The sequence below is a fragment of the Chryseobacterium sp. DZ-32 genome, from assembly GCF_059587025.1.
Genome location: NZ_JCAIOM010000017.1, coordinates 1 through 57,671, shown reverse-complemented (window position 1 = coordinate 57,671; position 57,671 = coordinate 1). Strand labels below are relative to the sequence as shown.

Genomic DNA, 57,671 nt, shown 5'->3' with positions numbered 1-57,671 from the left:
CCACCATTCTTTGCTTCCTCCAATCATCAATTCGAATCAATAAAACCTTTGCATTTTAAAATATTCTGTTTCTTCAGATGCAATGGCTTATTATTTTGTTTTAAACGCAAGGTCGCAAAGTTTTCAATATTGATATGTTTTGTAAGGCGCAGGAAAATCAAAGATTTTCAGCAGGTAAGTATATTGGATTATAGCAATTTTATCGGAGATAAAATCCTTGCGCCTTAAACAGCGTCCCTATAATAAGAACTTGCGCCTTTGCGATTTCCAACCAAAAATAAGCAGATGGATCATCATAAAAAAAGCACGTTTTTCGCGTGCTCTCAAAAAAGTATTTATTCTTACTGATTAATACAATGGCTTATTATTTTGTTTTAAAAGCAAGGTCACAAAGTTTTCAATATTGATATGTTTTGTAAGGCGCAAGAAAATCAAAGATTTTCAGCAAGTAAGTATATTGGGTTATAGCAATTTTATCGGAGATAAAATCTTTGCGCCTTAAACAGTATCCCTATAATAAGGACTTGCGTCTTTGCGATTTCCAACCAAAAATAAGCAGATGGATCATCACAAAAAAAGCACGTTTTTCACGTGCTCTCAAAAAAGTATTTATTCTTACTGATTAATACAATGGCTTATTATTTTGTTTTAAAAGCAAGGTCGCAAAGTTTTCAATATTGATATGTTTTGTAAGGCGCAGGAAAATCAAAGATTTTCAGCAGGTAAGTATATTGGATTATAGCAATTTTATCGGAGATAAAATCCTTGCGCCTTAAACAGCGTCCCTATAATAAGAACTTGCGCCTTTGCGATTTCCAACCAAAAATAAGCAGATGGATCATCATAAAAAAAGCACGTTTTTCGCGTGCTCTCAAAAAAGTATTTATTCTTACTGATTAATACAATGGCTTATTATTGTTTTAAACGCAAGGTCGCAAAGTTTTCAATATTGATATGTTTTGTAAGGCGCAGGAAAATCAAAGATTTTCAGCAGGTAAGTATATTGGGTACAGCAATTTTATCGGAGATAAAATCCTTGCGCCTTAAACAGCGTCCTTATGATAAGAACTTGCGTCTTTGCGATTTCCAACCAAAATATGGTAAACAGATAACCACAAAAAAGCACGTTTTTCACGTGCTCTCAAAAAAATATTTATTCTTACTGATTAATACAATGGCTTATTATTTTGTTTTAAACGCAAAGACGCAAAGTTTAAATATTGATATGTTTTGTAAGGCGCAAGAAAATCAAAGATTTTCAGCAAGGAAATTAAAGTAGGTCATCAGAAATTTTATCGGAGATAAAATCTTTGCGCCTTAAACAGCATCCCTATAATAAGAACTTGCGTCTTTGCGATTCCCAACCAAAAATAATCAGATAAATCATCACAAAAAAAGCACGTTTTTCACGTGCTCTCAAAAAAATATTTATTCTTACTGATTAATACAATGGCTTATTATTTTGTTTTAAACGCAAAGACGCAAAGTTTTCAATATTGATATGTTTTGTAAGGCGCAAGAAAATCAAAGATTTTCAGCAGGTAAGTATATTGGGTACAGCAATTTTATCGGAGATAAAATCTTTTCGCCTTAAACAGCGTCCTTATGATAAGAACTTGCGGCTTTGCGATTTCCAACCAAAAATAAGCAGATAGATCATCACAAAAAAAGCACGTTTTCACGTGCTCCCAAAAAAGTATTTATTCTTACTGATTGTTGTTTGAACCGGATGTAGATGGTGTTTCAGTGGGGCCTGAAGTCTGTCCCGCTACAAAAAACTGCTTCATATCATCATAAATAACATTGGTCCCCGGTACATTCTCTTCGGAAAGGTATCTGATGCTTCGGTAGAAACTGATGGCGTTATGATAGTTATCGTGATCCAGCAATACCTTGGTGTCTGAAAGCTGTTCTGTTAAAGAATCCAGTTGTTGCAGCCTTTGTTCGATCTGTTCTCTGGCGATATAATCTTTATCGAATTCTGCTTTATCCAGGAAGTTAGGAACATATTGGGCATACTGTTCCATATAGATTTTGGCTTTATTCACGAAGAGCTTGTTTTGTTCTGCAATTCTTCCGTATTGCTGTCGCTGATCCGGAGTAAGGTTGATGGTTTTTCCCAACAGTACAGACTGGATGTCCTGAATTGCTTTATCAATAGTTTCCAGATCACTTTTTGAAAAGCTTACACTGATTAAATTGTCTAGTGCCATAATATTGTGTTTTTTTGGTTTGCAGGATCAAATATAGGAAGCACAAAGCATAGAAAAACAGGGTGTTGTAAGATTTTCAGCGCGTGTTCACCAGAAAATGAAAACCAGATAACAGCGTTTGTTTTTTCTGACTTTTTGATGAAAAAAAGCGGGCATAAAAACAGAAATGACGAAATAGGAGAGAAGGACCGTTTCACAGTATCAGCATGAAGAACAGAGATTGTAATTAAGCTGTTTTTTAAGGGGTATTTTTATAAATATTTTTCTATATTTAAACCTCATAAATGTTGATTTATCATGGAACATACAATACATCAGGGACGCAATGTAAAACGATTCAGGGAAATGCTGGGCATTAAGCAGGAAGCATTGGCTTTTGACCTTGGGGACGACTGGAACCAGAAGAAAATTTCTCTGCTGGAGCAGAAAGAAATTATTGAAGACCCTTTACTAAAAAAAATTTCTGAAGTATTGAAAATTCCGGTGGAAGCATTTCAGAATTTTGATGAGGAGCAGGCGGTGAACATTATTTCTAATACGTTTGGGGAGAATGCTTTCAGTAATTCATTTAATTACGGTACAATTAATTTTCACCCTATTGAAAAAATAGTGCAGTTGCATGATGAGAAGATTGCTCTTTATGAGAGGATGCTGAAGGAGAAGGATGAGATGATGGGGAGGTTGGAGAAGTTGATTGAGAAAAAATAATATTATAAAAATGAAAAGCTCAACAGTAATGTTGAGCTTTTTTGTATAGTTATCACTCTATTTTTATTTGGCCGTTCATTAGCATAGGTAATAGCCAGTCTCGGAGAGAAGCAAGTTCTTGGTTTTGTTGTTGTGTATGATTTATCTTTTCTAAAATAGGGCTTATCTTTTCTGTGAATGATTTAATTATTGTTTTTGAAGGATAAGCAAATGAAAATTCTTTCAATGGGGTTATTCTGATACCCTTATGAATACTTCCTGTAGATGAGTTTTGACATTTTTGTTTTACGTCTTCACTTGACAAAAGCATAAACAAATATTCAGAAGTAACAATATTCAGATTTGGTTTAAAGCTAAATACTGATTCGTTTATATTCCAATTTTGAGGTTGTTCATATAGTAAGAATGTTTTTCCGACGGGTTGTATACTTGTAAATAAAATGTCTCCTTTTTCTAGTTTTGATCTTTTTTGAATTCTTTCAAGTGCTTCATTGTCGATGTTATCACAAGACGAATTTATCGTTAATCTGCCATATTCAATATTTTTGATTGTAATATAAAAATTTTCACCAGTTCCAAGTTTGAAATGGTCTCTTGGATTTAAGCCAGTATTAATTGATTTAACAAAATCTCCTAGTTTCTTAATTTGCCAATTATTAGGTATAGTATGTTGTAGAGTTTCATTATATAACATTTTACCACCAGAAGATTTATAGGGTTTTCCATCTTCATTTGGAAAATCAAACTGTACAAACCAATAATCATATATTGTTTTGGCCATTTTTTCCAGTTCTATATTTATACTGTTGTTGAGTTCAATTTTTTCATAAATTGAAAATAATAAGTCGCCTATGTTTTTTTGCTCCTTATATGAAGGCAGTAATAAGTCTAGATATGAAAAGATTTGTTCATTTAGGCTTGCCCGTAAAGTCATAGTAGCATTATTATTCATTGTTTTTCTAAACAATTTACTTCTTAAATAAAATGCCATATATTTTGGATAAGTCTCATCTGGTTTTAAAGGACGTAATCTTTTTAAAAAACCACTATATGTTGTATTAGGATAATCTCTATAAGCGACAGAGCTCATGCCTAGTTCATCAAGTGTTTCGCTTGTTCTTGTTAAAAATATATCTCCTTCCTTAACAGAAAAAATAGACTGTTCTACCTCGGAAGTATCCATTAGGTCAGGTAATTCTTCTGGCAGAAAATAGTTATTGAAAACAGTTTTAAATGAAATAAAGGGAGCCCCATGTCCTGCCTGTTCTGGCTTTGAAGAAATGCCGGAGCTCATCTCATATAAATCAGAAAACTTGTGGTGGAATAATTTACTCATATTTCAATCCTTTTAATTGTCTCTGAATTTCAATATCCAAATCCTTTCCTTTAGTAAATAAAATATTTAGACGTTCTTCAAAACTCTGTAATTTCTTTTGAAATTCATCAGCTGTAATATCTGTATACTCTATTTTTACTTCAAAATATTGCCCGGCAGAAAACGAATAATTCTTTTCTTTTATTTGTTCTTTGGTTACTATTACCGAAAGATCTTCTACAGCTTCTTTATTATTAAAAGTCTCTACAATACTAGCTTCTTCTTCACGGGTTAATACTGTACGTTGGTTTTTGCCTTCTTTTATGGTTTCGCCCAGTTTGCTGGCATCCATAAGGACAATATGTTTGCTATCGGCTTTTTTATCTATAAATAATACCGATACATTGGTACCTGTGCTGGCAAAAATGTTACTAGGCATACTTACCACACCTCGTAGCCAGTTTTTATCTATTAAGCGTTCTCGTATTTTCTTTTCTATACCGCTTTGTGCTGTAATAAAGCCAGTTGGAACAACAATAGCTGCTTTTCCACTATCATTTAAACTGTACATAATGTGTTGTATAAACAGCAGATAGATAGCCATGGATTCCTTTTTTGTTTTTGGAACATTCGGAATACCTGCAAAAAAACGTTCTTTAAAACTATCCTTTTCCAAATCATTTCTGAAATCCGAAAAGTCCAGTTTAAAAGGTGGGTTTGATACAATATAGTCGAACTTTTGTTTTTCCAGATAATACGGTTGGGAAATGGTATTAGTTTTAATGATATTAGGGATGCTATGCGTAAGGTCATTCAGGATTAGGTTTAGTCGTAGCATGGTACTGGACTTTTGAGAAATATCCTCTGAATAAATAGTACACTTATCTTCTCCAATTTTATGGGCCAGGGACATTAATAAAGAACCTGATCCTACACTTGGATCATAGCATTTTGCTTGCTTAGCAGGTTCCGGGACCAATATGTTTGCAATAATACGGGAAACAGCATTTGGGGTATAATATTCAGCATACTTACCTCCCGAATCAGAGTTATAATCTTTAATTAGATACTCAAAAATATCTTTAAAGAAATCATATTTTTCACTGAAATAATCTTCAAAACTTTCTTCAAAGCTAAACTCAAATAGTTTGTTAATTAATGCCTTGCAAAAATTATCACGTTCAGATTTATCGGAAATAAATTCACTTAAATCATCAAAGAGCGAATCCTTTGCTCCAGAGTAGGATTTAATAGAAAATACACCTGCGTTATCATTACTGATGCTTCTTAAAGTATCGTCAAACGTTTTAGCAAAATCTCCATCGTTTTGAATATTATGTAGATGCGATATTAATTGATCTTGTCTTAATTTTGGTACATTTTCATCCAGTAAATCCATTAGGAGGTCAGAATCTATATCTTTTCCTAATTTCTGTCGCTCTTTTTTTACTTCGTAGTTAAATTTGTCATTTAAAAATTTATACAAAAACATCTGTGATATGATCTTGAATTCGTTACCGTCATTCCCAAGGCCAAAGTTAGCACAGACACTTTTTAGGTTGTCAATAAGTTGTTTGGTTTTTGTTGTATATGTTATATCCTGCGTCATTTTTATATTCTGTTGTTATACAGCTGTAAATATTCTTTTCCAATAAGGCTACCAATATTTTGTCTGGTACCTGCGTCTAAATCTAATTTTTCTTCTATCACAAAACTTTGAGCTACTAACCGAACCAAATAACGCTCGAATAGCTCTTCATTATTTAAATAATCTTCCTGTCCTTCAAGTCTGGTATCTACTTCATTTTTCACCTGCATTAGTGCCCTGTGAAGTTGTATTTCTTTAGCATTAAGCTTGCCTTTTTCGGTCAGGCGTTTGTGGATACGGACGTATTTTTCATCGTTGTTGTACTTGGCTTTCAATAATGCATTTTTACGGTTTAGCTCTTTGGCTTCATCATATATTTTACGCAGCAAAGGTAAGTTTTCTACCATTTCGACTTGCGTTGTTTCGGTGAGATTTTTTTTCTTGAAAATACGTTCCAGTTCTTCTCTTAAACTTACAAAAACTGGATCGTTCTGGTCAAAATTATTTTGCAGGGCTTCACGTGTTTTTCGAAGCTGATCTTTCAGTTCATCTGCAAGTTTTAGTTCTTCTTCGCCTATCTTAATAAATTGAAAAACAATATCCTCTAATGCAATATTCAGAAGATTTCGAGTTTCTTCAGCATTAGAAAGGTTTTCAATAAGATTGAGGTTATCTAAACGATTTTGTGCTTCAATTAATAAGCGGTTCAGAATTTCGAAGTCTATGAGTTCTCCCAATCTTTGCAGGTCCTGTAATGCTATCAGATTTTTTAATTCTTTTGCAGTGCGTAAGGCTTTTACCAACTGTAATAATTCTTTTTTATCAGTCAGCTTAGCTATTTGCTGTGAGAATATTTCCCTGTTTTCAGTATCATAATGGAAAAGTGTTTCTTTGATATTCTCAATCTCTTCTCTGATTTCTTCTTCTGATTTGAACAGGTTAGAATACATTTCCATTTCATCGCCAAGCTCATCCTGCAATTCTTTAAAATACAGTTGATTGGTACGGTCAAAAGCTTTGGATATATCAGCAAAATCAACTACATACCCATATTGATAGTTTTTGTAAGGACGGTTTACTCGGGTTAATGTCTGCAATAAATTGTGATCCTGAATGACACGTGCCAAATAAAGTTTTTTTAATCGTTTGGCATCAAAACCTGTCAAGAGCATATTATATACAAAAAGGATATCTACCTTTCCTCCTTTGTATGCTTTTATCAATTCTTTACGAGTAGATTTATCATTTTCATCATGCAGAATTAATGCAGCGGTTAGTTTATCTTTTTTACGTTTACCATAAGGAGCGGATGCTTCTGCAACTAATGGTAGTTTATCTGCATCTGTTTCCTGTTTGCCATATTGTTCTTCAAATAATTTGAACAGCATTTTAGCTTGTTTAGAAGAATCACAAACAACCATTCCTCCCAAAGATTCATCTTTCAAGCGATCTCTAAACTCTATGAGATCTTTGGTTATATAATTAAGTAATCCTTGTGCAAATGGTCTTTCGGCATATACATCCGATATTTTGATGTCTCCTTTCAGCAATTTGATCTGCTCCATTACTTCCTTCATTTCCATCTTAAAGCTTCCTTCGATTTCTTCACGAATCAAACGTAAGGTGTAGCCGTCTGCAATGGAACGGTTGTAATAGTATTTGTGAATATAGTTTCCAAAGAGTAGTTTAGAATCATATTCCTTTGTAACTTCTCTTAGCAATGGAGTTCCTGTTAATGCAATTATTACAGCATTTCTGTCTGAATTGATAAGGTTAGCAAGGTAGTTACCTTTTGGATTATAACTTCTGTGAGCCTCATCTAAGAAATAGACACGTTGCGTATTGATATCATAATCCGGCAGTTTAATAATAGTTGAATCTTCACTAAACTTCTGAATATTGACTACTGTAATTTCTGCTTGTCCACTATCATTATGAATGGCACCTACAACCTGCAAATCTTTAATAAATTCCTGACGGGAATTAACCTGGTTAACTTTTAATCCACGATTAGAAAATTCTGTAGAAGCCTGAATCAATAAATCAATTCTATCTACAATAAAATAGAACTTTGGAATAGTATTTTGTTTCTGGTAATAATCAGTCAGGTGTTTAACATTAAAAAATGCCAATGCTGTTTTTCCTGAACCCTGTGTATGCCAGATAATTCCTTTGTTTTTCCCTTTACTTAATTTTTGAGTAATCGCCATAGTTGCAAAAATCTGCGGATAACGCATAATATGTTTTTGCAAACCACTTTCTTCTTCTACATAAGCAATGGCATAGCGAAGTATAAAAGCCAGACGCTCTCTACTAAATAAAGAGGTTAGGATACGATGTGTTGGCGTATAAAGCTCCTTATTAACTTTAAATTCAGGGCTATGTTTTATGACTAATAAATTATTGTCTTTTAGAATGGTATTCTCTTCAGAATCTGAAATTATTCCAAACTTTTGTTTAACCGGAAATTCTTCATCTTCACGGAAATAGTTGAAGTGCAAATCGGAATAAGCTGCTGTTGCATAAAAAGCTCCAAAAACAGGTTCTACAATACCATCTTCATATTCCATGTTATTGGAAAAGACCATCAATTGAGTAATATTGGCAAAACGTCTAAAGTGCTTGTTTTTGAAACGGGTATTTATACGGTTTCTTTCATCAAGTACACCTTGTTTGTTATGTGGTTTTTTTACTTCAACAAAAGCCAGTGGTATACCGTTTATCAAAATGGTAATATCCGGTCGGAACTCTTCATCTCCATTTTTAGCTGTTAGTTCAGCTGTTACATGAAAACTGTTATTATTGAAATTTTTAAAGTCTATCAGCTTAATGCCTGAGTTTGCAGTAAGTCTTTGGAAAAACTTTCTTCCCAGATCTTCATAGTCTAATTCTAAAGTAATTTCATCTAATACGCGTAAGATATCTTCTTTGGATACATCCGAATTGATGCGCAAAAGACTTTCTACAAAAATGTCTTCAAAAATATTAGTTTCATCTCTACGATTCTGTTCTGAAAATGGAATATACTTATAACCCAACTTCATAAGATGAAGAAGGGCAGGTATTTTAACTCTGGAATTTTCGTTAAATGCCATTAGGAATTTTCTCTGTTATTGGTTTAGTTCGACAAAGATAAGATTCCGAGCTCCTCAAACGAAGAAATAAGACAAGTAATTTCTATTTTTCTAGTGTTAAAATTTCAATTATATTATAATCAATATTTAAAAAGTTATAGTTTTTAGTAGTGGTCTAAAGTAATTACATTTACTCTGTTACACACCTGTCTTCTCAATCCCCAAATGAACATATCCATGACAAATATTTGTAATTGGCAAGTGGTACTAGCTCCCAAACTTCTTCACCCTAATCACCTTCTCCCTTACCTTAATCACAAAGGGCTCCAGTTGTACTATTTTCCCGGCTTCCACTTTGAAAGTATCGGTAGAGCGTTCGCAATAGGTGTTGGATGGCAGAGAGTTTTTGTTCAGTTCAATCCTGTAAGTTCCGGAGGGCAGGAAAGAGGCAAATTCACCGTTGTCATCGGTGATGATATGATGTACTAACTGTTCATTGCGGTAAATATTGAAGAGAACACCTCCGACTTTGGGCGTAAAATCTACTGCTGTTTTGGTGTCAAAATCATAGGTTATTTTTCCCTGGGTCGTTCCGTTTTGATGAAGAGGGATCTCAAAAGAGTAGTGGTGTTTGTCTACCGTAAATTCGGTTTCATCGTAATACCAGCCTTGCTGGATGACCTGTTTCAGGGCATACTTTCCGTAAGGGATAGAACGGTAACTGATAGAACCTGACGGATCGGTTTTAAATGAAATATTGTTGAGCATAATGAGATAGCCTGCCGCTTCTTTGTCGCCTTCATCATAGATATTGTTTTCGTTCAGGTCGTAATAGACAAATGCTTTGATATCACCTTTTTTACCCGGATCAAGGGTGCTGTTTCTGAGGTTGACGGTCACACCGGCTTCAACGGTCAACAGATTATTGGTGAAACTTCCTGCAGTATAGCTGAAGTAGGAAGAGTTCAGGTACAGGGCATACTTTTCCTTGGAATATTTCAGGTTCAAAAAACCGGAAGGCGACTTTCCATACAGAACATCATCAGTATAAGAAACACCTGATGTGACATTCAGCTGACGGTTGAAGAAATTTTTATTCACAAAAGCAGAAAGGGAAAGCTTTTCGTAGGGAGTGCTCTGGTTCATCATTTTTGAAAAAGCATATTCGGAAAGGAAATAGCTTCCGTGCTGATAGATCCCGTTCACGGTAAGCCATTTGTAGCTGTAAGTTCCGCTTACTTTCATCTGAAACTGCTGTTTGTCGTTGTCCGGATATTGTGCCAATCCCGTTTCCACGCTTAAGATGGAGGAGTGTTGCTTATCAGGACTCAGCCAGGTAAGGTATTCCGTAAAACGCTGGGCTTTCAGCTGTTTTGTGTTCTCGTAAGGTTGGGCATTGAAGAAAGTATTATAAGAATTGGAATTTTCTTCCTGATACTGATAGCCAAGTCCCATCCCGAAATTTCCTTTTTTAGGGAAGTTGATTCCCGTATCCAGTCTTAGATTGCTTGAATTCAGGGTGTTGTCGTAAAAGTAGAACTTAGGTGAAAAATGGGAAGCTGTAATGTTGGCATACACATAATAATCTTTGAAAATCATGGTAGAGAAATTCTGCTGAATCTGTAAAATTCCTCTTCTGTTTCCGGGATAATAATCTGTGCTGTAGAAATAATTTCCGTTCAGATTCACCTTTTTGATCATTCCGGAATATTGGGATTCCAAAGCTAAAGAAGGCTTGGTGGGCTGGTTATTTTCGTAGAAACTCAGTCCGCCATAGACCTTGGTGTTGGTTCTCCAGTCTTTACCGAAAGCATATTGAAGATCTGTTCCGGCTACATGATGTCTGGCTTTTTCGTAAGGATCGTCCCTGAAAATATAGGTTCCGGAGATATTATGGGAAGCGTTTTGAGCTCCAAGAGTTCCTCTGGTATAAAATCCATAACCATATTTCAGAAAAGAATTTCTTTCGATCAGGCTGTAGGTCTGGTCTACGAAACCTGCTTCAATTTTTTTGTCTTTATCAGGAGACGTGTAGGCATATTCGAGCCCTCTTCCGAACATAGAAAGTTCCAGTAATTTATTGATGTTTCCGATGGTGAATTCACTGTTTTCCCTGTGATAGGTCAGATAGGTATTATTGACAATAGGATCGCTCTGATTCGTCATGGTATAGATATTTCCCCGGATGAAAATATATCCTGACGGAAGGTTGAAACCTCCGGAACCTACCAATTGATACATGTCAAGGTTTTCCCCGGCATGCCTGTAACTTGCCGTGATGGTATTCCTGGTAAAGTTGGAAAAAGCGGTGGATTCCATATCCTCATAACGCTGTACCGAAGAAACATTTTGCACAGATACCGTAGTGTTGCCGAATATCTCTCTGTCCGGCTCTCTGAAACCTGCAATATTAACGGAAATCTGAGTGCTGCGGGATCTGATTCGGGAAGGCAGAAAACGGAACACAAAGACTGAATCTTTTTGCACGCCAATACTTCCTGTTTTCTCTATAAAAGCATTTCCCTGCTCAGCTTCCGGAATTTTAAAGACAACCGTTACATGCTGCTTTCTGTTCCCAAGATTGGAAACCCTTGCCCTTACTTCTACGGAATCGGTAGCCTTATTTACATAGATCAGAGGGGTTTCTGCCGTGATGCGCATGGCATTATTTTCAGTAACGGTGTAAGGTATTTCTTTTTCCGCCATTGTTTTATTCTGCTGGTCCGAAAGACGGAAAGCCATACGGGATTCACCCGAAACGGCATTATTACTGACTACAATTTTTACCGGAATGAAAAGATGTTCACCGGATTTCATTTCGACCTGAAGACTGTTGCCCGAAATATTCCTGAAACCTTGAGGAATCGTAATGTTTATTTTTCCTTTGAAATCATTTGTGCTTTGATTGTCAAGGACGATGATCAGATCAAGAATCCCTGTTTTATCTGTTCTGGATTCATTACGGATATCAAGGCTTATCCCGGAACTGCTTTGTGCCGGAATCCATATCTGAAACGAAATCAAAAAAATGAAAAAGATTTTTTTGAACAGGTCTTGAAGCATGGTTATTGGGGAATAATCTCGTATTGAAGGGTAGTGGAATATTCTTCCGATTTGGCATTAATCAATCTTTCATCATTGGCTTTGGTGGAATATCGGATATCGTAATACAGGCTGGAGTTTCCCGTGGAGCCTCCTGTTGCAATAAGCTGTGGAGAAGCACTTAGCAGGATAGGATATACATTCCCATTGTTTCCAGAAACGGGGATGAGATTCATTTTTACGGTTCCTAAGGGAATGTAGTTTCCGGCCGGAGAGCTGAACTGCCCCTGAAGAGAACGTAATTTGATCTGGTAATTGGTATTGCTTTTTACAATCAGTCCATTGGAATAAGTAACACTTACTCCGTTGACATAATCCGGCATACTTTTGAATTCCAGTGATCCGTTGACCGCTTTTGCTGAAAACTGAAGCGACATTTCGGGTACATCGGTCGGAGTTCCGCTGAGCGTTCCGATGTGAATCTGGAAATTATGATCAGCTCTGCCGATAATATTGTTGTACCGGTCATACGCTGTAAACTGAACCGGAACAGTAAATCTGGTCCAGGAAGGGTAACTTCCCAGATAAGATCCTCCCATAACGGTCAGGCTGTATTTTACCTGCAGGTTATAGTAACCGTTGGGATGTGGCGGCTGGTTGTACAGTGCTGCATTGGACTGTGGAATTAAAAAGACTTCCTGGTTGGCCTGAAGAAAAGTATTTAACGGCATTCCGATCTGCGGAATGGTGGGTACGGGTCCCGGATAAGCCTGTCCTGAAGTGGAAATGGGCTGAAATGATATCTTGTTGGCAGGCATCGTATAATTTCCGTCTGTAGAAGTGATAGGCTGTTTCAGCCTCATGGATATTTTCCAGTAAGGAATATTAAACGCTCCATTACCGGCCAGGGTAAAGGTGTATGCATCCGGATTGGTATTTCCGCTGTAAGAATTAATCTGCAAGTAGCTGTTTATCCAGGAATTATAATTGACCTGTGAGAAGCAGTTCAGAGAGATCAGCAGAAAGAAACAGAAGAATTTTTTACTATTCATAGCTGAAACTTAATTCTCCCAATTCCAGATTGTTGTTGTCTCCGTAATCGATCATTACAGAAGCGGTATATTTCCCTTTTTCAAGGCTTGCCGGAAGAGGGATATCCATTTCTCTTTTGTTTCCGGGCATGGAGTAAAAGATAACGGGATCCAGTGATACTTTTTTTCCGGTTTGGGTATTCACAAAGTCAGTGTATATTTTTCCGTCACCCCATACATCGCCCTGATTTTCAAAAAAGAGGTTGATGGTATTGGTTGTTTTTCCGTATACCAGATTCTGGATTTCAAGTTTTTTCGTTTTGGCGGCAGGCAGCTTGTGGAATAATTTGATTCCTGAGCGGATGCTTACCTTGATGTTGGCGCCTTTATGATCCACATCATCTACCGGATTCATCTGGCTTACATATAAAACGGCCGTATGGGCAGCCAGTTGGTCTGAAAGTGCATTAGGAACCGTAATGGTAACCTCAATATCTTTTTTTTCTCCCGGAGCCAGCGTAAAGTAATTATCTTCTTTTTTGACCGAAACCCAACTTGCGCAGGAAGCGGGAAGGGTATTGGCAGGATACGTTACATTCTCACCTTTGCCGTCATATTCCCAATCTCCTAAACTTACAGCCAGGTCCAGAGAATTTTTGGCACTTACATTCGTTACCGTTATTGTCTGGGTATTGCTGTTTCCGTTTCCCGACTCAAAGTACAGTCTTGGTGGTGAAACCGAAACTCCTGTTTGTGCAAATCCGTGAAAAGATGATAGGAAAAGAAGACTGAAAAGGAGAAGAGAAAGTCTGCTCATGGCGGAGATTAGTTTTTAAGTGTTGATAAAGTGCTGTGGTAGGTACAACACTTTATCATTACAGAATGATATCTATTATTGAGAAATAATGGTATACGTAAGTTCAGTAGTGTATACGGTAGGATCTTGTCCGGCAATATAATTGTTCAGGTACTTATTATCTCCGGCGCCTTTGTATTCAATGTTAATTTTTTTGTCTACACCTCCGGTAGAAGAAGTTACCAAAGTAGCTTCGTTAGTTGATAATTGTACATTCTGAGCATATTGAGCACCGTTTACCGCGTCAGAACCTGCGCTTGCTTTAATCTGGATGGTGTTAGCCTGGATGTTTTTACCTCCATATTCTAATACATCGTTACCACCTTTTACTTTTACCTGGAATCCTCCTGTGCTGTAAATGCTTAAATGATCTGCGTTTACAGAAGATACACCGTCGGCATAGTCATCTTTGGTTACATAGTCCAGGTTAACGATTTTTTGAGCGTTGTTAACAACAAGAGTCTGAATAGGTTTAAGTCTCACGTTAAGGGTTACATTCTGTTGTGCTTTTAATGTTGAGAATCCCAGGATAGCAAAAGAAGCTAAGATCAAATTTTTCATAAGGTTAAGGATGTTTTTTGTATTAATTGTTTTTAAAATTGCGGTTGCAAAGGTAAATACAAAGAACATCAGGATCTTTGTGAAAAAATACTTATTATTTGTGAATTTTTACGGAGAAATAAGCGCGCAGAAATAAATGCCTTTTGTGAATAATTACACAAAAAGTATAGTTTAAATGCTGATAAAATCACCATAAAGTAAAAAAAATGCTTTATTAATCTTAAACATTAATTTTACTTAATATATAGGGAATGAATAAATTGTAGAATTATTATTCAATGCATAGTATTTTTTTTAAGCGTTGCTTAATTTTTACTGAGAAATTAGAGTTAATATTAAAAAATTTTGCTCATCACTGCTGTTGGAGCTTAAATCTTCCATTGCATTTTCTAACTCATGATCGATGATATATCTCTTTTGAACCACCCCTTTGTGATGGCTGATAAGAGGGTAATCACCAGATCTTTCCCTGTTGCTTTCGGAAGTACCGGACGTATCACGATCTTCATCATATTCTGCTTTCAGCTGAAATCCGGACGGACTTGAGATGGTTACAGACTGAACTTCCCGGAAGGAAGACTCGCTCCCTTCGTCCGAAAATCCTGTGCCTACAGCAAGCATCTGTACAGGATAAAGCCTAACGTTAAGCCTCAAACCGTCTGCTGCCTGTGCAAATGATTTCGTAAAAGCAAAATAAAGCAAAATGAATAAAATATACTTTGCAAGCATATAACCTATATTTTTCCCCAAAAGGTTACTTATGTAAATATACAAATTATTTCATTTCGGAGGGATTTTTTCCCGTATGTTTTTTAATAAAATTAGTAAAGTTTCCTTCATTGCTGAAACCCAGATCATAAGATATCTCAGAAATCGTGGAGTTGGAGAAGCTCAGGGCTTTTTTGCATTCGGTAATGAGTTTTTCAATGATGATATGTTTGGCTGTTTTTCCCAATACATATTCTGTCATCTCGGTCAGTTTCCTTGATGAGATATTAAGTTCTTCGGCGTAATAAGCCACTTTTTTTGCCTTTTTATAGTCTCTTTGCAACAGAACTTTGAACCGGTTGACATAATACATATAGTCAAATTTGATTTCTTTTTTGATTTCTTCAGTGGGAATATGCAGAAGGGCATCCAGCATCAGTCGTTCTATAGCATTATGGGCAGCCGCTATATATAAGCTTTCATCCTTTTTTCTGAAACTTTCCATCTGCTCAAGAAAAACCACTCTCATCTGTTCTACATTGAGGAAAGGTGCTATAAATATATCGGAATTATAATTATAAAAAAGCTGAGAATTGATAAAAAGACTGTCTTTGGTTGATCTTTCATAAAAACTGGATGAAAAAGCAATTGAATACACATCTGATCTTTTGGTTTCACCAAAAACTATTTTCTTTTGCGGCCCTACGAAGGCAATACTTCCTCTTTTTAAAGGGTATGGAACATTCTCTACCGTTAGCTGGGTGTTTTCCAGAATAATATAAATACAAAAATATTCCAGGGTATTGAATTCTCTTTTGTTGTTATTTCGGGCGATAATATAATCTAAACGATTGATACTGAATCCTATATTTTTTAATTGATCCGTGATTTTGTACATACATTATTAACCATTCTGTTCAAGAAAAATTCTTGTAAATTATTATATAAATATAAAAAATTTACCAAATAGTAAGTTTTAAAGAAAAAAATTAAGTCAAGATGCCCGTAAAAGTACCCGGTAACCTCATGATCAACCGGGTGTTGTTATATTTTTTTATTGTTAATTCAATGATATACAGTGATGTATGTTTTTATTGGGAAATTATGTGTTTAAATCTGCAGGGACTGATGTTACTTTGCACATCCATTTCCTTAACCTCCATATGGGTAAGTATACAAAAACCACAGACAGAATTCCGGCCAGCGTTCCCACCACAACAGCCATTGCTGTTGCATCCAGTTTGTAATCTTTTGAAAAATTATACTGTCCTATAAACAGCAGCGACAATACCAATAGTCCTGTAATCAATCCATGTAAGATGCTCAGTCTGGTCATCAGCTTTTTGATATTAAGCTGTTCGTCTACCGTAAACTCTATGGCTTCCTGGCTGGCTGCATCCGTTACTCTTTTGATGATGTCTATGGTAAGAACCACCGGAAGGAAGATGGCCATCGGCAGGGTAAGACGGGCAAGATTTTGAGTTCCTGAAAAAAAATGGGTGTAGCCCAATTCCTTGAAACTGGCGTAAGCAATAATGAAATTAAAAAACACATTCGGAAGGACATAATAAATCGTACGCTTTATGAGAAAGCGTTTGAGGGTGGTTTTCTTTATCAGTCTGGGCTTCGGAGGCTTTATTTTAAATTTCATAGAGAAGTTGTCAATAGCTCGATGGCTTTATCTTTTATCAGATGAGCTTCCTCTTTGGGAAGAAAATTTTCATTGGACATGAAGGTGAAGTCCATCTGCTGGTTGTACGTGCTGGTGACTAAGGTATTTGAGTTCAGCCATGGGAAAGCCACGGTAGGACTAAAAATAGTTTCCAGACTGAAGTTTTTATAGTCATTCGGGATATTGATCTTGCCCATATTGGATAAGGTAATATCATGCCCGCCTTCGCTGGATTTCAGCATATTGATCATCCGCCCTACAACAGGGTGCATATGTTCTCCCATCCACAGGAGCTCACGGGCTTCCATCTTATTGATTTTTGCAGTAAGATCTTTTTTGATCTGCCTGGCATTGTCCATCACATCATTGCTGTTTTTCCTGATCGAAAGCTCCACAGTTGGGGCAAAAGCAAATAAATGATCTTCTTTAATTTCCGGAATAAAATGGCGCACATCTACCGGACTGATCACTTTACCTTTGGCACGGTCTCCCTGAACATCACGGAAGGCCTGCATCACGGAAGAACACAGCAAAGCATGCACAGAAATCTGGTTGGCTTTACATTTTTCAGTGATAAGCCGGGTTTCTTCCTGAGTCATTTTCCAGTGAATGGTATAGCTTTTTCCCTGGTTTCTTTTTTTGCTTTTTCGCTGGATGGAAAAGAATATTCTGGCGAACAGAAGGTAAAGGCCGGCCTTATATTTTTTGATTGCTGTATTAAAATCCGAAGGCAGGAAATCATCAACAGATTCAAAAGCAACATAAGGAATTAATGGAGCATAAGGATTGTCCAGCAAACTCAGAAGCTCACGCAGTAAGGTTACTCCGGTGGTTCCATCGGATATGCAGTGAGGCATGATCCAAAGGATTTCGGAAGTATCCTGTCCTTTTACCCAGACTACTTCGGCCAATGGCTTTTTGGGTGTTTCAAAAAGTTTAAACCATCCTTTTTCGGATTCTTTGAACCAATCTTCATCTGTTGTACGTTCTACAATGCGAAGCGGAATAGGTTCAATATCTTTCTGCCCCATAAAATAAGGGTAGTTTCCGATGTTATGGTCAATATTCGTTCTTAGAATAGGATGCTTCTGCTGGATTCTTATTAAAGCAGCTTTAAAATTTTCTTCAGGAATCTCTCCTTTGATTCTTGCCGTATAGATACAGTTTAAAGGAGTTTCAGGATCTACATACATGATCCTTTCCACCATCATTAAGGGTCTTTTGATCATGATACTGCCATTTGTTTTAGTTGTGAATGAATGGTCTGCATAACTTCGTCACGTACTGCTGTGGCATCGGTATATGGTAAGTAGCCTTCGCTTCCCATGAAAGAAAAATCCATTTTTCCACGGTAAGTAGAAACCACCAGGGTAGTGGTATTCCCCAAAGGGCCAATGACGGACGGGCTGAGGATGGTTTCCACCGTAAACTCCTTGTACTCATGAGGAATCTGAATGCGCCCCAGATTGGAAAACATACAATCGTTGGAGGATTTTCCGTTCTTCAACAGCCTGGTGAAATTACTCAGGGCATCATGCCCGGATTCCATGACCATCATGGTGATATAGGGATTCAGTTTTGAGGTCTTTTTTTCCACAGATTTCTGCATCACACGGAGATTATCCTCAAAGCTTAGCTTTTCATCAGAAGAAACCACGATCATCAGCCCGAAAGCGAAAATATGATCTTCTTTGATCTGTCCTGCAAAACGTCTGATGTCTACCGGACAGGAAACTTTATTGAAGGATTTTTCTCCTCTTACTTTTTTAAATGCCTGCAATACCGCTGCACTCAAAAATGTATTGACTGTCACGCCCTGGGATTTACAGTAAGCGATTAATTCTTTGCTTACCGTTTCATCCAGCTTCCAGTTGATCAGGTAATCATTCTGTCTTTCTACAGCTTTTTTGCCTGTAGGAATCCATTTGATCGCGGTCGCAGCCAACCTACCGATAAATCTGGCTTTCAGTTTTTGTCTGCGGCTGTTCAGGATATGGGCAGGAACCACATCTTCGATCCCCAGGATAGGATTTTCTGTCCCGATATCGGCAGCCGGGTTGTCCAGAGCTATTAAAAACTCTTTTAAGAAAGCCATTGCAGAACCACCATCGCAAAGACAATGGTGGAACGCAAACAGCATGTCAGAAACGTCTTCCCCTTTGATCCAGATAAACCGGATCAGGGGTAATTTTTCGTAATTAAAGATGGTGTTCCATTCTTTCCTGGATTCTTCCTGCCACTGGTCTTCACTTTGTCTGGTAACGATTCTTACAGGAATGGAAACCGTTTTTTCAGGAACGTTAAACCAGGGAATATTTTTTTCATCATGGCTGATCAATGCTCTCAACCAAGGGTGTTTGTTTTGAATCCGGGCCAGAGCCTGCTGGATCTCTTTTAAGGTAAAAGTTCCTCTCAGTCTGAACGGAATGACCGCGTTAAAAGGTTCTGTTCCGTCTCCCAGTAACATGCGTTCACCAAATAACAATCTTCTTTTCATAGGTTGATTCATAGGCTACACAGAAGCTAATGTTGAATGTTCGTTTACAAAATTTTCTAACAGCTCTACCGCTTTGTCATTTCCTCCGGCAAGGGTGAATGTATTTCTTACTTCCTGAGCGGCAGTTCTGTATTTAGGATTTTCCAATAATTCAAAAACGGTTTCACGAAGGGCCTCTACGCGGAGTCTTTTATACCGGATGCTGATTCCGCAACCTGCCTGCTCGATGAGTTTGGCAATATGAAAATGATCATAGGCAATAGGTGTGATCAGCATGGGCAATCCATTACGGAAAGTATCATTTACAGTATTGAAACCACCGTGGCAGATCACCATATCCATTTGCTGCATCACTGCCGATTGTGGCACAAAGCTGTTCACGATAAAGTTGTCCGGCCATTCTTCAAAAATTTCGGGTGGAGTAGCAGCAATCACGGTCACCGGCTGGTCTTTAAATGCTGCAATGATTTTTTCAAAAAAAGCTTTTCTGATGTCTACCAGCAGCGTTCCCAATGATACAAAGATTTTTGGAGTGGTAGACGCATTCAGTTTATCCCAGTCAAACGGAGCATCGTTCGGACGTCCTTTTACCGGGCCTACAAATTTCATATGAGGCGGAACGGTTTCAAATCCGGCGAAAGCCTGAGAGGTAAATACCATATTCAGTTTGTGAGAATGGATGTAAATACCTTCCTCATGAATTCCTACTTCTTTTTGCAGATCTTTGATCAGTTTTTGCTGCCATTCCCAGATTTTGGGAGCATTTTTTTCTGTGTCTCCCATCACATCCGGTGGTACAGGAGTTGTCGTTACACAAGGAATATTGTTTTTATGGGCGAAAAGAGCCCCTCCGAAAGTGATACAGTCGTTCACGATTACATCCGGCATCCAGCTTTCAGTGAGTCTGGTTAATCCTGGCATCATCATTTTAGCGAAAGGAACATAGGTTTCTTCCAGAGCCAGCTTCATTACTTCAGGACCGGAACATGCAGGTCCGTCATCCTGCCTTTTCAAGATACGGGCAATTTCTTCCTGATACGGAACAAGATCTTCTTCAGGGTAGAAATAAGAACCTCCTTCAGGAATATGTTTACTGTCTAAAGGGGTTATCCCGAACCATTTTACTTCATGTCCGCGGGCAATCAGACTTGCTCCCACACTCAGAGTCGGGCTCACATGTCCGAAAAACGGAGGAACTACGAATAAAAATTTAGACGGTTTTTCAGGTTTTGAAGCCTTTACTATAGCCTGTTCCAATAGGTTGGCTGCTGTAGCAGCGCCTCCTGCTTCCACAAAAGACTTTCCTACTTTCTGAGCCGCTTCACGGTAGCCCGGAGTATTTAAAATCTTGTGTACGGCTTCTCTCAGGTGATTGGCTTTAAATCTGTTAAAATTAAGGCGCTCACCCGCTTCTGTACGCACCACACGCCCTGCAACATGCGACTGATCATAGGCAATAGGAATCACAACCAAAGGAATACCGTTGGATAATGTTTCAGAAACGGTATTATGGCCGCCATGGCAAACTACACCGTCAAGATGAGGTAACAGATCCAGCTGAGGAACCTGCTGATACACCATAAAATTGTCCGGCCACTGCTCAAAAAGTTGTGGATCGGAAACTACTACAACGGTTAAATTTTCGTCTTTGAAGGCATCAATAACCTTCTGGAAAAATGCTTTTTTATGGTCGTGATCGAAGGTAGTTCCGATACTTACTAAGATCTTTTTATTGTCTTTGCTTTTTAACTTTTCCCAGTCGAATTCACATGAAACACGTCTTTCCGTAAGAACCGGACCTGTGAACTGGTATTGAGACGGCAGATCTTCCATTTCCCCAAAGAAATAACCGGAAGTCAGAACAAGTGTCAGCAAATCTGAAGTTGCCAGAGAGCGTTCTTCCTGGAAACCCAGTTCTTTCTGCAAATCGATGATCTGATTCACTTCCCATTCGTGTACTTTTGGAAGCTCATTCATGATTTTAATAGCGGCCGGGGCGGTAACGGAAGTGGCGTAAGGAATACCAAGAGTTTTGGCTGCAACCGGAGCTGCAAATAACTGATGATCCCCGATAACCAAATCGGGCTGCTCTATTTTTAATAAAGTAACAATACCATTATAGCAATGTCTGTTCAGCGGGATAAGAACCTCTTCATACAGGAACTTAACGCTGTCGATTCCATAAACTACTTTTTTGGAGATAATATCGAGATATTGTTCGCTTTCTTTCTTTTCTTCGTCGGTCTGATCATATTGGATCAGTAATAATTTTCCTCCTTCGGGAAGTTTGGCCTCTAAAGTCGGGTCAAGGCTGATCCAGGCTACCTCATGTCCTCTTTCCAGCAGGGTGGCACCGATGCTTAAAGTAGGGTTGACATGACCTGTCAATGGTGGAACTATAAATGCAAATTTAGCCATGGTTTTGTGTTAAAATTTTAGATAAAAATTGAGCAATCGTTTCTGCAATCAGATTTGGTTCCTGGATAGGAATGTTGTGATCACCCGGGATTAATTCAAGTTCAGACTGGCTGATTTGAGATTGCAGCCGTTCACCTGTAGGTCTGCAGTTGGAATCAGCGCCATAAAGCAATAGAGTAGGAGCCGATAATTCATTAAAACGGGCTTCACTCAGGAAATGTTTTTCCTTAATCATATCTGCTTTAATGCTGGTTTGGTTAAACAAAAATTCATACATACGGTGGTTCTTCTCCATTTGTCTTTTGCCCATCTGCACTTTGGTGGTGTCTGTAAAGTTGGCTACGTAGTGCTCAAGAAATTCCTTGCTGTATTCATCAATGATGTTACGGGCTTTTTCATCCTGAGGATCCGGCGCTTCGATCACCACTAGCTGATTCACGCGGTCAGGATATTCCAAGGCTGTTTTTAAAGCGATAAGGCCTCCGAAGCTGTAGCCGACAAGGTGTACTTTTTCCAGTTGAAGGTGATCTATTAAACCTATCAGATCGGAAGACATGTTATCAAGGTCATAGCCATCAAGAAAACGCTCACTCATACCGTGGCTTTTCAGATCGTACATCACCACATGGAAATGTTTTGCCAGCACAGGGGCAATATTAAAATAATAAATGGACAGGTTGCTGAACATACCGTGGATGAGTACCACGGTTTGTCCGGCTCCTTTGTTGAGTTCCTGTATATGAACTTGTCTGTTATTGACAGTGATTATTGGCATTCGTAGATATAATTGATGATCATACTAAGGTCAAGATTAATAAGCTGGTCAAGATCCATAGATGATAACCAACCTGTAAAGTCGATCTGATCGCCAAAATGCGCCTTGATCTTTTCAGAGAAAGAGACAATCTCAATGCTGTCCATTTCAAGATCTCTGGTGAATGAACTTTCAGGAGTAATGTCCATCTCTTCTACAAATTCAGCACCTATCACTTCAGTAATAAAACCTTTTAATAAAGTAAAAAGTTCTTCGTGGTTCATTTTTAATGTTGCGTTTACAGTGTCCATCCGATAATATAATTTTTATGTTTAATAGTTTTGATTTCAATATTGTTGATCCACAGGTGATCGTCTTTTATCAATTCGACTTCGAAGGCTTTAGGATTTCCTTTCAGTCCTGTTCCCAGAAACTTTCCATAAGCTTCTTTGGCTACCCAGAATCGGGTGGTCCATTCTGCCTGATCTCGGTCTTTTAATAAGGTTAATTCTTTGTCGGTAAATACCATGTCGTAGAATCCTGAACTGCGTTCTTCCATCAGTTCCATATCAATTCCTACAGATTTTCCATATCTCGCGATCCCAACAGCTTCTTTTCCTTTATGAGCCAGAGAAATATGGATGTTATCTGTAAAATCACTGATAAGGTAAGGTTTCCCCACTTCATCGGAACGGATTTCAAACGTGATCGGGAAGCAGGCATGATTTTTTTCTTTGCGAAGAAGATTTCTTACGGCATCTTTCACTGCCACACGGCTTACCATCCAGTTTTTCTTTTTGTTAGGTAATAGCTGCTGGTGATGCTGTTTTTCCGTTTGGTTGAAATATCTTTTCAGGATAAAATCCCACGAAGCGACTCTTGTATAGGCTTGGTGGAAGAAGAATACATCAGGAGCAATCTCTTCCGAAAGCCTGTTGTGCAGTGGTGACATGGAAACATTCCATAAAGCGGCATCAATTTCCAGTCTTCTGTTTTGCCATCCGGTAATCGCACACCATACTTTGCCGTCTCTTTTCAGGATGATATCGGCGATGGCGAATTCATCATTCAATTCGGTGAGCATGCAGGTACATTCAAAAATACCTTCCTGATCATGCATATCGCCGAAGAATTCAATATCTCTGATCTTGACAGGAAATGCAATACGGTCTTTCACCAAAGTAAGCTGAAGCCAAAGCCCGAAAAGCTGTCCTGCATTATCCAGTAAAGAACCTTTACCTCCGTTTCCTTTTATCTTCCCGATGATTCCTTTATCTCCAACGGCAGAAACTTCAGTAATTCCCTGGTATTGGTCTCCATGGAACATGTGCATGTCGTAGATTTCTTCAGGGGTTCTTTCGATAGGTAAAAGATTACCGATGGAAAGATTGAAGTCAGGTGTTGGAACAGGAGCAGATTTTAAGACTACTTCTGCGTTGGCAAAGTTTTCAATGTCAAGATAGGCATGATTCGGTGAACGCCATTCTCCTTTTACGGTTTTTTCGAAAGGTTTGGCCACGTTCATCCATTGGAATACACTTACATTCATGATTTTATGAACCAATGTTCCCGGGATTTCTGCCTCTGCAATTTCTGCAAGCTGTTCAAAGATCATCGTCATCGGGATTACCGGTTCCATATCTGCTACATGAGCCCATCCTTTTGGCTGTCTCAATAAGCTGTGATCGATCAGGTAAGGATGACTTTCCAGCGTTACATATAAATCTTTTGTAAAATTTGTACTTCTTACGGGTTGTGGAGCAGCCTGAACTACAGGTGCAGGACGTTGGATTGTGATTTCCGGACGGTTCTGGAATAAAGTCAATACTTCTTCCTGCATACGGATCATATCGGCAACGTTATCCTGGAATGCCTGTACCAGCGGATGTCCGCTTTTTGTGGCAATAGCTGAAGCTGTTGCTGCATATTGTTTTGGCATGTCAAAAGACTGAGCCAACGCTTTCACCTCTTTAAAATTCCGGATGATAGGTGAACCTAATTCCAGTTTAATGCCTTTTCCTGAAGCTTTTTTCGAATGATTTTGAATCTCTAAAAAGTCAAGGGCAATTGTTTTTCCTTCTACAAATAATGAAGCAACTACTCTTTGTAATTGAGCCAATGCAGAACGGGTAGGAACGCTGGAAGCAATCGTACTGAATGCTTTTCCTTTTAACGTATCATCAATAAACCCGATCAGTCCTCCTGTACCGACCTGAATGAAGACTCTTGCGCCTTCTTCGTATAATTTATCTGTCAGTTCACGGAAACGGACAGGTTCTACCAAATGCTCGGCACTCAGTTTTCTGATCGCTGCCTGATCTGCAGGATAAGGTTCTAAAGTGGTGGCAGACCACAATGGGATTTTCGTCTGCTGGAACTGTGCTTTTTCCATCCCCGCAAGGATCACATCCAATTTATCAGCGATAAAAGGAGAGTGGAATCCTGACTGGAACGGCAATACCTGATGGAAGATCTGTTTTGCTTTTAACAAGGGAACCAACTCATCCAGAGCAGTATTGCTTCCGCAAAGAATCACCTGATTAGGGCAGTTGTCATTGGAAACATAGAGGTTTGAAATTTCAGCAATAAAAGGTTTTATCACCTCAATTCCGGCTCCTATGGCAATGAATCTGGAATCTTTTAGTTCAAAAGTTTCAGGATTCAGTACATCAATTAAGGCTTTTACAGAATTGGCTTCCGCTAATTCCGAAGAGTAACCGGCCAGCCATTCTCCTAAACTGTGCCCTGCATTCATATCGGGAATAATTCCCAGTTTTTTTAATGAATTATCAAGGATACTGCAGTTATTGAAAATGTTTAAGGCATCGGTTAAAAGACCTTCACCTTCTGTTTTGATTGGTGCTGATAATCCGAAATAACGGCTTACCGTTTCTACCTCACCTTTTGCCAGTCCGTCTAATCCAGGGAATACAAAGGCTACTTTACCGCCATCTTTTAATAATGGGGTAGAAGTGTACCAGATATCCTGTTTGTTTTTCCAGATGATATTTTTGGAAACAATTTTTATGGCTTTTTCTATTCTGGCAGGAGTTGGATCGAATATCGCAACTCTGAAATCTCCTTCGCCGATAGTTGTTTCATTATTTTGTAATGCAGATAGCAGTTCTTCGTGAGTAGGTCTGGCCAAGATCAATACCTGATCTTTTTTAGGCATATCATACCCTTCCAAAACAATGTGTGCATTGATTCCTCCGAATCCGAAAGCATTCACCGCAGCTACTTTTGGTAGTCCTGTTTTTGACCAGTTTCTGGCTTCCTGTACCGGTTCGAATCTTGTGTTCTGCATCTCTGCAGTGGGATTCTCACAATACAAGGTTGGCGGCAAAGTATCGTGATGTAAGGCAAGACAGGTTTTAATTAATCCAGCAATTCCGGCAGCTGGCATGGCATGTCCGATATTGGACTTTACAGATCCGATACCCGCTGCTGGAGCTGATTCTTCTTTTCCGAAGAATTGGGCTAAGGTCTGAAGTTCTGTTTTATCTCCAAGCGGTGTTCCTGTGCCGTGAGCCTCAAGGTATCCCACTTTATTTTTATCTAAATCAGCATTGATCCATGCCTGTTCCAACGCTTTCAGCTGACCTTTTACAGATGGGCTCATCACGCTGGTTCCGGTACCATCACTGCTTACGCCAACGCCTTTAATAACCGCATAGATCTTATCCTGATCGCGAACGGCATCTTCCAGTCTTTTTAAGACTACGAAACCACAACCTTCTCCGATTAACAGACCATCAGCATCCATACTGAAAGGTTTGATCTGCTGCTGACGTGACATTGCTCCCAGCTGGGCAAAAATACTCCAGAAGGCAGCATTCTGTCCTGTGTGTACACCTCCTGCGATCATGATATCGGAACGGCCTCTCTGAAGTTCCTGCACTGCATGATCTACAGCAATTAAAGCAGAGGCACAAGCGGCATCTACAGTGAATGCAGCACCTCCCAGATTGAAACGGTTGGCGACAAGAGAAGCAACAAGATTGGGAATTAATCCCATCGCAGTATCTGCTGCAAAACGACCTTTACGTTCCTGAAATGCATGCTTTACCTTTTCAATATCGGAAGAAGAAACGTGAGGCAGTAACTCTTGTAACAATGAAGAAATCTGTTCTCCGGTTCTTACAATTTCAATCGCTCGGGTAGCACCTGGACCTGTGTAGTTTCCTTTACCGATTATGATTCCCGTTTTTTCAAGGGAAATGTTTTTCTGAAATATACCTGCATCTTCCAGTGCTTTCTGTACCAGATCAAGGGTAAGCAGATGATCAGGTTCCGTTCCTTCAACGGCTAATGGCAAAATACCAAATGCGGTAGGATCGAAAGTATAATCAGGGATAAACCCTCCACGCTGACAGTAAAAACGGTCAACGGGGCTTGTGGCATCACTGAAATGAACAGGATCTATCCGATCCGTCGGAGCGAGTTCGGTAGAATCGACTTTATTGACAATATTCTGCCAGAAAGTGTTGGCATCCTGTGCCCCGGGAAAGACACAGGATAAACCAATTACAGCAACATCTGTTTTTTTCATACTTTGTTTATACAGTGTTTTACCAATTATTTCCTGACATGATCAGCACCTGGCTTTCTGTTCCGTATTTAATTTCGTTAAGGAAGATTTCTTTTCCTTCATCCAATGGAATCATGGAAATACCTCTGCGCTCGTACTCAGATTCCAGGGTGGAAGAGACCATTCCGGCTCCTTTCCATGGGCCCCAGTTGATAGAGATTACTTTTCCTTTTAACCTTTTGTTTAAAGCATTAGCGTAATCATCCAGTACACTGTTGGCGGCCGCATAATCGGTCTGACCTTTGTTACCGTATACGGAAGCAATACTTGAGAATAATACCACAAACTGGCAGTCTTCACGGAGCTGTTCCGCTAATACACGTAGGGGTTTTACTTTGGTATCAAATACACGTCCGAAAGAGCTTGTGGTCTTTTGTTTGAACAATTTATCTTCTAAAAGACCTGCTCCGTGGATGACTCCATCCAGACGGTTGTATTTCTCATAAATACTGCTGATCAGATTGCTTAAACCTTCTTCGTCACAAAGATCCAGTGATTGGTAAATGATGGTATTTCCAAGTTCTTCCATATCACGGATGGTGCGAAGAATCTGATTGTTTTTGAAAATTTTCGTTGTTTCTTTTTCAATCTCTGCCGGAGAAGCGAATTGTCCGGATCTGATCAGAAATCCTCTGATTTCCTCTTTGGTTTTCATTCCCTGAAAATCTTTCGCAGAAAGCTCATTTCTCGGGTCTGCCGATCTCCCTACCAGAATATAGGTACAAGGATAAGCCTGAGACATATGCTTTACCAGTTCGGCGGTGATCCCCTGTGCACCTCCGAGTACCAATACCACAGATTTCTGATCTAATTGTATATGCGCTTCATGTAAGCTTGTTGATAATGGAGAAGGAATGATGTCTATTTTATGTCTCTGATCATTTTTGTAAATGATTTCAGCGGGTTTATCATTCGTAAGGATTTCCTTTAAGGTGATTTCAGCAATCTGATCTACTTCCTGAGGGGTGCTCAGGCTGATGAGTCTGCATGTTGTATTATCAAATTCTCTGGCTAAACTTTTGAAAAGTCCCGGATATCCCTGATGATGACGTAATATACTTGCATCTGTAATTTCCTGAATATGTGCAGGAATATCAGAAATAAGATATACCCATTTTGCTTTATCAAAATCCAGTTTCTTGATCAGATCTACATGATCGATAATACTTGGTTTATCAACGGCAGAGAATAGGTCTAACATAATTAATCCGTCGATATTTGAAAGATCTTTATCCGTATCTACTATTTCTACGATAGCTCCATGTTTTTCCAGAGTTTCTTTGATCGCAGAAGTTTGTTTGCTGTTATCCTGTGTAATGGCAAAACGTTTTCCCTGCAATACTTCAGTATTTTGTACTTTAGAAACATCAGTAGGAGTGATGTCAAAACGAAGACGTGACAATACATTTTGAGTTGGCTCTGTAGTATTTTCTTCTTTCGCTTCCGGAACTGCTTCGTTGGTTTCCCCATTCATTTCGCTGATCCAGCTTGCCAGACCACGAAGGGTTTTAATGGCCGCCAGTTTTTCCATCACATCATCAGCCTGTTCAAGGTTTTGACCAAATCCGATCTTAGTTTTAAGATCACCGATGATTTCCATACGTTTGATGGAATCTATGCTTAAATCTGCTTCCAGATCAAGATCAAGACCCAGCATTTCTTTTGGATATCCTGTTTTTTCGCTCACGATATTCAAAATGGCATTTTGAAGGTCCTCCAGTGAGAATGCCGGCTGAGCCTGTGGTTTTGAAACTGTTGGTTCCGTTGTTGTTCCGTTTTTTTCAGTCGCAGCAGTTGTTTCAGCACCTGAGAATTCAGTAAGCCATGAAACTAATCCGCTTAATGTTTTTATGCCTGCCAGCTGTTCCATAACGGTGTCTTCGCTGGTGTTTCCGTTGCCCAGAGTTCCCAATTCGTTACGAAGTGTTCCGATGATCTCAACTCTTTTGATAGAGTCGATACTTAAATCCGCTTCCAGGTCCATTTCCATACCCAGCATTTCCTGAGGGTATCCTGTTTTGTCACTTACTACCTGTAGTAATAGGGATTTAATATCTCTTGACGGAGCTTGTTTTACAGGAGCTACAGCTACAGGTTGCTGATGAACTGGCTGAACCGGAATCGTAGATATAGGTTGGTGTGCAGCAGCTGGTGCTGGTGAATGGTATACAGGAGCAGGGAACGCCTGAGGATTCTGTCCCATAAAGGAAAGCATCACATCGCGTTGTGCCTGTATCATTAATTTCATGCTGTTCAAATATTCCTGCAACATGCGTTCAGCAGTAGACTGGGCTTCCGTTGCGGGTGCCTGTGGATTATTAGTAAAATTGTTCATGGGAATTGGGTTTATAAGTGGTAATGCACCATTAGATGGCAGATTACCGGTGGTTGGGTGGGCAGTTTGCCCGTTAACACGCCAGATAGCAGGGCTTTTTTTGTAAAGCTCAGGTTGGTTAAGATCAATAATCGTAACACTTCTGCCGTCAAAAAGTTTATCAATGTTAAAGCTTCTGCCTGTTCCTAAATATTGTGCCAGCATGCAAAGCAGATGGCTGAATTTATTACGGCTGTTGTCTTCAACATATAGGGTGAGCTGATCTTTTTCAAGACAGGATTTGGTTAATCCGGTAAGTACTTTTCCCGGTCCTACTTCGATGAATATTCTTGCACCGTCATTGTACATGGCCTGAAGCTGTTCTACAAATCTTACAGGCTGTACCAGATGATCAGTAAGTCTTTCTTTTATTTCTGATGGATTCGTTGGATATACTTCTGCAGTGGTATTAGACCAAACAGGAATCTGCATTTCCTGGAAAGGAACATCTTTTAAGACTTCAGCGTATAAACCTTTGGATTTCGCTAATAATGGACTGTGGAAAGCACATGCAACCTCCAGTTTTTTCGCAGAAATACCTTCCTGTTTAAGCACTTCAAGTAATTTATTGACGGCTTCCGTATTTCCAGCAATCACACATTGAGTCGGAGCGTTGAAATTCACAGGATAGCATCCTTCAACTTTAGCAATAATAGGTTGTAAACGTTCTGCAGCAGCACTTGCGGCTAACATTGAACCCGGATCTCCGCCTTCTACTGAATCTAAGATAGATTGAGCTCTCTTAACACTTAGGTCCACCAGTTTATCCTCTCCAAATACTCCTGCAAAGCATAAAGCCGGAATTTCACCATAGCTGTGGCCTGCCAGCATATCAGGGATAATGCCTAATGATTCTAGGAATTTTGCCAATGCAAGGTCTACAATTCCTAAAAGCGGTTGTGCTAAACGGGTATCTTTAATGGTTTCTTTCTGTTGTTTTAAATCAGTTTCATTAAAAGTTTTAGATGGAAAAACCACTTTTTCAAGCTCAGGATAATTATCAATAATCTTACGCATGGCCGGGAAAACGACAAATAAGTCACGGGCCATATTGATTCTCTGGCTGCCTTGTCCGGGGAATGTGAACGCTACTTTACCTTCTTTTTTATTCACGGTAAATGTATCTTTAGTCTCAATTCCTAACAATACCAGCTCAACCTTCATCATCAGATCTTCAACCGTATCAGCCACAATGCTGAACTGGATAGGCTTTTCTGAACTGATGCTTAAGCTGTATGCAATATCCTGTAACGGAATACCATCATTAATTTCTAATAAAGTTTTAATCTGACCGGACTGTTCTTTCGCTTCTTCATACGTATCTCCACGGAAAACAAACAGTTCTGAAGGCCATGACTGCATGGCAATTGAATCATCCTGCTTAGGATGGTTCGCAATAACGGTATGGAAGTTTGTTCCTCCAAATCCGAAAGCACTGATTCCTGCATAACGGTTTTTCTCTGCCCATAATCCACTTTCTGCATGGAAGGCAAACGGACTGGTTTCTGCGTTATAATAAGCATTTGGCTGCTGAAGGTGAAGGGTAGGTGGCTTTACACCATGATAAACTGCAAGAGAAGCTTTGATTAATCCTGCTAATCCTGCTGCACATTTTGTATGACCAATCTGTGTTTTTACAGATCCTAAATGAGTCTGCCCGGGTAATGCCCCTGAACGGCTGAATAAATTAGTCAGTGCACTTAATTCGGTTTTATCACCTACCACCGTTCCTGTACCGTGAGCTTCCACTAATCCAACAGATGCAGGGCTTATACCTGCCTGGGTGTAAGCACGTTCTAATGCTCTTACCTGACCTATCTGTCTTGGAGCAGTCAAGCCCAATGCTTTTCCGTCACTGGATCCTCCAACGCCCTTAATCACTGAATAAATACGGTCTCCATCACGTACGGCATCCTCATATCTTTTTAAAACAAGGATGGCAATACCTTCTCCAAGAGCAATACCGTCTGCATCGCTGTCAAATGTAGCACATCTTCCTTTTCTGGATAGAGCATGCGTGCTGGAGAACATCAGATAATCGTTAATTCCATTGTGTAAGTCTGCACCTCCGGCAAGAACCATATCAGATTTTCCTAATACAAGTTCCTGACATGCCAGATCAATGGCTGCCAAAGAAGAAGCACATGCTGCATCTACCGTAAAGTTTCTGCCGCCAAGGTCTAATCTGTTCGTAATCCTACCTGCGATTACATTTGCCAGAATACCCGGGAAAGAATCTTCAGTAGTATGTGGGAAGGCTTCTTTTACTTCTTCATGAAGTTCTCCGAAAACCTGCTTATAATATCCTCTGAAACTATAGCTGTTGGCAAGATCATTTCCTCCTTCAGCACCTATGATGACAGAAATGTTTTCTCTGTTGATGTGTTTTTCTCCATATCCTGCATCTTCCATGGCACGCTTGGCAACCAATAAAGTTAACAGTTGAGTAGGTTCAATAGCGGCAAGAGATTGTGGTGGAATACCGAATGCCAATGGATCGAAATCGATTTTAGGAATAAATCCTCCCCATTTGGAGTGGGATACATCCGGTCCGTCAGAATCCGGATGGTAGTATAATTCCTTATTCCATCTTTCGTCGGGTACTTCAGTGACACTGTCTTTTCCTAAAATGATGTTTCTCCAGTATTCATCAAGGTTTTTAGCTCCCGGGAAAATACATTCCATTCCTACGATGGCGATGTCCAGCGGTTTTTCCGTAGAAACGGGTTCTTCCGGTAATGCCGCCTCCTGAATATGTTCGTAATTGTCTACAACACTTTGATGAAGTGCTGCCAGTGAGATCACACGATTCTGCATGGTGGCTACCTGTCCGATCATATACATTCCTAAGTCCAGCTGATCCTCTTTAGGAATATTGACAAGCTTATCGCCCTGTCGTTCTATGCCTTTCGCAGCAATACGTAAACGGCCTACATTTAATTTTTCAAGCTGTTCCCAGACTTGTTTTTTATCCATTCCGGCAGCAAGAAGTTTTGCTTTTTCTGTATTGAAATGGTGGGTAAAAGCTGTATTTAAACAACGGGTTTCGTGTCCTGGAGCTGTTTCCAGCAAGACCGTATCTTTTGCCTGCATAGCCTGGGACTGAAATTCTTCCTGAATGGCTCCTGTCTGTACAGCTTCATGAGTATACAGATAGGCTGTACCCATCAATACCCCGATTTTTACTCCTCTTGCAGCCAATGGGGCTGTCATGATGGAAACAAATGCTGTTGAAAAGGCGTTATGAATTCCCCCTGCAAAAAATACACTGATGTTTTCAGGATGCTCTTCTTTTAAAATACGTTCAATTTGTTTTTCCCAAAGAACCGTACTGGACAGCGGACCTACGTGGCCTCCGCATTCACGTCCTTCAAAAATAAAGTTTTTAGCTCCTTCTTTAAGGAAAATATCCAGAAGAGCAGGGGAAGGAACATGTAAGAATGATTTTATTCCCGCTTTCTCAAATACTTTGGCCTGTGCGGGTCTTCCCCCTGCAATTAAAACTACCGGAGGTTTTGCTTCCAGTATATAAGAGGTTTGCTCATCTCTTAATTCCTGAGGGGCAAATCCTAAAATTCCTACTCCCCATGTTTTTTCTCCGGCCAGCTTTTTGGTGTCCATTACCAGAGACTTTGCAGCTTCTCCTTTTAATAAGGATAAAGCAACAAAAGGTAAAGCTCCGGCATCTGCTACTGCGTTGGCAAATGAAGGAACGTCACTCACACGGGTCATCGGACCCTGAGCAATAGGGTATTGCAGTCCCAGTTCCTGAGCTAAAGAGTTTCCTTTATCAATTACTTTGAGTGCTTTTGCCTGCTTCAGATATCCATACATGGCTTCTTTGAAACCGAAAATAAGTTTTTTCAGTGTTTTGAAATCTTCATACAGATCTGTGGCCAGCGAAATGTCCTGTCCCATTGGAATGTAACAAGTGCTGAGATCCAGGTCTGTAAAATATTGTTTCAGATCTCCGGCAGTTGCATTCTCGGGTAAGGAAGGTGAGTTGGGTCTCACCAATACGCGATGGTTGGCAATCACCTTAGTTTCTGTACCATTCAGTTTTGAGCATATTTCTTTCAGATCCTGAGGAACTGCACTTTCGGGGAACAACGCTAGCTGGCTGTCCAGTACAATTCCTGTTGCTCCCAAAGCTTTTGTTGCCGCTGCGGTATGGAGACCTATTCCTCCCTGTACCCACACCGGAATGCTCTGGATTTCTTTGATCACACGCTGGAATAATACAAACGTGGATTCATAGCCTACCCATCCGCCTGCTTCATTTCCTTTGATAATGATTCCTTCTGCTCCCGCCTGTTCAGCCTGTCTTGCTTCTTCCAGACTCGTTACCTGATAAACTGCAGGCAGCGCAGAGGGTTTAGACATTCCGAATGGAAGGATCGCAAATCTTACCTTTTCAGGAATTTGAAGAGAGACGAAGTTGTCTGCAGAAAAATAAATACCATAAGATGGTACGTCTATCTGATCAAGTTGATGTAACGCTTCCTGTGCAGCCGTTATCTCATTTCCTAAACTTAAAACGGGGAATGCACCCGCCTGGTGTAATCTGGATATAAGAGTAACGTCCGGCTTTTCAAAAGGCGTCAGTCCAATAATGGTTAAGTTTTTCATGGCGTGATAATTATTGAATGATAGCAGAGATTCATAACAACATGCTTTGCCTTTCGGTAATAAGGCAATTGCTTATCATTATGATATAATAAAATTGGTTTTTGTTAGATCGTTAACGAATTGAATCGTTTTTTGGCAATTATTCAATGATCTATTGGTCTGGAATAGATTGCATAATATAAGGTTAGTGTCCGGTTGTTCAAAGGGCATCAGCCTGATTGTGGTCAAGTTTTTCATAGCATTTACGGTATTGGGATAGTTAATGTTGTTTCATAACAAAACATCAATATCACTGGGATATACAATGATATTTTGTTACAATGAAATAAAAATAATAAAATTGTATTATATATTTAATCATAAATGTAATTTGATAACTATTTTTTAATATAAAAAGTATAATTATTCAAATGCTATTAAAGTATAATTATTGTTTTATTATTCTTAGAAACGTGACGATACAATCTTAGTAATTTTAACTATAACTATTTATAGTTAAAAAAATGTTAAGCAAATATAGGAATAAAAAATAAAATATTTCAAAAACAAGAGATTTGTTTTGAGTAATATTACAAAAAGATAATATACAGTGATAAGAGTCCGAAAGTGTAAGAATCTCCTTTGTCAATCTGATAAATGGACAGTGCAAATTTATATAAAATTAATCAATATATTGTGATTTAATTTAAATTATTTATGAATTTTTCCTATCCTTTTGATAAAGAAATAGATAGGATATTTTAAGAATAATTAATATATGTTTCCGAAATTCATAAAAAAAACAGTAAGTGTTTGATATGCTTACTGTTTCTTATGTGTCGATTGTTGTTGTTTTTGTTAATAAGCCATTGGCATGCTTTGTGGGATAATTGAAGTAAAATTCCTTTCAGTGAGCAGGATTGCTGGTGAGTTATTGTTGGTTTAAAAAACTAAAAGATACTTAATCCATACTGTTTGGCCAGATCTAAAATCATATGATAGCCGGCCAGAGAATTTCCATGCTGGTCTAAAGCAGGACTGAAAACTCCGATTCCTATTTTTCCCGGAACACTTACGGTAATTCCGCCTCCTACACCGGATTTGCTTGGCAGTCCTACCATTCTGGAATATTCACCGCTGAACTCATACATTCCGGCAGTCAGCATTTGTGATTCTATCAGTTTGGCCATATCGGCATTTTTAAAAGTGGTATCTCCGTCGAATCTTACGCACTGGTTGGCAAAGAAATAACCTATTTTAGCAAGATCCTCAGCGGTAAGTTCAATGGAACACTGCTTGAAATAGTTGTCCAGCTGGTCTTCATTTCCCGAAATCAGTCCGCTGTTTTTCATAATATAAAACATTCCACGGTTGCGGTGTCCTGTTGATTTTTCAGATTCGTAAACTGATTTGTTGTAATCTATGGATGGGTTTTTGGTAATGTACCTTACCATATCCAGTATCTTCAGGAATGGTTTTTCTCCATCACCGGAAATTAATGAAGTAGTAAGAATTGCCCCTGCATTCATCATAGGATTAAGCGGCTTTCCTGTAGTTTCAAGGTTGGAAAAATGGTTGAAAGGTTTGTCGGAACCGAAATATCCCATTTTATCAAAGATATTGGTTTCTCCTTTTTCATTGACAGCCACCATTAATGATATGATTTTGGAAATGCTCTGCATGGTGAATTTTTTATTGACATCTCCGGCATTGAATACTTTCCCGTTTTTGTCTACCACTGAAAAGGCTATTGCTTTAGCATCCATTTTTCCCAGTTCAGGAATGTAATCGGCTACTTTTCCCTGGCTGTAATAAGCTCTGTTCTTCTCCAGGATACTGTTTAAGGTTTTGTCCGAAATGGTTGAGATATCTGCGGTTTTCTGAGCATAAACAATTGTGTTTAAGGAAATAAAAGCTGCTGTACAGATTCCTTTGGCAGAAAATAAAAAGCTGTTGTTTTTCATAGGGAAGGTGTATTCAAATATAATGTTGATGATAAGCCTTGAAAAACAAAGATAAAGTATTTTAATCTTGTCGGCAATTCTCATTATCGTAGTTATGAATATCGGTGCAGGTGGGCGTAGGTGATGCTTATAGAAGAAGAATAAATTGCCGGATTACGTGAGAAATTTTTAAAAAAAAAGAAATGGATAAAATTTTGTTGTTTTACCTGTTTTGTATATGTGATTAATTTTAATTTGAATTATTATTTTAAAGTAAAAAATTAATTTTATTTACTTTTTTGTTGTTTGTTTTGGTTTTTAATAAGCTAAAATGAATGATTTTATTCTGTTAAAATGAGGTTGGAGTGCCTACATTGACCGTAGCATAAGGATTTTTTACATAACTAATATGTTGGTGAAATAGCATATAATCACGAATTTGTTTATATTGTTGAAATTCAGTTGTGAAATAATGTTATTTTTTCACGATTAAATGATTTTTGTATTGTTATTTTTATTAATTTGACAAAAAATTAATAACACTTTTTTAATAACTATGAAAAACAACACCTACTTTGGCAGGCAGCACGTCTTCAGATGGCTCCTGCTATGTTGGCTTCTGGTACCTTGGGTACTGCAAGCACAAGCTCAAATTACATGGACCGAAGAGGTTGGATGCCAGGAATTCCGCGGCGAAAAAGAAGGTCAGGTTCCTGACAACGGTATCGCCAGTTCCTACATCAATTCTGCGCAGTGCCTCCGCGTCTGCGAGAAATCAATAGACCCTGTCAAATATCTGGTTCAGGGATCCAACGTTTCTAATGTACAATGGTCAGTTTCAGGAGGAACTGCCACAATTTCCGGAACCGGAAATACCTTGGCGTATGTTACGTGGGGTGCCGCCGGTAATGGATCTTTACAGGCTGTTATCACATACAATGACGGAACTGTGGAAACACAGACCATCTGTATTGAAAAAATCAACAGACCTATTGCTAAGTTTGAATTGCTTAATCTGGATTACACGGTATGTAATAATACAACGGTGTATTTTGATAACCTTTCCGAACAAAACGGAGGGTCAGATATTGTCAATTATTTCTGGCAGTTCGGAGATGGAACTACTTCCACTTCCACAGCTTTTGAACCGTCTCATATCTACACTAATCCTGGTACTTACACCATTCAGCTTACTGTAACCAATAAGTGCGGATGCCAGAGCAGGTACAGAAAGGAAATCAAGGTAGTAAAATCTTATCCTGTACAGATCAATTGTGCTTCTGTAGTATGTGAAGGAAGTACTGAGAAATACAATGCTCAGGATGGGTGTAACAAAGGACAATGGAAGGTTATTGGTGGAAACATTATAAACAATAACGGTAACGAAATTGAAGTAGTTTGGGATCAGGTAGATCCTCTGGACGGTTTCGGATATGTCATGTATATGTCTGAATGTGCCTGCCCTGAATGGACTACAGTTAAAATCCCGGTGATTTTAAAGAATGCAAAAGTTAAAGGACAGGATAAAGTATGCGCAGGGAAGCAATATACCTATTCTATTCCTCAATGGCCTACTACAAAAGTTAACTGGAATGTATCCGGGCCTGGAACAGGGCTGCTGGTTAATACCCAGCAGAGAAATGAAATTGTTTTCTCGGCTACTCAGCCCGGAACATATCACCTTGAGGCCACCTACTACAATACTTTATTAGCTTGTGAAGGAAATGCCTCTATTGATATCACTGTTGAACAGCCTGTAACGATAAGCGGCGGTACGGATGAGATCTGTGCGGGAACAAGCCAGACATTTACAGCTACCCCTAATGTACCTGTTATCTGGAAAGTAACTACCGGAGGCTCTACTGTGACTTCGGGAGTAGTAACCGGGCCATTCAGCTATACTTTTAACACCGCGGGAACCTATACTATCGTTGCTGTGAAGCAAGGAGGAGATTGTGAAAGTAACCCAAGAATTATTAAGGTATTACCAATTCCGCAGCCCCCTACAGGAACTATTTCAGGTGAGACAAAAGTATGTCCTGGAAAACCTTATGTGTATACCATCAGTTCAGTGGATCCGGGAATGGTTCCGGTTTGGAGTGTTACTAACGGAACAATCCAGGGTAGTAATGCAGGATCTTCTGTAACGGTTATCTTTAATACGGGTGCTTCATCCTATTCAGTATCTGCACAGAATAAATCGATGAGTAATGCAGGATGTCTTTCTGCTCCGATTTCGTTCAGTGTAGCGCCGTTAGACCTTAATACCATTACGGTTAATCCTAATCCGGGCGGACCTTTCTGTCCGAGCAGCACACAGACATTTACTGCAAATCTGAACGGTATTGTTCCTGATTTTATGGAATGGACATTCGGAAGTCCTAACTTCGGAAGTGTTGTAGGGGGACAGGGTACCAGTAACATTACTGTCAACTTCAACGAAATCTCTACAACAAGCAGCACTATGCTGAACCTGAGAGTTGTAAAATGTGGAGTTACAAAAATCATCAGTGTTCCGGTATCTTTATTACCGCTTCCTGTGGTAAGCTTCACAAATGTTGGAGGAATCTGTTTAGGTTCCAACCTTACATTCTCTGTTAATCAGGGATCAATCACTTCAGCAACGGGTGTAACTTTCACTTTTGCAAACGGAAATACCTATAATACCACTTATAATCCATCAGGAAATTACAGCTTCCCTAATAACGGATATATTCAAAACGGATCAGGAAGTAACGTTTCTCAAACGGTTACAGTAACTTATACAGGAACTAACGGATGTAACTATAAGCCTACTGCAAGCGCAAACTTTACAATCTATCCTGAAACTATTATTACAGTTTCTCCGGTATATAATATCCTGGTATGTGATCCTACAACAATGACACCGTATACGCTTACGGCAAATAGTTCTACAGGACTTACCAATATTACTTCCTGGCAGTGGTTCCAAAACAATTCACCTATATCAGGTGCTACAACCAACTCATACACCATAGGCGGTGCAGGTGCTTTTGGAACTTATAGAGTACAGGCTGTAGATATTAATGGTTGTGTGGTTTCTTCACAGAATATTAATGTGAGCCAGCTTTGCCCAAGCAGCGGAACTTGTAATACAGATCCTCAGATCAACTTTACAGCTACTTGGTCAGGTTGTAATACAATTTCAACATCAGGGTTAACGTATAACGGAACTCCTGATCAGATAGAATGGTCATCAGACAACGTACTTACTTTAACTTCTCCTCAGGGACAGCCTACAGCAACGTATCAGACTACACTTGCAGGAGCACATATTGTTTTTGTACGTTTAAGATATGGTTCATGCTGGTACAGCAAAGCAGTAGAAGTAAGAAAGAACTATGAACCTAAATTCAGTGTAAGCACGGTATGCAGCGGAGGCGGATATAACGTGACTCTGTTTAACAGTTCTACTATATTTGAGATTAACCAGTCATCTATTACGTATACTTTCACCAGCCCGGGTCAGCCAACTCAAACAGGACAGACGGCTACTTATAACAACCTTGCGCCAGGTACTTATACCTTCACCATGACAATGTCTGCGCCAGGGAAACCAGCGTGTACCACTACACAGACGATCACATTAGCTCCGGTTCCTAGTACCAGCTTCCTGGTTCCGGCATGGCTATGTGTACGTGAACCTATTACATTCACTGCACCGGGATACAACTCGGCTAATACCTACACATGGCTTTTTGATGGTACAGCGTATGTAGCTTCGGGAGCAACTGCTACGGTTACCTATAATACAAGTGGTGCCAAGACAATACAGCTAAAAGTAACTACTCCTAACGGATGTGTATATATTTCACCAATTGCAAACATTAGCGTGAATGAAGCTTCCATTGATGGTAATATTTCACCTGTTAACGTAGTTGCCTGTGCAGGATCTGTTCCTACACTTGTATTTAATGGTTCGGTAGGAACTGCCAGCCAGTATATCTGGATGAATGGTTCACAGCCGGTGCCTGGAGCTCCAAATTCAATGACATTCACACCTACTCAGTCGGGAACTTACTGGCCGGTATTGGTATCACCTGATGGTTGTAAAACAAGCATCATGAGTACTAAACCTGCAACAGTAACGGTTAAAAATGCTCCATATGTAAATATTTCCGGTAAAGCTACTATCTGTGCAGGATCTTCTACCATACTGACTGGTCTTGTAACAGATAATACATTAGAATACCAATGGAAGAAAGCAGGTTCAGTAGTTATACCATGGACTTCTGCTCCTTATCCGATCACTCTTAATACAGGATCATTAGCTGCAGGTACTTATGTTTATACTCTTGAGGTAAGAACTCCGGGTACATCAGGATGTGTAAGCTCTAAAAACTTTACCCTTACGGTAAGTAATCCGCCATCATCTATTACGGCAACGTATAGTTTGGTAAGCTGCCAGCCTTATAAAATCCAGTTAACCGCATCAGGACCATCTACAGGAAATTATAACTGGAGTAATGGAATGTCTGGTCAGACAATTACAGTCAATGAAGGTGGTGTATTCCAGGTTACTTATACTGCGCCAAGCGGTTGTAAAGTATCCAGCTCTGTAGAAGTACCATTAAGCCTTGAAAGCCTGATGTGGGTATTCCCTACAGGATGCTATGATGAATGTCTCAGAGAGAAGAATTACATTATAGGACCAAAAGGGGTATTTGATCATCATGACTGGATGTTGTTCGGAAACAGTATTCAAACCGGGAACAATAACTTTATCTTCCCGTTATATATCGGCTCTCCTGGTACATACCAATTACAGGTAAATCACTTAGGATGTCAGTATACATCAGGAACCATGAATTACTATCCAGGTAAAGATTGTGGATACGAAACAGATTGTAAGATTGAAGGAGATATTAAACCAATGAAGTGGGTAGGAGACCATTACTCTGTTTCTGGTATTATTCACAATGCCGGAGGACAGCCAATAAGTCTTAACGTTTCAAGTGTTAACGGATACGGAACTTATATTCCGTCTATTATTACCATTCCTGCAGGAGGGGTATATGATTTGAATGCTAATCCATTAGCTTTCTATCCAAATCCGAATTTCCAGGGTACAGACGAGGTTTTATTCTATAATGAGACATGTAAGTTTAGTACCAAAGCGGTAGATCCGGAATGGATAGGCATGAGAAGTGCATCAAGAAGTGTTACCGCTGCTGCTGTTTCTTCTCTGAAAATGATACCAAATCCTGCGAAGGAAAAAGTGAAAATCTCATACAATACAGGTAACGAAAAGTTATTGGCAAAACAGATTACAGTTTTTGATGCCATGGGCAATGTCAAATTCCGTAAAGAAGTGAAAGCGGCTTCCGGAGAGGTAGACGTGGAAGTTTCCAGCTGGCTGCAAGGCGTTTATATCGTTATTGTACAGACGGGAGATACATCATTACAAGGGAAACTAATTAAAAATTAGTGACTTATAAATCAGTGTTCTCTTCGGAGAGCACTGTTTTTTATAGTATGTGATAATTAAATGAATTTATATGATACAACTAAAAAACAAGCTTTGGGGATTACTATTGATGTTGCCGGTATTATCTTTCAGCCAGACTTACCAGTGGCAATGGGCAAAACAGGCCGGCGGCCAATCCGGTTCTGCCGATCCGGGGTTTAATTACCAATTTGATGAATCTATACGGGATATTGTTGTAGATAACAATAACAACACCTATTATCTCGCAAGTGTATGGAATGGAGGCCAGAATCTGAATGGGGTAGCTGTACCTAATTATGGACTACGTGATCTTATTTTGTTTGCTACGGATTGTCAGGGGAATGCACTGTGGTCTACCGTTATTGGCGGATCAGAAGATGGTGAAAATGCCTGGCATATTGAAGTGGATAATAATGGTGGTTTATATGTAATGGCTACTCTTTATAATAATTCTTACAGCGGCGATCCTACCGCTCTTCCTATGCATTTTGATGCTACTCACACCATGCCTTTGTATACCTATTATGATCAGACAGTAGAACCGGCGCATAAAGCGGCATATCTGCTTAAATATAAAACTTCTGACGGAACATTGGATTGGAGTAAAGCTTTGCAGGGAGATGTCAGTTATCTCAGCAGACGCTGTGATGTTCAGATGATGTATATGGATTCATCCAAAAATATTCATGCTGTTATGGGTTTCAGAGCAGGAAATCATTTAAATGGTTTAATTACCGTACCTTCAACCTATACTACCTCCTTTCAGTACTATCTTGTTAAATTCAACTATGACAATGGGAGTATGACACCTGCAACGCCACTATTGCTTCCTATAAGCGGAGGATTAACTGCAGGAGGAACTGATGGTAAAGTAAATCTGCTGTACGATGAAAGCTTAAACAGATATTATCTGGCAGGAAAAAGAATGGTAGGAAACTACAGCAGTACTATGGAAAGTCTTTCGTACAATAATATTCCTTTAACAAAAAATGCCTATATACTTGCTTTTAACGGAAGTACCGGAGCTGAATTATGGAGAAAAGAATTTGACAATAGCTTACCGGCATTTATGGATGATGAAATTCATTCCGTAATCAAAGGTTCAGGTTCTTCGGATATTTATATTTCCGGACGTTATTTTTCAGGAACAGTTCCTACCACTTTCGGAAACTATTCTTTTCCTGTACAAAATTATCAGGGACAGACTCCTTTTGTGATGAAGCTGAATGCTGATGGAGCTGTACAATGGGCAAAAGTTCCGGATGGGCTTACAAGCTTTTCTGCGTACCGTTTCATGAAAGGAAAACTGGCACTGAACGGAAATGAACTGGCCTTCGCCAAAGGAAGCTGGAATGAGATTTGGGGAAGCTTTTCAATGACACGTCCTAATTCAGATTTATCAGATCCTTTGCTGGTACGTTTCAATAAAGATACGGGTGCAGTAATTGGAACCGGAGAAATTCATAGTAATTTTCAGGTTCAGGATGAATTTACAGCCATTGCTGTAGATAAAGATGGAAATTATGTACTAGGCGGTCTTTTTCATGACCAGCTCTTTACAGATTCCAATGATAATGTCAATACCATGACAGTAAATGTGACGGGAGGAAAATCCCAGTCTTTCATTACAAAATATTCCAAGTCAGCATGCAGCCAGATGTCGGTAGAGGAAACAGCCGTACAGGCAGGAATTCAATTATTCCCGAATCCGGTTCAGGATGTGCTTACCGTCAGGAGCAAAGAGCCTTTGGTTTCTTATGAAATCTTTGGAACTACGGGACAACTGTTAAAACAGGGAACTTTGACTATGATGCAGGAACAGATCGTATTATCTTCTCTTCAGACAGGAGTATATTATATTAAACTTAAAACAAAATCTTCAACAGTAACAGAAAAGATACTGAAGAAGTAAAAAAACAAAACTGAAAATCAATAACCTTATATATAAACGGTGTTTCCATTGGAAAACACCGTTTTTTGTTGAAAAAGATCGGTCTGTTCGCAATTTTACAATTTTGGGATTTCGGAAATGCATTGTTTTGTATAAAATTTTTAAAATGAAAAAATTACTTACTCTAAGCGGATTATTACTATTTGCATTCTGGTGTAATGCTCAAAACACTGATCTTATGAAAACAGTAAGAAAAACCATAGAAGCCAGTAACGGAATCTATGCTGATCTGGCTAATAAAAATGACGGTTCTATCCTGACCCGATATACTGATGATGCATGTCTTTTTCCACCCAATGCTGCGCCATTATGCGGAAAGGAACAAATACTTTCTTTCTTTAAAAACGGCCCGAAAGTACATGTTAAGTTCATGATTCAAAACCTGTACGGAGATGGCAGAACCTCGGTTACCGAAGAAAGTTATTATGAAATGACAGATTTAGAAGGTAAAAAACTGGATGACGGAAAAGTGATCGTTATCTGGAAAAATACAAAAGACGGATGGAAGATGCATCGTGATATGTTCAGCAGTAATCATCCAGCAAAATAAAGCTAAAAACCAATATTAACAGCCTGCTGAAGATCCGTATCATTTTTGATCAGTGAATGTCTGGATGCGGAAGGGGTAATGCCTGTAAATTTTTTAAACTCTTTAATAAAATGTGCCTGATCATAATACCCGCATTCATAAGCTATCGCTGTAAGGGGTTTCCGGGTGTTGAGAACCATGGGCAGGCTTTTGTTAAATCTGGTAACCGCAGCAAAAGATGAAGGGGGTATCCCGATATGGGCAAGAAAAAGCTTTTGGATATACCTTTCTGACAGCCCTGAAATTTGTGCCATGGCAGGTAAATCTAATGAGTGTTCATTCATAAAAAACTGCTGGCTAAGTGCCTGGATTGTTGCGGCTTTCTTTATCTGGGATTCATTTTTTTTCAGCTGTTGAAGAAAATACATTTCTAAAACCCTGATTTTTGAATAAAGATCCCCAGCCTGCATGATACGGTCGTATATTTCTCTGCTCTCATTCTTTGTTACGTCGTACATATCGGTGGCATAGTTGGTAAATTCAGACAAAGGATCAGAAAAAAATAAGCTGCCGGCATGTGGGTAGATCCTTGCTATAAGGACTGAAGTTTCTTTTGCTGCGCTGAGACGGGTCGGAACAGTGAGATGTCCCAGCAATTCTATATCCGGAGTATCTTTTTGTTTACCGTTGATTGTGGTAGCAGCAAAACCACCGGAGATATTGATAATCAGATCTACATATCCGCTGGGGTAAAATACTTCATCCCGGAGGTCCTTATCAATGGTAACAATAGTATAACTCTTTATATAAGATGCTAAGCTGGCGGATGGTAAAATTTGCATAGCTGTTGTAGGGGTTAATTCATTGACGGATAGTCTGTTCGAATTTAGGAATAAATATGATATGAATTCAAGAGAAGATTGGTAAAATAAAATTCCATTATAAAAAGATATCAGGATTTTTGTAGTGAAGGTTTATAAACAACCTATTCCGTATTTTTGCAGAGAATTAACCGTTAAAAAAGGTTTATTTAAAAATATGAGCGATACATTTTCTGACAATCCTCAAATTGAGGTGGTTTCTTCCTTTTCCGAACTTGTAAATACCTCTTTTCAGGGAGTCCGGAATGCGGTTTGCTGGCAGAGAAACCTGGCCGGTGATTTTAAAGAAATTGTTTCTAAGCTTCGTTTGAAAGAGAATATCACAGTAGTTTCTTCAGACGATCTCTTAGCACTGCAGCTGACGGAAGAGGGGAATGTGGCGAGAGGAATTATCTTACATGATTTGAAATTGTTGACAGATTTCGGAGCATCTCCGGTCCTTAATTTGCTTAAAAATTATGAACGGGACGAAGAGCTTGGTTTTATTTCAACGGATGTATACTCGTATCATGTTGACCGTTCGCCTGTTGCAACAGATACTTTTCTATGCACTTATCACGGAACAGCGAGTGATATCATCGCTAATGATCAGGTGGAACAGAAAATTGTAATTCCTAAAGTCCGGGAACAGCTCAAAAAATTACATGATGGCACTGAAGACGAATTTGAAGACTTCCTGAAAGAGTATTTCTTTGATCTTCATTATCAGCCTAAGCCCGATGCAGAGCCTGTCAATTTAGGAATTGGCCATCTTTGGCGTATTGCAGTAGATCATCCTGAGCAATCCGCTTTGCCATGTGTTCACAGGGCACCTGTGGAAAATGATGGTGAATACAGGCTTCTCCTGATTTGTTAATTCAATTTGCATCGAAATCAATGAGGTCATGAAAAATCCAACATCATCAGGATATTGGATTTTCATAATTGATAGACTGAGTTACATATCAGTTATTTATTTTCAGAAGATCAGCTTCACCATTTTATTTTTATTTTGGGCACTACCTTTTTTATTTCTTTGGCTACATTAGTTCCTGCTTTCCCAAGCTCGTTACTAATGTTTCTGACCACCTTTACCGCTTCATGATTTTTTCCGGGGCCGTATTGTAAATCATGAACAGTCGTATTCCATGTTTTGACGATATCGTTGTTAGGACCAAACTGACCTTTTAAAGCGTCTCCAATCTGGTTTAATCCTTTAACAATCGTATTATTTTTTCCAAAACAGCCGTTGTCACCACCAACTCCGTTTGTTAAACACTTATTTAATTCTCGGTAGGTGAGTTGGCCTCCCGCACATCCTGCAAATGCATACGGCTGGCCTCCGGTGCTTACCGCACATTCCACGGCTATTTGAGCTTCTGTATTCAGATTAAGCTTACCTGCTCCATAACACACGGCAGTTCCCATAAAAGATATTTCTCCACTGTTGGCCTGGTCTTTAAAGCAGGAAACTAATTGCTTGAGTTCAGGATCATTGACTTTATCAGCAAAACAAAGAGGATACATTTCATAATTGCCGCCATATTCTTTATAGCACTTCATCATATCCCGGGTAATCTGTTTTTCTTTTGAACCGCCTAAAATACTGAGCATACAAAGGCTTTGTTCCTCCATGGTTGCTGAATTTTTGGCACATTTATAAATTTCAAGTTCTTTCTGTCCTGCCATATTCGTTACCATACAGTCCCCGAATTTCAACTGGTTTAATGATCCGTCAAAATTCAAAGAATTCTTATAACAGTCCACGGCATTCTGCTCACTGGTCATCATCACATCTCCATAAGGTTTTTGCTCGTCAATAATCTGCGTAGGCAAAGGTCTTAATCCGTCAGCGGTTTCAATTCCTATCTGATGATCGTACGTAGGCTTTGGCAGATACATAACCGGTGGAGGAGGAACAGGAATATTGGAATAACCCACGACACGGTATCCATATCTGTAATCCAGCTCTATAATATTTTTATTAAAATCCAGAAAAAAAGCCTTTTGATAAGGAACGGCAGACGGTAAGCGCAGATAATTAATTCCGGTTTGATCATATACGGCCTGGCCGGCATTTCCCGGATTGCCATCCTGAACAATCACTCCTGTATTATACATGGTAAAAGACTGACCATAAGTAGTCAAAAACATCTGTCCGATTGGATAAACCTGCGCAAACAGGAAGGAACAGAAACTCATCAGTGAAATCAGTACACTTAAAATGGATAGTTTTTTAATAATTGCGTCCATGATACTTATTTTTGATAAAGGTACCCCCGCAGACCAATATCAAAACATTACCCTTTTTCGCTATTTTTTTGTTGAAGAGGCTTTATAATGAAAAAACAGCCTTGGAAAGGGCTGTTTGTATTTTTTTGGATTTGAATTTTTGAAAGATGAACGTGGATATTGGATCTACTTGCCGATACAAGAAGTAAAAAATGATTTATTCATAGTATTTTATATGTGTTAAGGTGTACAAGAGTTGTATAGCAAAAACTATTTTGACTAAGTAAGATTTATAGTTTTTTAAATCAATCCTAATTGCTTTGCAAGATCTTGGGTATATTTTGCCATAGGTCTTTTAAATGTCTCAGAAGAATTAACATAGTTACCTATTATCAACTTTTTAAGAATATTCCTATCAGGAAATAAATCATGAAAATTTTTGAGTAAACTTTTATTATAAGCATTTGTGTAAACTTTAGCCTTATGTAAAAGTTCTTCAGCTACGTCATTTTGAGTATCATAGATTCCCTGTATTCCGAAAATTTTATTATATTCTTCTAAAAGGTCATTATCAGCCTCTATAGATTGAAAGTGAATTTTCAACTTAGATAAATCAGGTGTTTTGTCTAACCAATAATCTATAATCGTTTTATCATCAATCCAAAAATTAAAAACGTCTAGCTTAGCTGGATCATCAGTATAGAGTTCAAATTTTATATCTAATTTTGACTTTGCTCTATTACAATTTCCACAAACTGGATACAGATTGTAGAAAGATGTACATAGAAAAGGATACTGTGATTTAGAATGATAGTGATCTAATTCAAATTTCGCTGATATTTTTGGTTTTCTTCTCTTCTCTTTTTTATCATAAAATGAGATCTCAGATATTATTGCTAATTGTGAATTACAATAAACACAAGTTTTGATACCCGAAGAAGTAACAAATTGACGAAATTCTGAACTTCTTAGCTCATCATACCTCATTGCTTTTACTATTAATTCATGAAATTTTAATTTATCCTTTGTTTTCAGCTTGCTTTCTAGTATGTCACTTTTAGCAATTGTTTGAAAAGAAGTTATTAGCAACCTCATTTCTTCAGGAGAAGCTTTTAAAATTTCTTGATATTGATCAATAATCTTTTGAACATATTGTTTTTGTACTCTATGTTTCATTGGTTGCAAACTATCCCTCAGTTTCTTGAGTTCATCAAGGGGAGTTTTAAAATTTGCATTTCTACCCGTAAATAAGTTTTTACTGTAGTTTTCAGCTTTATTCTCTAATTCACTATCTATCAGAATTCTTCTCATTTAGTTCATTTAGTTTTTGTTGTAATTCATTGATTTTAGATTCCAAAGCCTCCTTTTCTGAAATATTAAATTTGATATCAAATAGTGATTGTAGTCTCTGTTGAATAACAGGTTCACCTACAATTTCAATTAGTTGAAGGGCCGAATTTTTATCCCATGGCTCAATTGGTTTTTGATTATCTAATCTAATTGGTAACTCCGCATCAAATGTTAAAAATGAAACTAAATCCTGAATTTTCTCTTTTGCAAAATCTCCCATTAAACCATCTGAGATAAAAAAGCTATCTGCTAAAAGTTCATGAATGTTTGCGCCAAATGTTTCTATATTCTGTTCACTTATGATAGTTTGGCCTTCATTTTTATCTAAGAAAATGACATTTTGCTTTGGCACGTCAGATAATGCCAAGGGATCATGGGTAGTAAAAATTATTTGTATCTTTTTTCCTTTAAAAATTGCTGGCAAAATTTTAATCAATAAAGAAATGTAGCGTTTTTTCCATGTTGGATGGAAAGAAAGGTCAGCTTCATCTAATAAAATAAGGTATGTTTCAAGCTCATTCTTAAAATTAAATTCTCCATTTGATATTGCAATTTCCAACTTGTACATTTGTGAAAAAAGCTCATACATAGAACGCTCTCCATTACTTAGCAGTATATCTGTATTTAATCTTAAAATGGGATAATCATCATAAGTAAAATTAGACTTAAACGCTCTAATAAAGCTTTGATACTTTATAATAAAATTATATGCAACATCTGAATTTACAGAAAATTTCGTCCAATTTGAAAAATTTTGCTGTTCTTCTACTATTGAAAGTAATGCATCGGTGAATTCTTTTATTTCTTTAAATGGTAAAAATATAGGCTGAGAATTATTGGTTAATTTAAAATATGCTTTTTCAATAATCCAATAAAATGATTCTTTGTAAGAAGTTATGTTTTCTAGATCAGAAATTTGTTCGTCAATAAAGCCTTCTTGCAAATATCTATTGCCAGTTCTTTCTAAAATTCTTTTAACCTTTAAGATTACTGCGTTAATTACTTCTAATTCTAAACGAATCTTATATGAGGTTTCATTATAATCTTTATTATACCTTATTTTTTCATCATCAGTTAGTCTCAGTTCATTGATTTTTTGCTGCTCTCTTTCTAAACGTTCTTGGTCCTTTTTCTGATCTAAATTATCGAAATAAGGCCTCAAATTCATAGAAATATTCCAATCATCCTCTTTCAATTTAAGTAGTGAAATTTCATATTTTTCGATATGAGGTAGTTCCAAATCTAGTAAAAGAGAGTTTAACTCCTCATTTTTTTTAAGTTGAATTAAATCTAAATAAAATTCTGAATTATGAATTTCAAGCATTTCTGTAACTCCAACTTCATCTCCTCGTAATTCTCTTTTTAATCTTAAATATTGAGAGAGATTAATGACTGTGTTATCTTCAAACTGGTCATTTTCATAATTTAAGTTAGATGAATAAAAAATCTTTAAGAAAGTTGAATTAGAAACTTCTTCTCCTAAATCATTTATTGCATCTATATATGAATCTTTTATAGATCTTAGTATGCTTGTTTTACCGGTTCCATTCTTACCTACAATAGCGGAAACCATACTAATATTTTCTCCCCAAAAAGAACCTTTAATAGAGCCTAAATTTAATTCTATTTCAGCTTCTTCATCTTTAAACAGAAAAGGGAAATTTGCAGTATTCAATATTATTTTTTGTATCATTGGTAATTAGTTTATTTCTTTAGATATTTAATATTAACTTTTAAACTCGAACCTTGTCAATTTAAAATACTGCAAAGGAAATCTCAAAGCAGTTTCCGACATTCCATAATGTTTTTTAATTCATCTTTAATTGGCGTCCAAAAATCAAAAGTGTAATCGTTTTTAACGTATAAAAAATCTTTAATCGTTGCTTTCTTGAGCGATCCCACATATTTAAAATGCAGGTGTTATTTGTCCCTCTGGTATCAAAAGCGACTTGTAAAATAGTTGACTTTTGTTTTTATAGGATTATTTCGATTACCTTCATTTACAAAGAAATCTAAGAAAGGTTAATCTATTTCCCCGTTAAGCAAAGTCTCCTGACTTTGGGGCAATAATAAAATTTCTTTCTTTTCCAATAAGCTCCAAGGTCAGGAGACTTCGGAGAGCTGGGATACCATTTTATTCTTCCTTCTTGATTTTTTTAATCAATTCTGTAAAAGTAATATCAACCCAATCTTTTTTCCATTCAGTTCTAAAATGAATATCATTTGAATCAGGTTTATCACTTAGATCTTTTATTCTTACAATTGTAGGAATTGGGATACAATCACCGATAATCAATGCTTCTTGTCTTTCTAAAACTGGAAGTGCATCAGTAATTGCACTCACACTGTCAGGCATTAAGCGTTTTACATACTGTTGGTCTGTTGGATTAGTCAATCTCATTGCCACAAAATTATTGCATTGAGAAAAAATGGTTTCAGAAATCTCGGATGGTCTTTGGCTTACAATCATTAATGACAAACCGTATTTTCTACCTTCTTTTGCTATTCTTTCAATAGATTTCTTTACTGATTGATATTTTGCCCCTTCACTTTGCGGAATATAATTGTGTGCTTCTTCTAATACCAAGAGAAAAGGTACTTCTGTTGATAATGGTTTCACAGCTTTGTAGTGAAAGCAAAAATCAAAAACCAAACGACTTATTAGTGAAACAACAATACTTAAAACTTCAAATGGAATTCCACTTAAATCAATGATAGTTATGTTATCATTTTCTGCTTCATCGTAACCAATAAATTGTTTAAGAATTTTTGGAAAATCAGAAGTATTAAATTCTTCTGTTTCTGATTTCCTAGGCTTTAGCAAAAATGATAACCTATTATCATTTATTTTTGATTCAAGCCGCATAACAAACCTATCAAACTCACCATTAAAAGGTCCGTTTGATGCTTTTGTGGCTGCAGCTGATGATTGAACAACAAAGGTTCTTTTTTTGTCAAAATAGTACGTACATCTGTCATCGACCAATGTTCCATCAGAAAGTTTTGGTCTAGCATTTTCACCATCTATTTTCCCCACTACTTCATTGTTTAAGTTTGTTAGAAAGGTGTGAACTTCTTTCAGACTAAAATATAAAGGTGAGTCGTAGGAAGGGTTTAAAACTGATGGATTATGTTTAATTTTATTTTGGATTACTGCATAGCGGAATTGAGAAATCTGATTATGAGAATTGTTTTCATTACTTTCAATAAACATCTCTTCCAATTCTTCCGAATTCATTAGCCAATATGGAAGTACCAAACTGTTTACGTCAAGTTTCTTCGATTTTGGAAATGCTGTTTTATACTCACCATGCAAATCAAAAAGCAAAATGTGAGTATTGTTTAAAACACCTCGTGCTGTTTGGTCGGCTGTTGGATTTATTCCTTCTTGTAAAATTCTTGCAACTGTTCCTGATTTTCCAGAACCAGTTGAACCAACTACTGCAATATGTTTGCTGAAAAATTTATCTCCATCAACTGCAATTTCAACACTTGGTTTTTGAGCTAAATTTGCAAAGGAAAATTTTTTATCCTCATCAACTGACTCATAAATTCCTTTTAGTATGGTATCATCTGCAATTGAAACATTGTTTGGGGGAATTGCGATTTGCTGACCGCCTCTTTTAAACTTGCCATCATCGTCCAAAAAGCCAATTGGCTGTGCATCCAAAATAAAAGATGGATTTGTGCTATCTGCTGTTCCACCTGAAGAAGTTTCCTTTATTTTAAAACTCTGTACTAAAGCAATGATTGAAGTATTTGAATCATCTGAAATTTTTAAATAGCTGCCAATTGTAAAATCATTGGCATCTTGTTTAAATTGGTCAGCATCCATAACTTCGATCTGAATAAGATTTGGTGCAACTGTAAGGATTCTAAATATTTCTGTAGAGTTCGGTGGCATATAATTATGGTGCTAATAGTTTATAAATATCTTCTAAGTTTTCACAGTATTTAAAATCAAAATATTGCCCGTTTAATAATGAGCTTGGTAAATCTTCTTTAGAGAAGTTGAGTAAAACACTCCACTGTTGAATTGTCGAAACGTTTGAAATCAAACAGGCTCTGGAAATTAGCTTCACAGAGTATGACGATTTTAAAATTTTCGCTGCGTTCGCAGTTGTATTTATTACGGGTTCTTTATTGAAAAAATGACTGGAAAAATTTATTCCTTCGTAACCATCATTGAAAGAAAGTTCGTTGCTTATTAAAACTCTCTTTATATTGGTCAATACTGCTAAATCGCAATCAAGCACTATCGTAATAGGTTTTGCATCTCGCAAAGCCGAATTTAATTTATAATATCTAAAAACTAAATTTTCAATAAATGATTCAATTGGTAGTTCCGAATTGTCTGCCTTAAGGATTTCTTTACCAATTACAATTGCTTTAGTTCTGATTGGGGCAAGCGCTCTTGTGGATTTAAGTGCTTGCGCCGCTAATTTCAGATATTCTTTTTTTGAGCGAAGTTTTATAAACCATTCATTGAATAATTTCTTGCTACAATCAATTCCTTTGATAAAATCTCCCTTACTGATCAGTCTTTGGCTTGTCGTTCTCTTAATAGCTTTATCAATTACAATTCTCAGTGCATTGTTATAATACAAAGTGTCAGCTTCAAACTCGGAGCAATTAAATTTAGTTATTAACTTTTGAATTACTTCTTGTTGTTGTATTTCGAATTTCTTTCCAAAAACAAATTTGAATTGAGCGATAAAAGAATTAAGTTTTGCATCTGTTATTCCGTTGTCAATATGATGCTGCTTCTCAACTTTGCTTTCAGTGTATGTTAAAATCGCTTTAAGTTTTGCAATATCTATTACTGGTTCACTACCTGGAGTTTCATTTTCAAAGTGAGCATATAAAACATAATTATAATTGTCCGGAGTAGACGGATTCACAAAGTGATCTAACATAAGAGTTATTGGTTCTCTTACTGCTGAATTAATAAATCGTGGTTTTGAAAGGTACTTGCATTGAATTGTGGTAGCATCTGTTGCTGTAGTAATATCAATGTCTTCAATCCCTTCAATTGTGATAGTGTCAGTATCTGTTCTCAATTCCAGAAGTTTCAAGATAGAAGTGTCAAATTGATAGTAATAACCTTTAATGGTTGCATCTGCAGCTCTTGTTGCCATAGTATATGTCTTTGAAATTGCCTATAACTTATTATGTAATCTACATCCTGGAAAATAAATCATTTATACTTACGAAGGTATATTGTTTATAATTTATTATCAAATTTATTAAATACTATATTTATCTATTTACGGAAATCCGTAAATAGATAAATATAAAAATAACTTTAAAATGAGAACTCAGTATTTTCACTGAATTTATGAGGAGTTTTTATTGCATACTGTTTTTAAAAACAATAATACCAACTTTCGTAGTTATTTATTCATTTAAAAATTCTATAAAGTGTTTCAATAGGAATTCTATATGTATTATCACCCCGCTCCGCAAAGTCTCCAGACTTTGAGGCATTAATAAAGCTCCAAAGCTCAGAAACCACGAACAGGGACTCCAATAAACAAAAAAACAGCCTAAAAAAGGCTGTTTTTTATCTTGAATTCAAAATTCTTAAAATATGATAAAGGAGATTGAAGTTATTTCCCAATACAGAAAATGAACCATATTGATACTCAATTAATTGATTAATTTGGGGGACATTTAAAGGGCAACTCCCTGACAAACTGATAATTATTGATTCAAAGATACTTTTTTTTTCAAAAACTAACAAAAAATATAAGGAAATTTATATAATTATTTTTTCATCGTTATAATTAATCATATTTATTTTAAGTGAGGTGATAGGGAATTATTGAAGACTTCTCGATTTTAATCCTATGTTATAAAATCGACCAGAGGGCTTAATTTGAAAGTTACAGCTGCATGGCTTGATTGATAGCTTTTAGTGATTTCAACTCTAGTTATAGGTATGCCAGGATAATAGCAAGACTATTGGACTGAGCTTGCTTAGTGATAGTTATAAAACTACACATAATTAGTGATAATATGATTAGTGTTCAGTGGAATAAGTAAAGATATCTGTTTACATTTGTCATGTCTCTTTAAAGAATTTTCTACATTATTGTTTTATACTGTAGATATTTATGTTTTTTAATGATCCGGCATGGCCACACAATTGCCGGATCTCTTTTATATTTATATCAGAACAATAGTGCTAATATTTAAGATTAAAGATATAGTCAATTATGTTGTTTATTATCTCTTAATATTGAAGTGACAGTGAAAATTATCAAAACAATATAAAACCACAGCACATGAAAAAACATTTATTATTCTCAACTTTAATTCTTTCCGGTTTATCTTTTGCCCAAGTACAATTGAAAAACACAAGGTTTGGTCTTACGGCAGGTGTAAACTATTCAAGAGTAGCAAATGCCCACAATCCCTCCGGTGCAAGGTATACTTTTCAAGGAGGTGTTTTGGCTACGATACCGATGGGAAAAACTAATCAATTCTTTATACAGCCGGAAGTATTATATTATGGGGCAGGAGAAACCGGGAAAGATAAAAATGCTAAAGGAAAAGATGGTTATGATGCAGTATATGCCAATAACTATCTGAGTGTACCTCTTTATTTTAAAGGGTACTTTTCAGAATCTGAATCTGAATTCTTTGGATTGATAGGTCCTAGATTTAATTTTTTAGTCAATCAAAATGTGAAAAATACTCCTGCTGGGAGACCTTACTACGATCCTAATGTTACTGATCCAAAACAGCCTTCAGGTGTAAATGGTAAAGCTAAGAGCTTCAACTGGGGGCTTGGATTAGGGGTAGGATATAGTTACAAGAGGCAAGTTGAATTGGTTTTAAGGTATGATTTAGGATTCTCAGATACATATCCGGGTCTTGTAAATGAAATCGGAGGTAATGATAGCAAAAAATCAGAACAGGTGATAGCCTTGACTTTAAATTATATATTTAAATAAGTATTTTTCAAATATAGAAAATACCGAAGAATGAGATTTTTCGGTATTTTTATGCAATATATTAAAAAAAATCTTGACATATTTGTTGCAAAAATTTTACAATTTATCTATATCAGATAAATTGTAAAACAGCTTTAAACATAAAATGGGCTGTCTCGAAAATGAGGCAGCTCCATCTGTAATTAAAATAAAACTTATGTATAAATACGTCAACTAATAAGAGTTAAAAATTGCGGCAATAGTAATTTGCATTGCCGCCACCGTGGTAAAAAAATAACTTAAAAAACACTTAAAAAAATATTAAATGGTACACCCCATTCTAAATATATATATGTTCATTAATTAATTTTATGATCATATCATTTGTGTTAATTAAACCGATTTTACCAAAATCCCTGTCTGTACTTTGTAAATACATCAAGCATATGTTTTAGACTATATACAGCAAACTGAATGCTGAGGTAGTTTTATCCAGGCTTCTATCAGTGTAATAATTAACTTACATTTCAATATTTTTTTGATCAGCTCTAATCAACTTCTTTGAAATTGATTATATACAAAATTACATTCTTATCATTTAGATAACTCTAAACTAGAGTCATATTATCACTAGTTGAATGTAGTTTTTTTACTAAATCGTACTGTTCCTTGGGATTATACGAAAGCTTCCAAGAATTAATTTTTATAGATATTTTTCTTGATGTATTGCAAGATAAAACTACACTTTGTTGGTTATCAGTATGATATGGGTGTGTTAATTTTACAATTGAAAAAAGAATTCTTTTTAGTATCATTTCTTATTATTAAAAAAATATAAAGATTCTTCTTTTCATTACGCTAATAATCATTAAGACATAGCTATCAAAAGATAATTAAAGTATCTGTTATTCAGGAGAGGTAATATGTAATTAATATTCTTATTATGATGAAGCAAGAATTTTTATTGAAACTGACTCCCTATCAGGAAGTTTTTTATGACAATTGGAAGTTAGATCCTTTGAAAAGTGATCTTCACATTATTTTAGATCAGACCTTCTCAGGAGTTATTGATATAGAAAGACTCAATAAAAGTCTGGTAAGATTTGTTAATCATAATTTATTGGTTAATAGTAATATAGTTAGTGTGGATGGAGAATTGTTTTGGAAAAGCAAGTTGCAGCTGTCTGATACGACTCCGCTGCTCGTATCTCTCCCTAATTATACTGATTATGAAGAGTTTTTAAAGCTTGTACTAAAGCCATTCGACCTTGAAAATGATCTACTATCAAGATTTTATATTATTAAACGGGATGATGGAAAATATAGAATAATCTATGTGTTTTCCAGCATCCTTATTGATCGGTTGACAGATAATTTTCTTCATAGTGAATTGAGTAAATATTATAATGATAGTAGTTATGACAATCCGGTAAGCCTATCCGAGCAGGCATATTTACTTAATGAAATGAATAAGGAGGTAAGAACTATATTGAATAATGGAAAGGACGTAATTGCTGATTTTTGGAAAAGACATTTAGCAAGCATTGAAAATCCGGGTTTCAAGTTTCTGGAAGTGTATAATAAGTCTGTAAGTGATTCTAGTTCATTCAATGAAATAAACTTTGAATTTTCCAAAGAAATACTTTCCAGAACAAATCTGTTAACGGAAACTTATAAACTGACTCCTTATGCCTATGGACAGCTAGTACTTGCTATTTTACTCCATCGAATATCAGAGGTTAATCATCTGATTGTTAATTACCCGGTAAGTATTAAGAAACAGCAAAACTATATTTTAGGCTCACATGTTAATACCACTGTTAAAGGATATTATTTTTCTTCTGATTGCAGACTTAAGGATCTGATTAATCAAAATATTGACTATCTCAAGAGTTTATGGAATACCAAAGCAGATTACTTGCCTGTATCAGATCTTATGAAGTACGCTCCAAGACCTGATATTCTGGAGTTTAATTTTTCTCAGACTAGTTTCAAGGATCTGTTTATTGATTATCATGGAATTGCTGATGTAACAGTTAATGATGAATTAAGTCTGAACACAGTTGACATGATTTCTATGGAACAGGAAGTTAAAAATGAGATACTTCGCTTTAAGATAATATATAATAGCTCTCAACTTAATCCCGAATTGATTACAAACTTTATAGAGCTTTATAAAAATCTGTTTATCTGTATCCTGGATGATTTGTTGAATAATAAAACCAATCGATTAATTTCTGGTTATCATTTATTGAATTATGAAATGCATCACCAAGTAATCTCTTCCCTGAATGATACGATTAAATATTATGACAGAGAGGCTACGCTTCATGGTTTATTTGAGGAACAGGCATTCTGGACCCCTGAACATACGGCATTGGTATCTGG

Annotated in this window: 32 protein-coding genes; 7 read left to right on the top strand and 25 right to left on the bottom strand. The window is 37.4% G+C overall.

What is annotated here, in order from left to right; all coding sequences use genetic code 11:
* Window positions 1-1,706: 1,706 nt before the first annotated feature.
* Window positions 1,707-2,213 carry a hypothetical protein gene (locus AC59HC_RS17735; protein ID WP_496559089.1) on the bottom strand — a complete coding sequence of 169 codons (507 nt, stop codon included), beginning with the start codon at window positions 2,211-2,213 and terminating at the stop codon, window positions 1,707-1,709.
* 297 nt (window positions 2,214-2,510) lie between these two features.
* Here AC59HC_RS17735 and AC59HC_RS17730 point away from each other — a divergent pair, with 297 nt between their 5' ends.
* Entirely contained in the window at window positions 2,511-2,921 is a 411-nt protein-coding gene (locus AC59HC_RS17730) for a helix-turn-helix domain-containing protein (RefSeq protein ID WP_496559088.1), read from the top strand.
* A gap of 52 nt (window positions 2,922-2,973) precedes the next feature.
* On the opposite strand, the gene AC59HC_RS17725 is transcribed toward AC59HC_RS17730, so the two are convergent.
* The 18 genes from AC59HC_RS17725 to glsA form a co-directional block, all read right to left on the bottom strand.
* Complete coding sequence (locus tag AC59HC_RS17725; RefSeq protein WP_496559087.1) at window positions 2,974-4,257, bottom strand: restriction endonuclease subunit S; 1,284 nt, start codon at window positions 4,255-4,257, stop codon at window positions 2,974-2,976.
* The gene (locus tag AC59HC_RS17720; protein ID WP_496559086.1) at window positions 4,250-5,845 is read right to left on the bottom strand and encodes an HsdM family class I SAM-dependent methyltransferase; all 1,596 of its coding nucleotides are present in this window, start codon (window positions 5,843-5,845) and stop codon (window positions 4,250-4,252) included. Before AC59HC_RS17720 ends, AC59HC_RS17725 begins: the two co-directional genes overlap by 8 nt.
* A gap of 2 nt (window positions 5,846-5,847) precedes the next feature.
* Window positions 5,848-8,919: a type I restriction endonuclease subunit R gene (locus AC59HC_RS17715; protein ID WP_496559085.1), complete on the bottom strand. Its 3,072-nt coding sequence runs from the start codon at window positions 8,917-8,919 to the stop codon at window positions 5,848-5,850.
* Window positions 8,920-9,165: 246 nt separating this feature from the next.
* Window positions 9,166-11,922 carry a hypothetical protein gene (locus AC59HC_RS17710; RefSeq protein ID WP_496559084.1) on the bottom strand — a complete coding sequence of 919 codons (2,757 nt, stop codon included), beginning with the start codon at window positions 11,920-11,922 and terminating at the stop codon, window positions 9,166-9,168.
* A gap of 41 nt (window positions 11,923-11,963) precedes the next feature.
* Window positions 11,964-12,992, bottom strand: a complete 1,029-nt coding sequence (locus AC59HC_RS17705) for a hypothetical protein (protein ID WP_496559083.1) — start codon at window positions 12,990-12,992, stop codon at window positions 11,964-11,966.
* The gene (locus AC59HC_RS17700) at window positions 12,985-13,788 is read right to left on the bottom strand and encodes a fimbrial biogenesis chaperone (protein WP_343641911.1); all 804 of its coding nucleotides are present in this window, start codon (window positions 13,786-13,788) and stop codon (window positions 12,985-12,987) included. Before AC59HC_RS17700 ends, AC59HC_RS17705 begins: the two co-directional genes overlap by 8 nt.
* A gap of 75 nt (window positions 13,789-13,863) precedes the next feature.
* The gene (locus AC59HC_RS17695) at window positions 13,864-14,388 is read right to left on the bottom strand and encodes a hypothetical protein (RefSeq protein ID WP_202839125.1); all 525 of its coding nucleotides are present in this window, start codon (window positions 14,386-14,388) and stop codon (window positions 13,864-13,866) included.
* Between the two features lie 312 nt (window positions 14,389-14,700).
* On the bottom strand, window positions 14,701-15,117 hold the full coding sequence (locus AC59HC_RS17690) for a hypothetical protein (protein WP_202839127.1): 417 nt from the start codon (window positions 15,115-15,117) through the stop codon (window positions 14,701-14,703).
* 46 nt (window positions 15,118-15,163) lie between these two features.
* Window positions 15,164-15,994: a helix-turn-helix domain-containing protein gene (locus AC59HC_RS17685; protein WP_343641908.1), complete on the bottom strand. Its 831-nt coding sequence runs from the start codon at window positions 15,992-15,994 to the stop codon at window positions 15,164-15,166.
* 204 nt (window positions 15,995-16,198) lie between these two features.
* Window positions 16,199-16,747 (bottom strand): hypothetical protein, encoded by a 549-nt coding sequence (locus AC59HC_RS17680; RefSeq protein ID WP_343641906.1) that lies wholly within the window; start codon window positions 16,745-16,747, stop codon window positions 16,199-16,201.
* Window positions 16,744-17,997, bottom strand: a complete 1,254-nt coding sequence (locus AC59HC_RS17675) for a phthiocerol/phthiodiolone dimycocerosyl transferase family protein (RefSeq protein ID WP_395974465.1) — start codon at window positions 17,995-17,997, stop codon at window positions 16,744-16,746. The genes AC59HC_RS17680 and AC59HC_RS17675 overlap by 4 nt, the downstream gene beginning before the upstream one ends.
* Complete coding sequence (locus AC59HC_RS17670; protein WP_496559082.1) at window positions 17,994-19,265, bottom strand: condensation domain-containing protein; 1,272 nt, start codon at window positions 19,263-19,265, stop codon at window positions 17,994-17,996. Before AC59HC_RS17670 ends, AC59HC_RS17675 begins: the two co-directional genes overlap by 4 nt.
* 15 nt (window positions 19,266-19,280) lie before the next feature.
* Complete coding sequence (locus AC59HC_RS17665; protein ID WP_496559081.1) at window positions 19,281-21,683, bottom strand: glycosyltransferase; 2,403 nt, start codon at window positions 21,681-21,683, stop codon at window positions 19,281-19,283.
* Window positions 21,676-22,458, bottom strand: coding sequence for an alpha/beta fold hydrolase (locus tag AC59HC_RS17660; protein ID WP_496559080.1), 783 nt, complete (start codon window positions 22,456-22,458; stop codon window positions 21,676-21,678). Before AC59HC_RS17660 ends, AC59HC_RS17665 begins: the two co-directional genes overlap by 8 nt.
* The gene (locus AC59HC_RS17655; protein WP_034696900.1) at window positions 22,449-22,748 is read right to left on the bottom strand and encodes an acyl carrier protein; all 300 of its coding nucleotides are present in this window, start codon (window positions 22,746-22,748) and stop codon (window positions 22,449-22,451) included. Before AC59HC_RS17655 ends, AC59HC_RS17660 begins: the two co-directional genes overlap by 10 nt.
* Window positions 22,736-26,989, bottom strand: coding sequence for a beta-ketoacyl synthase N-terminal-like domain-containing protein (locus tag AC59HC_RS17650; RefSeq protein ID WP_496559079.1), 4,254 nt, complete (start codon window positions 26,987-26,989; stop codon window positions 22,736-22,738). The genes AC59HC_RS17655 and AC59HC_RS17650 overlap by 13 nt, the downstream gene beginning before the upstream one ends.
* Before the next feature lie 19 nt (window positions 26,990-27,008).
* Window positions 27,009-34,031, bottom strand: coding sequence for an SDR family NAD(P)-dependent oxidoreductase (locus tag AC59HC_RS17645; protein ID WP_496559078.1), 7,023 nt, complete (start codon window positions 34,029-34,031; stop codon window positions 27,009-27,011).
* A gap of 929 nt (window positions 34,032-34,960) precedes the next feature.
* Window positions 34,961-35,974, bottom strand: coding sequence for a glutaminase A (gene glsA, locus AC59HC_RS17640; RefSeq protein WP_202839154.1), 1,014 nt, complete (start codon window positions 35,972-35,974; stop codon window positions 34,961-34,963).
* A gap of 535 nt (window positions 35,975-36,509) precedes the next feature.
* On the opposite strand from glsA, the gene AC59HC_RS17635 reads away from it, so the two are divergent.
* The 3 genes from AC59HC_RS17635 (at window position 36,510) to AC59HC_RS17625 (ending at window position 43,924) form a co-directional block, all read left to right on the top strand.
* Complete coding sequence (locus AC59HC_RS17635) at window positions 36,510-41,402, top strand: PKD domain-containing protein (protein WP_496559077.1); 4,893 nt, start codon at window positions 36,510-36,512, stop codon at window positions 41,400-41,402.
* A gap of 70 nt (window positions 41,403-41,472) precedes the next feature.
* Window positions 41,473-43,335 carry a T9SS type A sorting domain-containing protein gene (locus AC59HC_RS17630; RefSeq protein ID WP_496559076.1) on the top strand — a complete coding sequence of 621 codons (1,863 nt, stop codon included), beginning with the start codon at window positions 41,473-41,475 and terminating at the stop codon, window positions 43,333-43,335.
* 145 nt (window positions 43,336-43,480) lie between these two features.
* A complete protein-coding gene (locus AC59HC_RS17625) occupies window positions 43,481-43,924 on the top strand; it encodes a YybH family protein (protein ID WP_227941864.1) in 444 nt (147 codons plus the stop codon).
* 2 nt (window positions 43,925-43,926) lie between these two features.
* Here AC59HC_RS17625 and AC59HC_RS17620 read toward each other — a convergent pair whose 3' ends face one another.
* The gene (locus AC59HC_RS17620; protein ID WP_496559075.1) at window positions 43,927-44,745 is read right to left on the bottom strand and encodes a helix-turn-helix domain-containing protein; all 819 of its coding nucleotides are present in this window, start codon (window positions 44,743-44,745) and stop codon (window positions 43,927-43,929) included.
* 196 nt (window positions 44,746-44,941) lie between these two features.
* On the opposite strand from AC59HC_RS17620, the gene AC59HC_RS17615 reads away from it, so the two are divergent.
* Window positions 44,942-45,640, top strand: coding sequence for a DUF1826 domain-containing protein (locus AC59HC_RS17615; protein WP_496559074.1), 699 nt, complete (start codon window positions 44,942-44,944; stop codon window positions 45,638-45,640).
* 116 nt (window positions 45,641-45,756) lie between these two features.
* Here the strand turns inward: AC59HC_RS17615 and AC59HC_RS17610 are convergent, their stop codons facing one another.
* The 5 genes from AC59HC_RS17610 to AC59HC_RS17590 all read right to left on the bottom strand — a co-directional run bounded on the left by AC59HC_RS17610 (window position 45,757) and on the right by AC59HC_RS17590 (window position 53,483).
* Entirely contained in the window at window positions 45,757-47,016 is a 1,260-nt protein-coding gene (locus AC59HC_RS17610) for a hypothetical protein (RefSeq protein ID WP_496559073.1), read from the bottom strand.
* A gap of 279 nt (window positions 47,017-47,295) precedes the next feature.
* Window positions 47,296-48,306, bottom strand: coding sequence for a hypothetical protein (locus tag AC59HC_RS17605; RefSeq protein ID WP_496559072.1), 1,011 nt, complete (start codon window positions 48,304-48,306; stop codon window positions 47,296-47,298).
* A complete protein-coding gene (locus AC59HC_RS17600) occupies window positions 48,284-50,038 on the bottom strand; it encodes a hypothetical protein (protein ID WP_496559071.1) in 1,755 nt (584 codons plus the stop codon). The genes AC59HC_RS17605 and AC59HC_RS17600 overlap by 23 nt, the downstream gene beginning before the upstream one ends.
* A 441-nt stretch (window positions 50,039-50,479) precedes the next feature.
* On the bottom strand, window positions 50,480-52,249 hold the full coding sequence (locus AC59HC_RS17595) for an ATP-binding protein (RefSeq protein WP_496559070.1): 1,770 nt from the start codon (window positions 52,247-52,249) through the stop codon (window positions 50,480-50,482).
* Between the two features lie 4 nt (window positions 52,250-52,253).
* The gene (locus tag AC59HC_RS17590) at window positions 52,254-53,483 is read right to left on the bottom strand and encodes a DUF4297 family anti-phage-associated protein (RefSeq protein ID WP_496559069.1); all 1,230 of its coding nucleotides are present in this window, start codon (window positions 53,481-53,483) and stop codon (window positions 52,254-52,256) included.
* A gap of 1,149 nt (window positions 53,484-54,632) precedes the next feature.
* On the opposite strand from AC59HC_RS17590, the gene AC59HC_RS17585 reads away from it, so the two are divergent.
* Together AC59HC_RS17585 and AC59HC_RS17580 are read left to right on the top strand one after the other, a co-directional pair.
* Window positions 54,633-55,304 carry a porin family protein gene (locus tag AC59HC_RS17585; RefSeq protein ID WP_142718751.1) on the top strand — a complete coding sequence of 224 codons (672 nt, stop codon included), beginning with the start codon at window positions 54,633-54,635 and terminating at the stop codon, window positions 55,302-55,304.
* A gap of 922 nt (window positions 55,305-56,226) precedes the next feature.
* Window positions 56,227-57,671, top strand: a 1,445-nt coding sequence (locus AC59HC_RS17580) for a condensation domain-containing protein (RefSeq protein ID WP_496559068.1), incomplete at its 3' end; no start/stop codon positions are given.

Excerpts from the sequence above, each read along its gene's own strand:
- AC59HC_RS17735 (WP_496559089.1), bottom strand. The coding sequence starts at position 2,213 with ATGGCACTAGACAATTTAATCAGTGTAAGCTTTTCAAAAAGTGATCTG.
- AC59HC_RS17730 (WP_496559088.1), top strand. The coding sequence starts at position 2,511 with ATGGAACATACAATACATCAGGGACGCAATGTAAAACGATTCAGGGAA.
- AC59HC_RS17725 (WP_496559087.1), bottom strand. The coding sequence starts at position 4,257 with ATGAGTAAATTATTCCACCACAAGTTTTCTGATTTATATGAGATGAGC.
- AC59HC_RS17720 (WP_496559086.1), bottom strand. The coding sequence starts at position 5,845 with ATGACGCAGGATATAACATATACAACAAAAACCAAACAACTTATTGAC.
- AC59HC_RS17715 (WP_496559085.1), bottom strand. The coding sequence starts at position 8,919 with ATGGCATTTAACGAAAATTCCAGAGTTAAAATACCTGCCCTTCTTCAT.
- AC59HC_RS17705 (WP_496559083.1), bottom strand. The coding sequence starts at position 12,992 with ATGAATAGTAAAAAATTCTTCTGTTTCTTTCTGCTGATCTCTCTGAAC.
- AC59HC_RS17700 (WP_343641911.1), bottom strand. The coding sequence starts at position 13,788 with ATGAGCAGACTTTCTCTTCTCCTTTTCAGTCTTCTTTTCCTATCATCT.
- AC59HC_RS17695 (WP_202839125.1), bottom strand. The coding sequence starts at position 14,388 with ATGAAAAATTTGATCTTAGCTTCTTTTGCTATCCTGGGATTCTCAACA.
- AC59HC_RS17690 (WP_202839127.1), bottom strand. The coding sequence starts at position 15,117 with ATGCTTGCAAAGTATATTTTATTCATTTTGCTTTATTTTGCTTTTACG.
- AC59HC_RS17685 (WP_343641908.1), bottom strand. The coding sequence starts at position 15,994 with ATGTACAAAATCACGGATCAATTAAAAAATATAGGATTCAGTATCAAT.
- AC59HC_RS17680 (WP_343641906.1), bottom strand. The coding sequence starts at position 16,747 with ATGAAATTTAAAATAAAGCCTCCGAAGCCCAGACTGATAAAGAAAACC.
- AC59HC_RS17675 (WP_395974465.1), bottom strand. The coding sequence starts at position 17,997 with ATGATCAAAAGACCCTTAATGATGGTGGAAAGGATCATGTATGTAGAT.
- AC59HC_RS17670 (WP_496559082.1), bottom strand. The coding sequence starts at position 19,265 with ATGAAAAGAAGATTGTTATTTGGTGAACGCATGTTACTGGGAGACGGA.
- AC59HC_RS17665 (WP_496559081.1), bottom strand. The coding sequence starts at position 21,683 with ATGGCTAAATTTGCATTTATAGTTCCACCATTGACAGGTCATGTCAAC.
- AC59HC_RS17660 (WP_496559080.1), bottom strand. The coding sequence starts at position 22,458 with ATGCCAATAATCACTGTCAATAACAGACAAGTTCATATACAGGAACTC.
- AC59HC_RS17655 (WP_034696900.1), bottom strand. The coding sequence starts at position 22,748 with ATGGACACTGTAAACGCAACATTAAAAATGAACCACGAAGAACTTTTT.
- AC59HC_RS17650 (WP_496559079.1), bottom strand. The coding sequence starts at position 26,989 with ATGAAAAAAACAGATGTTGCTGTAATTGGTTTATCCTGTGTCTTTCCC.
- AC59HC_RS17645 (WP_496559078.1), bottom strand. The coding sequence starts at position 34,031 with ATGAAAAACTTAACCATTATTGGACTGACGCCTTTTGAAAAGCCGGAC.
- glsA (WP_202839154.1), bottom strand. The coding sequence starts at position 35,974 with ATGAAAAACAACAGCTTTTTATTTTCTGCCAAAGGAATCTGTACAGCA.
- AC59HC_RS17635 (WP_496559077.1), top strand. The coding sequence starts at position 36,510 with ATGAAAAACAACACCTACTTTGGCAGGCAGCACGTCTTCAGATGGCTC.
- AC59HC_RS17630 (WP_496559076.1), top strand. The coding sequence starts at position 41,473 with ATGATACAACTAAAAAACAAGCTTTGGGGATTACTATTGATGTTGCCG.
- AC59HC_RS17625 (WP_227941864.1), top strand. The coding sequence starts at position 43,481 with ATGAAAAAATTACTTACTCTAAGCGGATTATTACTATTTGCATTCTGG.
- AC59HC_RS17620 (WP_496559075.1), bottom strand. The coding sequence starts at position 44,745 with ATGCAAATTTTACCATCCGCCAGCTTAGCATCTTATATAAAGAGTTAT.
- AC59HC_RS17615 (WP_496559074.1), top strand. The coding sequence starts at position 44,942 with ATGAGCGATACATTTTCTGACAATCCTCAAATTGAGGTGGTTTCTTCC.
- AC59HC_RS17610 (WP_496559073.1), bottom strand. The coding sequence starts at position 47,016 with ATGGACGCAATTATTAAAAAACTATCCATTTTAAGTGTACTGATTTCA.
- AC59HC_RS17605 (WP_496559072.1), bottom strand. The coding sequence starts at position 48,306 with ATGAGAAGAATTCTGATAGATAGTGAATTAGAGAATAAAGCTGAAAAC.
- AC59HC_RS17600 (WP_496559071.1), bottom strand. The coding sequence starts at position 50,038 with ATGATACAAAAAATAATATTGAATACTGCAAATTTCCCTTTTCTGTTT.
- AC59HC_RS17595 (WP_496559070.1), bottom strand. The coding sequence starts at position 52,249 with ATGCCACCGAACTCTACAGAAATATTTAGAATCCTTACAGTTGCACCA.
- AC59HC_RS17590 (WP_496559069.1), bottom strand. The coding sequence starts at position 53,483 with ATGGCAACAAGAGCTGCAGATGCAACCATTAAAGGTTATTACTATCAA.
- AC59HC_RS17585 (WP_142718751.1), top strand. The coding sequence starts at position 54,633 with ATGAAAAAACATTTATTATTCTCAACTTTAATTCTTTCCGGTTTATCT.